The organism is Halpernia humi (assembly GCF_900108025.1).
Lineage (GTDB): Bacteria > Bacteroidota > Bacteroidia > Flavobacteriales > Weeksellaceae > Halpernia > Halpernia humi.
Window position 1 is genome coordinate 1 of sequence record NZ_FNUS01000001.1, and the last position, 57,399, is coordinate 57,399.

Genomic DNA, 57,399 nt, shown 5'->3' on the forward strand with positions numbered 1-57,399 from the left:
AGCAATCAATAAATTGATTTTTATTAAGTTTTTTAAGCGAAAATGGCTTAATTCCTTAATGGTAAAAATAAATTATAAATTTAAACAGGCTCTTACCTTTAAAATTAAAGGAAGACTTAAGATTATTAAGTTTAAAATAATACTAAACTTGCAGAAATATTCAGTTTTAACATAAAAATTTTTGAATTCGTGGCAAAAATTAGCGCCGATTTCCGCCCAATTCTATCAAGTCTAAACTGATGCCGATTAAATTTACATTTGAAGAATTATGATAACGAACATGCGAATAATCAAACCTAAAAGAAGAAATTTTAACGCCAAAACCAACGGATAAACCAGAAAAACTTCTTTGGTCTAAAACTGCCAATTCATTGCCTCGTTTCACATTATAACCAAGTCTAATATTAAAAGCCTGCTCTGGGAAGAGTTCTGCGCCGAAAGAGAAATGATCGGCTATTTTTCTTGTTAAGCCCACAGGTTGGCCATTGATATTAAAATCATTGGAAATATTGAGTTGCTGCAAATCGTGCGCAGTGATTGTTAAAGCAATCGGGAAATCATCTAAAATTTTGGTATAACCCAAATCTACCCGAAAAGGTAATTTTTCTCGAAGACCATTAAAGGGTTTAAATTGATAGCCAAAATTTCTAAAAAGTAACGAAACGGTTTCATTAGATTTATCGTTATGATAAGTCACGCCGCCACTTCCAGAAATAGCCATTGAAGTATAAGTATCAATTTTTGAAGTGATGAAATTTAGATTCATCCCAATTGTCCAACTATCTTCAAATTGCATGGCATAACCTGCGCCGATTGTGGCATCTATGGCTTTAAAATCGCCAGAAATTTGAGAACTTTCGTCAGTTCTTGGCGTGGAGCCATAATCCATATATCTCGCATTTAAAGAAACTAAATTTCCACGGCCTAGATCTTTAACGTAAGCAATTGTTCCAAATTTTGAACCTGCTAAATAATTGGCGAAATTCATAGAAATTCTTTGGTCTTGGTCTAAATTCATCAAGGCTGGATTAATACCTGAAAAACTTACATCAAAATCCCGAATCGAAATCGCATCACTGCCCAAAGCGGCTTGCCTGGCAGAAACGGGGATATTCATAAAGGCATAAACATTCTCGCCTGATTGGGCGAAAGAAGCAAGACTTAGTAGTAAAAAAAGTAAAGAAAAATTTTTCTTCAAAAGCGATAAAATTTTTACAAAAATAATTGAATTTTATTTAAAGTAAATCTCTTACTAAAAATATATTTCTATAACGATATTATTCTCGATTCATTATATTTGCATCAAATTAAAATATCTAGCAGGTCTTCTAAAAATAGAAATGAAACATCCAATGGAAAAGTTAAGATTCTCAACGAGAGCAATAATTTAGGATGTAACATCTGACCAAAAAAAAAATAGAAATATCCAGATGAAACATCCTTTAGAAAATTACTATTCTCAACGAGAGCAATAATTTAGGATGTAACATCTGACCATTAAAAAAATAGAAATATCCAGATGAAACATCCTTTAAAAAATTACTATTCTCAACGAGAGCAATAATTTAGGATGTAACATCTGACCAAAAAAAAATAGAAATATCCAGATGAAACATCCTTAAAAAATTACTATTCTCAACGAGAGCAATAATTTAGGATGTAACATCTGACCAAAAAAAAATAAAAATATCCAGATGAAATACAAAAGAATTTTACTAAAATTAAGCGGTGAAGCACTAATGGGAAACCGTCAATATGGAATAGATAATGACCGCTTGGTAGAATACGCAGTGGAAATAAAAAAAGCCACAGACGCAGGATGCCAAGTCGCAATCGTTATCGGCGGTGGTAATATTTTTCGGGGATTAGCAGGCGCTGCAAAAGGAATGGATCGTGTGCAAGGCGATTATATGGGAATGCTCGCAACCGTCATTAATGGGATGGCTTTGCAAGGTGCTTTGGAAGATGCCGGAATTTACACACGATTACAATCGGCAATAGAAATGGACAAAGTGGCAGAACCATTTATCAAAAGAAAAGCAACGCGCCATTTAGAAAAAGGAAGAGTGGTGATTTTTGGCGCAGGAACAGGCAATCCGTATTTTACAACCGATACTGCTGCAACTTTACGCGCTATTGAAATTGGTGCAGATGTAATTTTAAAAGGAACGCGTGTGGATGGTATTTATGACAGCGACCCCGAAAAAAATGCAGATGCAGTAAAATTTAATTCACTTTCTTTTGATGAGGTTTACAAAAAAAACCTGAAAGTGATGGATATGACGGCGTTTACATTAAGCCATGAAAATAATTTACCCATCATCGTTTTTGATATGAATAAAGAAGGTAATCTTTTGAAAGTCATTAACGGAGAACCTGTGGGAACGCTTGTTACGATTTAATTTAAAATTATTTTTTTAATTTTAACAATTAAACCAAAAATGTGTCAATTATCAAATTTTAAATATACAATGGAAGAATTAGAACTCATCGTGGCTTCTGTAACCCAAGAAATGGATGCCGCAATAAAACACCAAGACCACGCATTTCAAAAAATTAGAGCGGGGAGAGCCTCCACTGCAATGGTTCAGGATGTGATGGTAGAATATTATGGCGCACTTACGCCACTAAACCAAGTGGCAAATGTAATGGTTCCAGATGCAATGACGATTTCCATCCAACCTTGGGATAAAGGCGCAATTGGCGCTATCGAGAAAGCCATCATCAATTCTAATTTAGGTTTTGCACCAAATAGTAATGGCGAAAGCGTAATATTAAACGTTCCGCCTTTAACTGAGGAGCGCCGAAAAGAATTAGCCAAACAAGCCAAAGCAGAATGCGAACAAACCAAAGTGACCATCAGAAATGCGCGCCAAGAAGGCAATAAAGAATTAAAAAGATTAGAAGGCGTTTCAGAAGATCTCATAAAAAGCGTTGAAGCCGACATCCAAGAACTTACGGACAAATATTCTAAAAAAGCAGAAGAAAATCTGAAACTCAAAGAAGAAGATATTCTTAAAGTTTAAATAAATTATTAAAAAATTCAGTTTTTAGGCTGAATTTTTTTTTGATTATTGCTTTTACCAATTTTAGATTTTAATTGAAAGATTTTTTACAAAAAAAATATAAATTAATAAAGTTTATTTCTAATCAATCCCGTAAATTTGAAAAAATTAAAAAAAATGATTAAGAAAATAGTTCTCGCTACTTTCCTTTTTGGAATAAGCCTAAGTGCCTTTGCACAAAAAATGAAAGAATCTACTGTTTTAATGGGCGGAAACCCTATTCATATTGTTGGAACACTACCGAAAATGGATACTAAAGCACCAGATTTTTCATTAACAGATAACAAAATGCAGCAACAATCGCTTGCCGATTTTAAAGGAAAATATGTTTTATTAAATATTTTTCCAAGTGTAGATACAGGCGTTTGCTCGGCTTCCGTTCGCCATTTTAACGAAGATGCGGCCAAACTTCCAAATACTGTAGTTTTATGCATTTCTAAAGATTTACCCTTTGCGCTCAAGAGATTTTGTGGCGCAGAAGGCATTAAAAATGTAACCATGTTGTCTGATTTTCGTTCAGATTTTGGCGAGAAATATGGTGTAAAAATCGCCGATAGCGCAATGAAAGGATTGTTGAGCAGAGCAGTAGTAATTATCAATCCAGAAGGGAAAATTATTTACGAAGAGCAAGTGTCTGATATTGCCCACGAACCCAATTATGAAGCAGCAATTGCGGCGATTAATGGGAAGTAATTTTGTTGAAAAATATTTTTTAAAAAAGATTCAGTTTTGTGCTGAATCTTTTTTAGTTATATAAATTAAAAAAGATTACTTTTTCTGAAAATTTTCAATCATATCATCAACTTCTTTTTCGGTAAAATTTCCTGAAATCTGAATTCTTCCGTTAGGAATTACTGATTGAACAATTGGCGCAGAAACCAACATCTTATTTAGAACAATCGCAATCGGTTTTCTTAAATTATTTTCGGTTAAAATTTTAAATTTTGAAGCACCTTCTTGCGTCAAAATAAAATCGATAGCAAACCTTCCCAAGTCATCACTTATTTTTTTTACTGCTAATATGTCAGATTTTTTAATTGCAGGATTTGCAGATAATTTAAAATCCTTAAGTTTCAAATTCGAACTTTCATCTTTATTTACAACAAAATAGAACCCGTCCTCTTTATTTATCGCAACTGGGTCTTCTTTATTTTTATCGGCCTCTTCTTGGTTTTTTTGATTTACGTTTTCCATTATTTTTCCAAGTTCATCAAATATATCTTTAAAGTTATTTTGATAATTTCTCTCTAAATTTTCATAATTATTAACCATTTTTTTTCCTGCGGAAGTATTGTAAAATTTATAAATATCATCAATTTCGGCATCATTAAAAGTTTCAGAAAATCCTTTCGAAAGACGTTTTAGAATTTCTTCGTCGGTTAAATTCTTCTCAATTTCTATAATTTTTAAACTATCTGCTTTGCTTGTCATATTTTTTAGCGGATCGATGCGCATTTCAATGAGAAGCGATTTAAAGCCTTCGAGGGTTTTACTGGTTTTTAAAATATATTCAATTTTCTGCTCTTTGTTTTGCGAAAACAAAATTGCAGCACATAAAATAAAAACTAACTGAAAAATCTTTCGCATAAAATTAATTTAGAAGTCATTCGAATTTCATCAAATATATTTAAAAAATTATCCTTTTAAATATTTATTTTTTCAAAAACAATTATCTTTAGCGAATGAATATGACTAAAACATTAGAAAACCTAGAAATTCCTTCTTTAAACCAAATTCAGAAATCTACGCTGCAAACCGCAGAAAAAGAATCTGAAATTATTTCGATTTGGTTTGAGGCTTTGCAAGAAGTTTGTCTAAATATGCTCGCTCTTGCTCGTACGTCATATTCATAATTTCGATACTAATTTTATCTCGAATTTCGCGCATTGTTTTAATTGCGTCAAACCCAACTTTTGACCGAGCAATTTTTTTATCTGTATTATTAATCATCTTTTCCATATTTTTTAATTTCTCTTGGCGTTCTAATTTCAATCATTTTGTGTCCGTTTTGGTAGTTGATTCCGTTGTAACCCCTAATTCTATCAAGATTTACAATATGTTTAAAATTCCAACTTACTAAAACGTCAGCATTGCAAAGTGTTGCGATAGCAATGTGTTGACAGTCGGCTCTGCTTGTTTTTCCTACAACTTTCGCCTCAATATATTTATCAGCGAGTTCAATGGCTTCTGGTGAAATTTTAATTTTTTCAATTTGCATTTCGGGAATTTTTGTTAAAAGTTCTTTTACAAATTCGGGTGCTCTCAAAAGTTCAGCCTCAAGAATTTCAGAAACAATTATTATAAATTCTCCATTTTCTACACTATCAAAAAACGGAATAGTATCCGCGGAAAATTCGTCGTCAAAATATGCTCCTACAACCGATGTATCTATATAAATTCTTTGTTTCATTCTGGTATTCAAAACTATCCAAATTTACAAAAATATGTTGAATGAATTGTAGTTAGCATTTTATACAATAGTTGAACTCAAAATTTGTGATTTTCAATTTAAAAAATTCTCCTTTTAAATATTTATTTTTTCAAAAACAATTATCTTTAGCGAATGAATATGACTAAAACATTAGAAAACCTAGAAATTCCTTCTTTAAACCAAATTCAGAAGTCCACGCTGCAAACCGCAGAAAAAGAATCTGAAATTATTTTACTCGCGCCAACAGGTTCGGGGAAAACTTTGGGTTTTTTATTCCCAGTTTTAAATCAATTAAATGCCTCTGTGGAAGGCGTTCAAGCGTTAATTATTGTCCCGGCGAGAGAATTGGCGCTACAAATAGAACATGTTTTTAAAAAAATGGGTACAGATTTTAAAGTTTCAATTTGCTATGGCGGTCACGATAAAAAAATTGAAATCAATAATTTCACCGAAGCGCCCGCTCTTTTAATCGGAACACCGGGAAGAATTGCCTATCATTTAAAAAATAATAATTTTAATCCTTTGTCGATAAAAACTTTAGTTTTAGATGAGTTCGATAAAGCTTTAGAATTGGGTTTTCACGAAGATGTTTCATTTATCATTAATGAAATTGAAAATGTACAACAGAAAATTCTTACTTCTGCTACCAATATTTTAGAAATGCCCGATTTTGCAGGGTTGAAGAAACCAACAATTTTAAATTTTTTAAAAACAAAAGAAATAAAACCAGATTTGAAATTGCGAAAAGTAATGACGATTTCGGAAGAAAAACTGGAAACTTTGTTCAAATTAGTTTGTAAAATTGGCAACAAACGCACTTTAATTTTTTGCAACCACCGCGATGCAGTTGATCGTATTTCTGCACTATTAAGAGAAAAAGGAATTGCCCGAGAAACCTTTCATGGCGGTTTAGAGCAAGACGAAAGAGAGCGCGCCTTATTGAAATTTCGCAACGATTCTTCTCGGGTTTTGATTACGACAGATTTAGCAGCGAGAGGTTTAGATATTCCGGAAGTAGAATCTATCGTGCATTACCAACTTCCGCCGCAGGAAGATGCTTTTATCCACAGAAACGGAAGAACGGCGCGGATGAATGCAAAAGGTTTTGTGTATTTAATTATGACTGAAGACGAGCATTTCCCATTCATTAAAAGCAACACAGAAATCGAAAATTTAGACGGAAATTATAAAATTCCGGAGAGAACGCCATTTCAAACCATTTACATCAGTGCTGGCAAAAAAGACAAAGTGAATAAAGTAGATATTGTAGGATTTTTACTTAAAAAAGGCGGTTTAGAAAAAGACGATGTTGGTTTGATAGAAGTAAAAGACACTACTTCTTACGCGGCAATCAACCGAAAGAAAATGGTTGCTTTGCTAAAGAAATTAGAAGGCGAGCGTTTAAAAAATAAAAAACTGAAGATTGAAATTGCGTATTAAAATTTTAAAATAAATTACGAAAGATGCAATAGTGAAATTATTTCGGAAAAATATAGGTTGGATTATTGGCTTAATTTTAATTTCATTTAATACTTTCTATCTTCAACCTGAAGTTGAAAAAAGTTATTTAAATTTTGATATCGAGAACTTTACGAAAATGTATTATCTTAAAATTATAATTATAGCAACTTTAATTCTTGTAATGTCAATAATTGTTTATAGTTTAATTAAGAAAAAATCCTTTGAAATCATTTCAGGTTATTTTTTAGGCTTGATTTTATTCTGTTTTATTTTTTTCTTCGTAATGCAATCTTTTTTAACTTCAGTAATTTTGTTTCTAAATAAATTAGAATCGCAGAATCCGCACAAGGAAGTTTACAAAATACTTTATATAAAAGATAATTACAATTTTACTGCCTATAATATCAAAAGAGATAACGATTTTATCCGTGATGAAAATTATTTAAATCAAAAACAAAAAGAAAATCTTAAAAACCTAAAAGTTGGAGATACTTTAGTTTTTCAAATGCATGAAGGTTTTTTTGGCGTAGATTACATCGATAAGAATTAAATTAAATTTTTACCTAAATTATTATTTTTAATGTTATCAAATTATTCAATAAATTTGTTCTCTCGACATCCACAAATATGAATCTCAATTTACCAGATAAACTTTACTATTCCATCGGCGAGGTTGCAAAAGCCTTTGATGTAAATGCCTCATTGATAAGATATTGGGAGAACGAATTTCCGATTATTAAGCCAAAAAAAAATAAAAAAGGGAACCGCTATTTTACGCCGGCTGATATTGATAACTTAAAAATAATTTACCATTTGGTAAAAGAAAAAGGCTACACTTTAGATGGCGCAAGAGTAGCACTCACTACCAATGCGAAAATTTCTGAAACCGTTTCTATGATTGATCGTTTAGAGTTTGTGAAAGCAGAATTGCTGAAATTAAAAGACAGTTTGGGTTAATTTTTATTTTCATCCGTATTATTCACAAAATTTATTTTTTTCTGTAAATCGTCTAAATCACTTTTTATATCATCAATTTTGCTTTGAATTTTAGACATCTTTTGGTTGCTTTTAGATAATTTTTCGTTTACTTTTTCTGCGTTGCGCAAAACCTTTTTGGCATCAGCAGCGCTGCTTGCAATAGTTCCAGGTTTATTATCTGTGGAAAAATCAGAAACATTTCGTTCTGCTTTTTTATTGTATTTTTCGGCTTCAGCCTTTAAATTTTCGTTATTAATTCTTTCTTTTTCTAAATCAATTTTCAATTCGTTTAACTTTTGATTTTGTTTTAAAACTTCTTGTCTTGCTTCTAATTTTTGTAATTCTGGTGATTTTGAACCGCAAGAAATTAAAGATAAGGAGATTGAAAATGCTAAAGGTAAAATGAAATTTTTCATAAAAATGTTATATTAAAATTAATTCGCGATCAAAGTAAAATTCGTGCCAAGTTTTAGATTTATTGGTCTTTTTAAAACCTAAAAACTAAACTCTTCATAAAATTGCTCTGTTTCCGCAATTACTTCATCCATTTCCGCTAAAGTGAAAACTTCTAAAAATTTTACTCTAAATTCTTTAAAATGGGGAATTCCTCGGAAATAATTGCCATAATGTTGGCGCATTTCTATTAAGCCTAATTTTTCGCCTTTCCATTCTGCGCTCCATTTTGCGTGTTGACGAACGGCTTCTAAACGCTCTGCAATTGTAGGTTTTGCTAAATTTTCTCCAGTTTTAAAGAAATGTTTTACTTCATTAAAAATCCAGGGATAACCAATGGCGCCGCGACCAATCATTATGCCGTCACAATCGTATTTTTGTTTATATTCAAGCGCTTTTTCCGGTGAGTTGACATCGCCGTTTCCAAAAATAGGGATTTCAATATTTGGATTATTTTTTACTTTAGAAATATAACTCCAGTCGGCTTCACCTTTATACATTTGCGCACGAGTTCTGGCGTGAATTGTAAGTGCTTTTATTCCTGTTTCTTGCAATCTTTCTGCAACTTCCATAATATTAATGGAATTGTTGTCCCAACCAAGACGGGTTTTCACAGTTACGGGCAAATGTGTAGAATTTACGACGGCTTTCGTAAGGCGAATCATTAAATCTATATCTTTCAAAACGCCTGCACCTGCGCCTTTGCAAACTACTTTTTTTACTGGGCATCCGAAATTAATGTCCACCAAATCTGGTTCTACAGTTTCTACAATTTTGGCGGAAAGTGCCATTGCTTCTTCATCGCCGCCAAAAATTTGAATTCCAACTGGGCGTTCATAATCGAAAATATCTAGTTTTTGTCGGCTTTTCATGGCATCGCGAATGAGGCCTTCAGAAGAAATAAATTCAGAATACATCAAATCTGCGCCGTGCATTTTGCACAAACGGCGAAACGGCGGATCTGAAACATCTTCCATTGGTGCGAGAAGCAAAGGAAAGTCGGGGAGTTCTATATTTCCGATTTTTATCATGGTGCAAAAATAAGGTTAATGTAACAAATTACCAATCTAACAGTTTAGCAATTTCAAAACCCTTAGTACGTTTTCGTCATATCTTCCGGAATTACCAAGTTGAAAGTCGTTGGTTTGTAGTCTTTTTGTGGTGTTTTTAAAGATTTGTCATCACTTTCAAAAATAGAAATTACCGCAATTTTTAAGTTGGGATTTTTTTGTTTTAAATACCAGTAAATCCCGCCAAATTCTTTGCTGTGATAATCGCCATTAAAATGCAGAAAAGTGTAACCAGGTTTTAAATTATTAGTGATAGATTCCGCCATTGTCGCATCCTTCGTCGCTTGTGCGGCTACAAAATTCATCGCTTTATCGCCCGCATGTTCTCCCATCATCGTTTTCATTTCTTCGTAACCGGGCGTTTCTAAAGTTACAGAAATAGGAAGTTTTGCAAATAAATTTTTGTCATTTTCTGGTAAATAATTTAAAGAATTTAAACCTTCTTTTGCTACCATCGAAGCGAATTTTCGTGGAATATTAGTGGCAATAAATTCTAGATTTTTATCTTTTGCAAAATCTACAAGCGGCCGGTAATCAGTTTCATAATTATTCCAAAGTCGCACAGAATCTTTCAGGTTTTTTGCTAAAATTTTTCCGTTGAGATATTGGTTTAGTTGCGCTTGATTATCGCGCTCAAACATTTCTGCACCTAAAATAATTTTTCCTTCTTTTTGCGTGTAGAGTTCTTCCGCAATTTTTAGTTCAAGCCAATGTATGATGGAATTGTTGTGATATTCACCAAACAAAACCACATCATATTTTGATAGATTTTTTACTAATTTTTCGGTGTTTACTTTCTTGCCATTTTGATTGTAAAACTGAAATGCTTTCAAATCTTGCGCTTTCAAACTCGCAAAACTGAAGATGATTAATAGAATAAAATATTTTTTCATTTGTAGCTAATTATTTATTTTTTTTTAAACCTCACAACTCAACAATTTCACGCCTTAGAAACTCGCCTTCACTTGCACACTTCCAATATGAATGGTTCTTTCGCCGGAATTTCGACCTTCATAGTTTAAATCTAAATTGATGAAAGAATTAATCGGCTGTTGCAAAAATAAGGACCAAACTTGGTTTTTGCCCGGTTTTAAACCATCAAGCATTTGGTTGCCCACTATGCTGAAACTATTGCCTGTAAAGTTATTATTTATAAGCGAAAAATTAGCGCGCAAAGACGATTTTCGCCATTGCCATTGCAAAGTTCCGGTGAAATCTAAAGTTTTCAGATTTTCTGCGCCATCAAGTCGTCTTTTTTCTCGGAATGATGCGTAAAGCTCGGTTTGCAAAGCATCGGTGAATTTGTACGTCGCTTTCGGTTTGGTTTCAAAATTTTGAAGTTTATAATCGCGAGACGTAAAAATTTCTGAAGAATTTTGAATATTTGCGGTATTATTTTCCCAATCGATGCGGAAATCTTTATTAAATAAATAGCCGATATTTAGAAAATGTGAACTTTGGTTGCGCTCTTCTGTGCTAAAATTGGCATTAATTAAATTATCATTTTTTATAAATCTGTAGCTTCCATTCCAGCCCGATTTATCGGTTGGATTAAATTGCATTGAACCTAGAAAATTTTGATTTTTTAAAATTTGCTCTGCATTTTTTTCGAATGGATTTAAAACTAAAACTTGGTCTTTTTTATAAAAAGAATTTTCAGAAAGCAAAGAAACATTAAAATTCCAACGTTTAAGAAATTGATTTTCAGACCCTAAAACTGCTGAGGGATTAACGAATAAAGCTAATTGCAATTTATTTTTGTTTGATGGCAAATAGGTCACCGTGTTCGTATAAACTCTTATATATTGGGCTAAATCTGAATATTCTGCCACTTCAAATTCATCAATTTGTTGAATTCCATCGCCGTTATAATCCGTCCATTTATAAACACCTTGTCCGTCGGTCACTTTTAAATATTGAAATTCTCGCTGCGCTTCTTGCCCATTTCCAAGTTCGTAGAATGCTTGTAAACGCATACCATTATTAAATAATTTCTGATTATAAAGTAAATTTCCAACTACAAAATCTTGGTTTTGAGTATTTTGATTTAATGCATTATTGTAGAAAAATTTCCGATAATGAACCAAGGTGCTTAAACTTGTATTTTGTGTTTTAATAATTTCACTTTCAAGCATTAAGCCTAAAATCTGATTGGTGTTTTGCAAGCGATTATCGCGCACAGAATCATTATTTCTGAAATATACTTTGGCCAAAAATTTTGTTCGAGTAGAATCGCCAATTTTTTTCTGTAAAAAAACTTCTTTCCAACTATAACTCTTTATATCTAACAACGATGTTGCATTATAATTTTTAAGATTATGCTCAAAACTTCCGCCAATTCCCCAACTTCCTTTCGGCGCTAAATATTCTGAAATAATTTTGCCGCGAGAAAAGTTGGTGTTTTGTTCAATCGCCGTGGTGTTCAAGTATGAAACCGAACCGCTTGTTAAAATTTTTCCTGTTTTTAGACCAAAATCTACATCGTTTTTAACGCCCTTGTACGCGTTTTTTTCATCTAAATAATTGAGTTTATAATTAAAAAAAGATTTTTCTCCAAACTGGTTTAAAAAACTAAAAATTAAACGATTTTGTGTCTTTTGGTTAAACTCTTGGGCTAAATTGAAATCCCTCGAAAATTCTACATCATTTATTCTATCTAAAATATGAAATTGAGAATTTATATGCTGAAATTCTAAACTCGGCGTGCCACTCCAGTTGTTTTTTCTAAAGGTTTTATATCCAAAAATTCGTGTAGCGTAGCCCATATTTTCGGAGTTGTTTTTTGAAGAAAATAAGTTTACATCATAATTGCTTAAAGAGAAATCGGCACCAATTTTTCCTTCTTTAATTTTATATTCTGCATTGCCAGAAAAAACTTGAGATTTTACGGGTGCAGGTAATTTTCTCACAGCGCGATAACTTCCCAAATTTGGACCTACATATTCAAAAACGCGCCCATTATTAATAGTTTGCTTAATACTATAATCTCCCAAATTTTCGCCAAAATAAGTGAAAGAAACTTGGTAAAGCGTCTGTGTTTTATCGGTTGAAAATTGGTAATAATTTCCACTGGAACCGGTGATTAATTGATAGAGAATTTTGTTTACATCATAATCTGTAACGACGCCAGAAGGTGCAAACATTAAATCTGGATTGCTGCCTGCGTTTACTAAAATTTGTTCATCTTCTTTGCTTAAATTTAAAGAAAGTGGTGCATTTTTATTATCGTTTTCTAAAAACCAATTGAAGCCTAATTTTAATTTTTCACGTTCGTGCTGTACACTTCCGGTGACTAGAAATCTGGTATAATTTCGGTTGGTATAATTGTATGAAATTGTGATAAAATTTTGTTTAAAAATCGGTCGGTAACTTGTAAAAGTAAGTTCGCCAGTGTTATAATTAATCACATAATCTTGGTTTTCGCCGCGTTTCATTAAAATTCCGTCAATAAAAACTTGTTCGGAACCCGAAAGAATAGTAATGAATTGTTCGCCATTTTTCCCTGTTAATCGGTACGGACCTTGGTTGCCTTCAATCCCTTGAAAGCGAATTCTATAAAATTCACTTCTAGCGATTCCTGCTGATAAATCGAAAAAAGTTTTATTTTCTTTCCCCAGTTTTGTTTGGAATTGCAAGCCTAAACTTTTCCTTTGATAGCGCCCGAAGTAGGTTTTAGCATCAATTAAATCTACATGCCCGGCTCGCAAAATTGAATTTTTTTTAATATTTAATTGAATATAGATTTTATCAAACTCCTCTAAAGTCTGTGTATAGCCATCGGCTTGGATGGGTAAATTATGATCTGAAATACTCGCTAAAACTGAAACATCTTTAGATAATTGTCCGGAAATTTGAAGATTCAAAGAAGATTGCACAGATTGTCCTTGGTTGTTTCCAAAGGTAATACCGCGAATAATGGATCCGTTAGAACTGATGTTTCCAAAAGTAGATTTGTTGGGATTTTTCACCAAAACTGCTTCATCAACAATGATTTTATTTCTTGTGCGAACAAAATCTAAAGTGTCTTTTGTGAAATAATCTTTCTCAATTTTTTGTGAAATAAGGCTGTCTTTTGATATAGAATCATTTTTAATATTGGGGTTTTTCCATGTGAATATTTGGGAAAATCCTAAAGAAAACCCAAATGAACAAAATAGAATAAATAGAATTTTTTTTGCCAAATATTAAATTAAAAGTGCTGTGAAAGTAGTAAAATTTCAGTTATTATTATTTAACTTAAAATTCACATTAAAATTATTTTGCTTTCTCTAATTTTTGTTAATTTTGTTATCAAATATTAACTTTTTAATTATGAAAAAACTTTATTCTTTAGTCGCAATTGCAATGTTTTCAGCAACAGCAATTGCACAAACAACAGTTGCATTTGACTTTTCTGCGCAAGGCTATACAAATGCGCAAGCCGTTTCTGCTGGTACAATTGATTCTAATGTGTCTTTTACTACAGCTCAAAATGGAAGTGGTACTGCACCAACCTACTATAATTCCGGTTCTGCGCTTAGGTTTTATGCGAATAGTGCCGATGGAAATGGTAATAGCATTACTTTAGTCCCAACAAGTGGTAAAGAAATTACAGATTTAGTTATTAATTCTGTTTCTGCTACTTACACACCATCTCTTACATACAGCGTAGATGGTGGAGCGCCTGTAACTATTGCTGCTACTGGCAGTTCTTATACAATATCTGGTATAAATGCTAGTTCTTCTTTAGAAGTTAAAAATGCTGTAAGTGGCGCAACTACGCAATTACGTATACAAACTCTAAGCGTAACTTACACTAATAGCACTTTAGCAGTAGGTGATGTAAATTCTACAAAAGTAAGTTTGGTAAAAAATACTTCCGTAAAAAACAGTTTATATTTTGCAGCAAAAGCAAATGTGCAAATCGTAAATACAAACGGGCAAGTTGTAAAATCTGCACAAGTTGATAACGGAACTTTATTGGATGTTTCTGGTCTTGCAAAAGGATTTTATATCGTAACTGGTGTTGTAGATGGCAGAAAAATTTCACAAAAAATTATTAAAAACTAAAATTAATTAAATGTTAATTTTGAACTGTTTCATTTTTATGAAGCAGTTTTTTTGTAGCTTTACAATCTCAATATTTAATTAAAATTATTTAAAATGAAAAAAATCTTTACAATTTTAGCCGTATCGGTGATTGCAATCGCAAGTGCACAAACCAATGCTTTTAAAGGATCAGACTTTGAAAACTTTACAGATTTTACTAATAGTATAAATTCTTATGGTTTAAAAGCTTATGCTACGCAAGGTGTGGGGCTAGGAGTTGGCGGCTCTGCTTCTCTAAATATTAACGCAACGCCAACTGGAAATGATTATGTTTTCACTGCTTTGGCAACAGCACCACTTCCTACAAATAAGAAAGAAATTACCTTAATGGTAAAAGGTGTGTCTGGTGGCAAATCTTTGTCTTTCAATGTTTATATGACAGATGGTTCTTATTATGTGTTTAACTTAGGAGATTTATCTACATCTCCAGTAACATTGGCAGTATCGGCATCTAACGATTATATCGGTACAATCAATACTGGTGGTGCTTATGTGAAAGTTACTTTGCCTTTAACTGGTTTAGCAAATATTAATGAAGATCCTACGAAAAATTTCTTTGCCGTGAAAGCAGGAAAAAATGCATTATTCAATATAGACATTGATGATATTAAAATCGTAGATGGAAATTTAGCAGTTGCAGATCTTACAAAAGCAAAGAAATCCCTAGTGAAAAATACAAATGTTTCTAATACAATTTCATTTGCAGGTAAATCTGATATTCAAATTTTAAATATGAACGGGCAAGTTGTAAAAAGTGCCTCTGTAAATGAAAATTCTCCTTTAAATATTTCTTCTTTAACCAAAGGTGTTTACATTGTTACAGGAAAAGTAGATGGTGAAACAGTTTCACAAAAAATCATTAAAAACTAAAATAAAAGTTTTGATAAAAAAACTGTTTCTTTTATGAAACAGTTTTTTTTTGGCTAAAATTTAGTAATATTGATAAAAAATTTAAGATGAAAAAGTTATTTTTAATTACCACAATCTGCACGCTCTCTTTTGCATCTGCACAAACAAATGCTTTCAAGGGTTCTGACTTTGAAAACTTTGCAGACTTCACCAAAAGTCTAAACAATTATGGCCTGAAATCTTACGCCACACAAGATGCCGGAAATGGCGTGGGAGATTCTGCTGCCCTGAAAATTTCTACCACAACAGATAGAAATGATTATGTTTTCACCGCGAACGGAACGGAAACACTTCCTGCAACTATCAAAGACATTACGTTTATGGTAAAAGGAACAGCAGACAAATCTTTATCTATCAATCTTTACAAAACAGACGGCTCTTCTTATAAATTTAATATTGGTGATTTAAAAGCAGATGCTACAATTGAAGTTGCAGATAATAACAATTATGCTGGCGTGATAAATACTAATGGAAAATATGTAAAAGTAACTTTAAATTGTGCAAGTTTAAAAGACATTAGCAGAGATAGTTCGAGTAATTTTTTTGCTATAAAAATCGGTAAAGAAGCTCCATATAATTTAGATATTGATGATATAAAAGTAAACTAATACCAGCCACGTCTGAAATAGTTCGAAATTGCATTGATACTCAAAACCAAAGTAAAACGTATTCTACTGCCATAATCTTTGAAGCCAGGTTCAAAACCTAAAGAAGATTGAATTGGAAAATAAACCTCTAGAAAATCTGGAATAATTTTCACTTTTACACCACTATCCCAAATAAAATCTGGGTTTTGAAATTTGTTTTTATAAACGCCTGCGTCAGCATAAACATTAAATAATTTCCAAACATGAGCGTCTATATTGGCGCTCGTAATCCATTGGTTTACAGACCGTCCTACATAAGATTTAAAACCGCCATCAGCCAAAATAAATTGTTGAGAAAGTAGGCCTTCTGTCGCACTTTGGCCGATTAATCCGTAAGAAAAAGTATAGTTCGAAACTTTTGAAATGCCATAATCAAAAAAATTATTTTTCGTAGAATTTTTCAAAAAATAGCCAGCAAAAAGCCTGAAACTAATTTTTTTATTTTGGGCATATTCCCAACGGTAAAACGCTTCGGCAGAAATTTTTTGAAAATCTTTCATCGCCTGAATATTTCCACTAATAAATTTTTCGTGTATCAACTTACTATCGCCATAGTTATAGCCTAAACTATAAAGTTCATAATTGGTATAATCATTATTGTTCAATCTTTTAGGATCTAAATCACGGTCAAAAAATGAATATGAAAAACCTAAATTTCTGCTGATAGTACTTCTTGGGTTTTTTGTAAAATTAATGTTAGCAAACGCAGAAATCTTGCGATAAGCCAAATCAAAATTATAATGAAAATAAGCACCCGAAACGCCTAAAGTAAGATTTTGATAAAAACTTTCTGGAGGCATGAAATTATAAGAAACCCCGCCAGAACCCGCAATTTCATTCGTTCCTGTGCTGTAATAAGGCGTAATTGAATACACAAATTGCTGATCAAACAAAGATTTGTTTTTAAAATTTAAACCTAGTAAAACTTTATCGTAAGCGTTAAAAGTCAATTTTGGATTTACAAAAATTTCATTGTATTCTGGGTTAGGAATGTCCTGAAAAATTTTAAACCTAATCTTCTTCATATTGGCGAACAAGCCCTTGGTGTAAATATAATTGTCTCGATAATTTTTTTCCGGGAAAATATAATCATCGTTCAAAACTATTTTATTGGCACTTTTTTGCGGAATATTATACTTTATATCTGTTTTTTTTGCAGGAGTATCATAAAAGTAGGTTTGTTTTTGGCCATTTTTAGTTTCCGTTTGCAAGAGAAACGGCAAGGCTAAATCAGTGTTTTTTTTAATTCTTACCAGAAAATTATCCTCTACTTTTTTTACGCTTTTTATTTTAAAATTATTTCTATTTTTATGGGCGATAAATTTTTGTACAAACGAAGAACTGTATTGCGATTTCACAGCCATTTGGTCTAAAAAATCTTTAGTGTCAATTTTTTGACCCAAATTTTTATTAAAATATTGCTTAAGAAAATCATCAAATTGATCAATTTCCATTTTTTCGGCTACAAAATTTAAAATGCTTCCCATCTCAAAATTACTGATCGCCAAATCATTAAAATTACTCAAACCTGTGTAAGGCGTTGTAATTTTTTGATCTAAATTTTTGCCAGCAATATAATTGTAAGCCAAGCCATAACGCTCTGAAAGTGATAAATCTGATGCGTAGAATAATTTCAGAGGTTTTAAACCAAATATGGTCACTTGATCTGGAAGTTGGCCCAAAAGTTTAGTGTCTTTATAATATTTTTTTAAATATTCAATTTCCAGATAAGTCTTTAAACCATTTTTAAACCAATGGTCTTTTATTTTATCCGTAATAAAACTTTGGTTTAATATATTTTTTGAAATAATACTGAAATAATCTAAATCTACCTTTTTTGCATCCGAAAACAATTGGTAATTAAACTTCCAAAATTTAATATCATCATCACCAAAAAATTTTTCTTTTTTTCTGAATTTTTCATCAATAAAGATTTTTGTGGGCAAAAAACCTATTTTATCTTTAATTAACTTTAATTGCAGCGGAAGGTAGAACTCCATATTTGCCTTTTCAAGCGCAGAAATAGGATAGGCGAAATATAATTTCACCGGTGAATTTTCAATATTAAAATTAAATTCGTTTGAGGTAGGAAATCTGCTGATTAGAATTTCTGGATCTACCGATAATTTCCCGATAAAATGGTTTTGATCTAATTTTTGCAAATTGCTTTCCGCCGAATAAAATGGTGGATATTCTAGTTTTATATCCCAAAAAGTATCAGCGTTTTCCGTCTCTTCTATATCTTGATAATTTCTAGAAAATTGGTCGCTATCTTCAAAAGTATCGGGAACAATGAAGAAATATTTTAGTATAATTTCATTTGCAGAGGCACCATATCCCGTGAAATAATTTAGCGGGAGTTTCAATTGGTAATTTAGAACTATTTTTATAGATTTTCCTGCCTCTAAAGGTTTTTTTAAATTGATGTAAATATTTTCTTCCTCTAAATTATTGATGTTTTGAAACTCATTTTCGAGCGAAATAGTCAAATTTTCAAGTCGTCCTAATTGGTCTTTTTTGGCAAAATATAGGTCACTTTTTCTATCTTCTAATTTTCTGTGAGCCAAAGGTGTTTTCTTATTTTTGTAGGCGGCAATCCAGTTTAATAGTTTAATTTTTGAAATACTTTCATTCAAATTATTATGATAAAAAATAGTCTGATTAACTTTTAAAGTTCGTAAATCTGCGCCCAAAGTAGCTTTCACCTCTATAGAATCTTTCTGTGAAAAGAGAGAAGTGAAACCAAAAAATAAAAAAGCCAGAAAGAGAGTGTTTCGCATTTGCATTTATAGAATTTCAAATATAAATCTATTATAGTAAAAAAAAAGAAGTTTCGTGAAATTTTTCTACCTTTAATATTAAATACGTGTTTACCTTGAAAAGCAGATTTTTAAAATTTTATTTTATTTTTTTAATCGTTTCCCATTTGAATGCCCAAGTTCAGGAAACAACGCGTTTGTTGAAAATTGATACCACAAAACAAACCATTAGAACCAGATTTCAGCCACCGAAAGGCTTCTCTTGGGTTGCAGAATCGCCGCAATCATTTGGCGATTTTTTAATTAATTTCCCCCTATATCCGCAAAATTTTCCAGTTCGGGATTTTCGCAAAATACCTATTGAAAAACAGTTCAACCATGTTGCTGTTTTAAAAATTGATGTGGGCGACAGAAATCTGCAACAGTGCGCCGATGCGTGGATTCGGCTCTACGCGGAATATCTTTTTGTTAATAAAAAATTTGATCAAATTGGTTTCCATTTCACGAGCGGCCAATTTCTGTCTTGGAAGGATTATGAAAAAGGCATCCGAACCATTGAAATAAAAGACCGCGTGAAATTTGTGAAAAGTGAAAAATTTGATAGCTCTTACAGCAATTTTAGAAATTATTTAAACTTGGTTTTCAATTATGCAGGAACCATTTCTTTAGATAAAGAAAGTAACTTAATTACTAAAAACGAAGATATAAAAACTGGTGATTTCCTGATAAAACCTGGAAGTCCGGGGCATTCTGTGATCATTGTGGGCGTTGCAAAAAATAATTTGGGTAAAAAATTATACCTTTTAGCAGAAAGTTATATGCCTGCGCAAGACATTCATATTTTAATCAATCCTACAAATAAAAAGATTTCGCCGTGGTATGAATTGGATGTGAATTCGCCAAAAACCATTACAGCAAAATATATTTTTATACCGACTTCTATTAAAAGGTTTCGGAGTAAATTGTGAGTGCTAAATTATTTTAAGTTATATCAGATTCATGTAGGCATTCCAACCTGCAATTTTGTATTCTAGAGTTGCTTTTTCCACATCGTTTGCTTTGTAAATGCCGCGCCCAACAATGATAAAATCGGTTTGTAAATTTTTAAAAACATGTTCCGGCGTGTTATATTGTTGCCCCTTATTATCGTCTTTTGTTTCTAAATTAACGCCCGGAGTGAAAAGCAAAAGGTCATCAGGAATTTTATTTTGAGAAACGCCACCAATTACATTTGGATGGTTTTGTGCAATTTTTAAAGCCTCTTCACGATAATCTGAACTGGTTAAAGTGCCTTTAGAAGACATTCCTATAATTGCAATAACGCCTACATTCAGAAAGCAATCTAAGGAAGTTTCGCCACCAATCACTTGTGAAGTTACCAAATCTGCCCAAGAAGAAATTTTATAAATTCCATTAGAAAATTGCAATTCTTGCGTATTTCCGATGTCTGCAAATTTCCGGTCTTCCATTAAAAGAAAGTTATATTTTGTCGCTAAATCTTTTAAAGGCAAGACGGTTTCGTCAAAATCAAAATCCGTCAAAATATCGATGTGCGTTTTCAGTGCGACAATATTTGGTCCTACTTTTTCAGCGAAATCTAAAAGTTCTTTAGTCGTTAAAACATCAGCGGAAGCAATTAAATTTGATTTTTTTTCAATGGCAATTTCAAGGATTTTTTTAGAAAAATGATGGTTGGCATTTTCTAATTTTTGCTCATAAGTCAAACGTTTTTCTTCTGCAAATTTCACCTGATTTCCCTTTAGAAAATCATTAATTCTGGAAATTTCTTCTTCAGAAATTAAATTATTTTTTCTTAGAATTTCGCAAACTTCAGTAATGTTAAAAAGGGAATGAACTTTAAAACCTTTTGCTTCTAAAAGTTCTTTTCCGCCTTGCTCTCTATCTAAAACCACGACAATGTCAGAAACAGAAATTCCTTCATTTTCAATCTCGGGAATTGTTTCTAATAAAGATTTTCCGCTGGTAATTACATCTTCCACCAAAAGACAATTTTGCCCTTTACTGAAAATTCCTTCAATTAATTTTTTTGTACCGTAAGTTTTGGCTTCTTTTCTTTTGATAATTAATGGCAAATCACTTTCCAAAGACATCGCAGTTGCCATCGGAAGTGCTGCGTAAGGAACGCCGCAGATTAAATCAAAATTTTCTTTTGAAACTAATTCTAGCAAAAAAGAGGAAAGTTTTTTTAGAATTTTCGGGTCTGAAGCGAGTGGTCTTAAATCTACATAAAATGGACTTTCTATGCCGCTTTTCAAGGTAAATTTCCCAAATTTAATTATTCCTAACTGATAACATTCTAATAAAAAACTTTCATTATTGCTCATTCTTTTTGTTTAATGCAAAGTTAAGATTTTTTAGATTTAGGAAAAGAATGCTTTGTTAAATCAATTAAAATATTATAAATTTGTAACCATTGTGTAAGGTTAAACAATTTGGTTATGAATGAATATATGACACTTTCAGAAACATCTGAATATATTGGTAAAAGTAAAGAAACTTTGCGAAGATGGGATAATGAAGGAAAATTAATTGCAGTCAGAGAACCAGTAAGTAACTATAGAGTTTATAGAAAATCTGATGTGGATACACTATTTGCGGATTTTTTGGAAAATAATATTGAAGAAAATTTTTCAAATTATGTAGCACCAGATAATGATTACACCGTCCTAGAACTTTTTGCAGGCGCAGGTGGTTTAGCAATTGGGCTAGAGAAGGCTGGATTAAAATGTGTGGTTTTAAATGAAATTGATAAATGGGCTTGCAATACTTTAAGAAAAAATAGACCAAATTGGAATGTTTTAGAAGGAGATATTAAAAATTTTACTTTTAAAAAATATCAAAATAAAATTGATATTGTAACCGGAGGTTTTCCTTGTCAAGCATTTAGTTATGCAGGAAAAAAATTAGGATTGGCTGACGCAAGAGGAACTTTGTTTTATGAATTTGCAAGAGTTGTAAAAGAAGTAAATCCGCCAATTTGTATCGGTGAAAATGTTCGTGGTTTATTAAGTCACGAAAAAGGGAAAACGCTTCAAGGAATGATTTCTATTTTAGATGAAATAGGTTATAATGTTGTTCCTGTACAAGTTCTGAAAGCAATTAATTTTAATGTTCCTCAGAAAAGAGAGCGTTTAATTTTAGTTGGAATTAGAAAAGATATTGAGTTAGAATATGAATATCCGAAACCGTATAAAAAAATTTATAATTTAAGAGACGCTTTAAAAAAGGGCGAATTATACGATTGTGATGTTCCAAAATCTGAAGGTTCAAAATACCCAAAAAGCAAAATAGATGTTTTAGATTTAGTGCCGCCAAAAGGTTATTGGAGAGATTTACCTATAAATATTCAAAAAGAATTTATGGGTGGAAGTTTTCATCTTGGTGGCGGAAAAACTGGAATTGCAAGGAGAATTGGTTGGGACGAACCTTGTCTTACTTTAACTTGCAGTCCTGCACAAAAACAAACAGAAAGATGTCATCCAGAAGAAACTCGACCGTTTACGGTTAGAGAATATGCTAGAATTCAGACTTTTCCAGACGATTGGAAATTTGAAGGTTCAGTTGCACAACAATATAAACAAATTGGTAACGCAGTTCCAGTTAATTTAGGTAAGGAAGTCGGCTTTTCAATTATAAAATTCTTGAATGCTTATTATGGCTCTTTAAAATTAAAAAGTTGAGAATTTTCTATTTCTTTGGCTAATTTTTCAACACCTTTATTAATTAAATTTTGGGTATCAATATTCTCGATTAATATTTGAAGATTCTCTACCAATCCATCATAAAAATTTGGAAAACCGGTAATTCTATGCCAAAATTCTTTTCCAATAATTACTGGATGACTTTTGTCGATTACTTTATAATGCATACTCAATTCATCTAGTTCGCCGTAAAGAACACCAACAATAAAATCGGTATTATTTATATTTTTAAATGCTTTATTTGTTCTTGCCAGATTTATTGTATTTGTAAATTTTTTTATCAAAGGTTTTACATCTTCAGAATTAATGGTGTTTGGTCCAGATTTTAATTGACACCATTTTCTACGATTGTCAATTTTATCTAAAAATTCTATATCCATTCCATTTATTAACGAACCTTCGGCAATTTTTAAATCAACAAACATATTTTGAATTCTTGTTCCAAACGAAGTATTTATTGAAGTTCCTAAAACTCTTGGATAATATAAGGCTTTTGCAACTCCAATTGGTGTATAAGCATTTTCTAAAATTTTGGATAAATATTTTACAACAATAGGATTTATATTGTAGTTTTTAAGTTTACAATTTCTGTTTAATGATGCTGAAATATGATTTTCAAAAATATAAGTCTTGAAATATTCAACAATTTCTTTAGTGGTTTCTTCTTGAGTTTTAACTTTCATTCTTTATATTATTTTGTAAATATAGTAAAAAACAGTACTAATAATTTTCTAATAATGAATTTCTAAAATCTTCTAATTTAATTTCTCTCTAAAAATCTTACCTTTGAGACGTTTTTAAAATAAATTACAATGAAACGCTTTTATCCATTATTTTTTTTACTGATTTCAGTTTTTGCTTTTTCTCAAGTTGATGAAAAGAAATTAGATGATTTAATCCAAAATACTTTAAAAACCTTCGACGTTCCGGGAATGTCAGTTGGGATTATAAAAGATGGAAAACTCATTTATGCCAAAGGTTTTGGCGTGGCTTCTTTAACCACAAAAAAACCAATGGATGAAAATACTTTGGTCGGAATTGCGTCCAATTCTAAAGGTTTCACAGTAACTGCTTTGGCGATGCTTGCCGACGAAGGAAAACTAAATTGGGACGATAAAGTGTCGAAATATATCCCAGAATTTAAAATGTATGACGCTTATCCAAGCCAAGAAGTAACGATTAAAGATTTGGTGACGCATCGCGCTGGTTTAGGTTTAGGAGCAGGAGATTTAATGTTTTTCCCAGAAGGCGGTCCATTTACCGTTGAAGACATCATTAATAAAGTAAAATATTTAAAACCAACTTATTCTTTCCGCGATGGAATGGAGTATAACAACATCATGTTTATTGTTGCAGGAGAAGTGATTCACAGAGTTTCTGGGATGGAATGGGCAGATTTTATTGAACAAAAAATTATGAAACCTGTCGGAATGACATCAAGTTTTGGAAGTTATAACCGCGCAAAAAATGTAACAAATAAAATCGATGCACACGCGCCAATTAACGGAAAAGCCGTTCAAGTGCCTCACGATTGGAACGAAACCGCAAACGCAGCAGGCGGAATTATGAGCAACATAAAAGATATGACGACTTGGGCAGATTTCTTAATGAATGGTTTTACAACTAAAGATGGGAAAAAATTAGTTTCAGATAAACAAATTCAGCAAATCTGGGAAATTCAGCGACCGATTTCTGTGGCTTTAAAAAACCCTTACGACACGCATTTTTATGGTTACGGAATGGGTTGGTTTTTAAGCGATGTAAAAGGTCATTTTCAAGTGCAACACACAGGCGGATTAATTGGAACGGTAACGCAATTTACTTTAATTCCAGATATGAAATTAGGAATTGTAGTTTTGACAAACCAACAAAGTGGCGCGGCATTTAACACGATTACAAACACCATAAAAGATTCTTATTTAGGTTTGAAAGACAGAAATTGGCTGAAAACTTATAGCGATAGAATGCAAAATTATAATGCTAAAATAGAGAAGGGAAAACAAGAAGTTTTTGCAAAATCTGCTGCTTTTGCTAAAACCGATTTAGAGCCAAAAGATTCTCAATTCGTCGGAACTTATAAAGACAAATGGTTTGGTGATGTTGAAATTAAAAAAGAGGGAAATATTTACCGTTTTCTTCCAAAAAATTCGCCGCATTTAGTGGGAACGCTTTTACCTTATTCTGAAAATACATTTATTGTAAAATTAGATAATCAAAGTTACGATGCCGATGAATTTATCATTTTTAATTTTGATGAAAACGGAAATGCTACTTCTGCTAAAATAAAACCACTTTCAGACGTTACAGATTTTAGTTTTGATTTTCAAGATTTGGATTTGCAGAAAGTGAAATAAAGTTTAAACCACAAAAGGCACAAAAGATTTATGCTTTTTAAGGTTAAATTAAGCCTTTTTAAAGTTTGAAAAAGTTAAAATATTGACTCATGAAATCGAAATTAATTATTTATTTTTTAGCATTTCTGGACATTTTAACTTGTTTTAAAATGTCTATTTTGCTCGAAATGTTTATTTTCGATTTTTTACATATTTTATTTTTAATTCTTTTATTTTCATTTGTTTTATCTGCAATATTTTTAATTTGGAAAACTAAAAAAGGCTTAATTCTAAATTTTATTCAATTCCCATTTAGAATTTATTTTGCAATTTATTCTTTTTGGTTTATTTCAATTTTTTTTAAAGAATCTAAAGATTTTGTAAAACCATTTTTTATAATTGCAACTATTTTAGAATGTTTTAGAATTATTTTTGAAATTTATCTTTACAGAAAATTTAAAAATATATATTAATAAACTTTGTTTAAAATCAATATTGACCTTTGCGCTCATTGCGTGAAATCTTTAAATAAAATTAAATCGAAAAAACCTTTGCGCTCATTGCGTGAAATCTTTACATAAAATTAAATCGAATTCGGTTTATAAAATGCTACTATTTTTTTGCTAGCATTTTCAAATTCAGACCATTGTTCGCAATCGATATTATAAATCGCAACGCCGCAAGTGGGGAAGTGAATAATTTCATCTGTTAAAGAATTTGCAAAATTTGAAATACCGTTATTGTGCGAAAACAGGGCAACAGAATCATTTTCATCATCTAAAGAAAAAATAACAGAAAGAACATTTTTTTCCGAAGGATGGTATAATTTTTCTGCAGTTTCAAAAGATTTTTCATAGTGTTTAGAAAAAATTTCGCAGGTTTCTACTGTTCTAGTTGCCGGACTTGCCAGAAAATAATCAATTTTAATTTCTTTATCCAGAAAATATTTCGCCATTTTTTCTGCCTCATTAATTCCAGATTGCGCCAAAGGTCTATCTAAATCTTCAGTATTTTCTGGCCAATCACTTTTAGCGTGGCGAATTAATATTAGGGTTTTCATCTATTGGATTATTTATTTTGTTTTTGAATATTTTTGATAATTTAGTTTAATTTGAAATTATATACAAATGTGGCAAAAAAAAATATAAAAAAGTGTATGAAATTTATCATACAGGTCTATTTATTAGCAATCTAAATTTAAATAATTATTTGAATTTTATATTCAAAGTAAAACATTAAAATTCATGGTTTTGCTAAAATTTAGTAAATTTGCAATCTGATGGGAAAAACGCTTGCAATTGATTATGGAAAGGTAAGATGTGGTCTTGCGGAAACCGATGATTTAAAAATAATTGCGAGTGGTTTGCCAACAATTCCGACGATTGAACTTTTAAATTTTTTAAAAAATTATATTAAAAATAATAAAGTTGATGAATTGGTGATTGGGCAACCTTTAGATTTAAAAGGCAATTTGAACGAAGTGGAAACTGATATTTTAAAATTTATAGAAAAATTTAAAGTAGAATTTCCAGAAATAAAAGTTTTTCGTTTAGATGAAAGATTTACCTCAAAAATGGCAAGTTTTTTCATTAGCCAAAGTGGGAAAACCAAAAAGAAAAGGGAAGAAAAAGGTTTAATAGACAAAGTAAGTGCAACCATAATTTTGCAAAACTTTTTAGAACAGAAATAAACATGATATTACCAATTCGGGCATTTGGAGACCCGGTTTTAAGAAAAAAGGGAAAAGATATTTCGCAAGATTATCCAGGCTTGAAAGACTTGGTTTCAAATATGTTTGAAACTATGGATGAAGCGAATGGCATTGGCTTAGCTGCGCCACAAGTCGGTTTAGATTTACGACTTTTTGTGGTCGATTTATCGCCTTTGGCTGAAGATGAAGATTATGCGGATATTGCCACAGAATTGAAAAATTTTAAAAAGGTTTTCATCAATGCGACTATTCTGGAAGAAACAGGCGAAGTTTGGAAATTTAATGAAGGTTGCCTTTCCATACCAGAAGTTCGCGAAGATGTAGCAAGGCACGAAACCATTACGATTGAGTATTACGATGAAAATTTCAATAAACACACCGATACTTTTTCGGATATGCGCGCTCGCGTTATTCAGCATGAATATGACCATATTGAAGGCATACTTTTTACCGATCATTTGAGTTCTTTAAAGAAAAAAATGGTAAAAGGCAAACTAACGAAGATTTCTCACGGTGAAGTGAATGTAAATTATAAAATGAGGTTTCCGAAGTAGGAAATTTTAATTATTTTAAAAAAATATAGACCAAAATTTAATCAAAAAAATATTATGCAATTAGAAAAAATAATCTCAATTTCTGGCAAACCAGGACTTTTTAAATTGGTATCCCAATTAAAAAATGGATTTATAATAGAAGATATTACAACCAAGAAAAAAGCGAGTATTTCCAATTCTTCCCAAGTAAGTCTTTTAGATAATATTGCAATGTTTACTTTCGATAAAGAAGTGCCTTTATTTGAAGTTTTAGAAAATGTGGCCAAAAAAGAGAATTATAAAGCAACCATTTCTCATAAATCTACCGATGCAGAACTTCGCACTTTTATGGCAGAAGTTTTACCAGATTATGACAAAGACCGCGTTTATGTTTCTGATATTAAAAAACTAGCACAATGGTATAATTTACTAGAAAAAGCAGGATACATCACGCCAGAAAGTTTTGTGAAAGAAGAAAGCAACGAAGAAACCGAAGTTGAAAAACCATCAATAGAAAAAAAAGAAGCCAAGAAAACTGCACCAAAGAAAGAAAAAACGGTGACACCAAAAGTAAAATCTACTTCTTCCGCAAAATCTACAGCGAAAAGTACGCATAGAAAAATGGGGTAATTTTTAGGATGAAAAATTGCTCTGTATTTTGAATAAAAATTGTTTTTTATGAATATATTATGAAATCGCCATGATTTGCAAGCGCAAACACCTATTAACATTGAGCGATTGCATATGACCTAAAAAAAAACAATAAATATCTACAGATGAAAAAAATAATTTTTTATTTATCATTTTTATTTCTTGGCTGTTTTGTAATTTCTTGCGACAGAACCGAACCAGCCATCGGAAAATGGGAAGATAATATTAAACTTTCTGATAAAACAGCAACTTTAAGTTCTGGTTCAAATTCTATTATAATTTCAACTCAATCAACAAATTGGTGGTTAGACAGCATTTCTTTAAATGGAAAAATAATAGATTTGCAGAACATTGATCGATTTTCTAAAAACTTCTTGTTTTCGCACTCCGATTTTACAGTTGAACGTAAAGAAGATGGAAAAAAAATCATTATTTCTATGAATCAAAATACTGCAAATGTTGAGAGAATTTTGGTTGTAAGAGTGGAACAAGGAGATTATTTTGATTCTGTAAAAGTAACGCAAGCAAAACAATAAATTTTTTTTAAATATTTTTAATTCGGCAAAGTTTATAATCTTTGCCGTTTTTTTATTAAAACTAAAACCTAAAAGTAATGACTTCCAGAAAAGAACAACTCGAGTATTTTAATCAACTTTTAGATATTATGGAAGATTTGCGCGCAAAATGTCCGTGGGATAAAGTGCAAACTTTAGAAACTTTGCGGCCATTAACTTTGGAGGAAACTTATGAATTATCTGATGCCATTATTGCAAATGATTTACAGGAAATAAAAAAGGAAATTGGCGATGTTTTACTGCATTTGGTTTTTTATTCAAAAATTGGAAGTGAAGAAAATGCGTTTGATATCGGTGAAGTGGTAAAATCTTTAAATGAAAAATTAATTTTTCGTCATCCACATATTTATGGTGATGTTGAGGTGAAAAATGAAGAAGAAGTAAAGCAAAACTGGGAAAAATTAAAATTAAAAGAAGGCAATAAATCGGTTTTGGGCGGCGTTCCAAAAAGTTTACCTTCTTTGATAAAAGCCTTTAGAATGCAAGATAAAGTAAAAGGAATTGGCTTTGAATTTCATAATCCGGAAGATGCTTGGAAAAAAGTGGAAGAGGAGTTAGAAGAATTTCACGCAGAAACTGAATTAGAAAAAAAAGAACAAGAATTAGGCGACGTCTTTTTTTCATTAATAAATTACGCCCGAATGAACGGCTTAAATCCTGATTCTGCATTAGAAAAAACCAATAATAAATTTCTGAAACGATTTCAATTAATGGAGAATTTGGCTTTAGAAAAAAACTTAAAACTTCAAAATTTAAGTTTAGACGAAATGGATGAATTATGGGAAGAAGCTAAGAAAGGAGAATAAAATTTTTTCATAAATTTCAAAGATTTACAAAGATTTTTTTTCATTTCTATGTTTTTTAGTTTTTAGAAATAAACTTTAAAGCGCACTTTTTTGTCTTTGTGGTTATTTAATAACACACCTCAAGGCCTGTTCTCACTAACTCGTTTTTTTATAGCGCAACATTGCCCAAGAAATTCCCACAATTCCCAAACCTGTGATGTAGGCAAAATGGGGCAATAAATCCATAAAACCGCTGTTTTTTAGCATAATTAATCGAATTCCTTCTACACCGTAAGTGACGGGATTTGCTTTTGCAATATACCGCGCCCACTCAGCCATACTTTCTATCGGCGTGAAAAGCCCGCTCATCAAAATGAAAATCATCATAAAGAAAAAAACCATAAACATCGCTTGCTGCTGCGTTTCGCTATAAACTGAGGCCAAAAGTCCCAATCCTAAAATCGCAATTAAATAAACAGAAAGAAAGGCATACAAAAGTAGAAAACTACCTTGCATTTGTATTTTGTAAACAAAAATTGTAACCAAAAGACCGATGCTAAAAGCGACCATAGACAAAATCCAAAACGGAATGAGTTTCCCCATAATAAAATCACGCTTTTTAATCGGTGATACATTTATTTGTTCAATGGTGCCGATTTCTTTTTCCTGAACGATGTTTAAAGCCGTTAAATATGTGCTAATCAAGGTTACCAAAAAAACCAATATACCGGGAACAAGGGAAAGTCTGTAGTTATAATTTTCATTAAACCAAAAATTGGGCACGATTTCTACGCCAGAATTTTTCTTCGCCGTTTCTATTTCAGGATTCATTTTCACCTGAATTTGCTGATTGTAATTTTGTAAAATTTGGGCGAGATAACTTGCAGAAAGTCCGGCTTTTGTTCCATTGATGGCATTGATGGCGAGTAAAACTTTTTCTTTGTTTTCCCGAACTAAATCTTTCTCGAAATTATTGGGAATTTCAATGATTAAATCTACTTTGTCTTTTTCTATTTGCTCGTAAGATTTTGGATAACTTTCTCCATAACCCACGATTTTGAAATATCCTGAAGCGGTGATTGTTCGGATGAGTTCTCGGGATTCTGTGGATTTATCGTGATCTACGATGGCAATTTTTATGTCTTTTATTTCATAATTTGCCGCCAAAGGAAGAATTACCAATTGCATTACAGGCATCACGAAAATGATGGCTAAAATGGATTTGTTCCTGAATATTTGCAGGAATTCTTTTTTTATTAATATGAATAATGTTCTAAACATTTTGTTTTTTAAGTAGATATTATGTAAGAAGGATTATATAAGAAGTATTATGTAAGAAGTATTATGTATAAAGTTTAAATTATTAAGTATAAAATATGAATTATTTTAAAATTATTAACTAAATATTGATTACCACCAACAGTCAACTTTCAACCGTCAACCGTCAACTGTCAACTGTCAACCGTCAACCGTCAACCATCAACCGTTAACTATTTTCATTCTAAACGTATTTTAAATTTTTTCACGGCGATGATGAATAAAACCGTCATCATTCCCAAAAGGACGAGAAGGTGTTTCCAGACGACTTCTAGACCGGTTCCTTTGATCATTATATTTTTTACAATTTCGTAGTACCATTTTGCAGGAATGATGTTGCCGACGACTTGCAGCGGAATTGGCATATTTTCTACGGGGAACATAAAACCGCTTAACATCAAGGTTGGAAGCATCGTTCCGATAAGGGAAATGAGCATCGCGGTTTGTTGAGAATCGGTTACAATGGAAATTACAATTCCAATCAAAAGATTGGTGATAATAAAAATAATACTGATGCCGAAGAGCAAAAATAAACTTCCTTGGATGGGTAAATCGAGCACGCTTACGCTCAAAATGAGGATGGAAATGAGAATTAAAATCGACAAAATAAAGTAAGGAATTGCTTTCGCCAAAATAATAATGTACGGTTTCATAGGCGAAACGAGAAGAATTTCCATGGTTCCGGTTTCTTTTTCGCGAACGATTGCAATGGCTGTCATCAAAACACAAATGATAAGTAAAATAAAGGCCATCACGCCGGGAACGAAATTTGGCGCGCCTTTTAATTGCGGATTATAAAGCATTCGGATTTCTGGCTGAACGCCAGAATTTGCATGCAGGGTTTGTTGTCCGTAAAAATCTAGAATAATATTCGATATAAAATTATAGATTTGATTGGCGAGATTAATGTCGGTTCCATCGCAGATGAGTTGCAATTGCGTTTTTTTTCCGCTGTTCATATCTTGCGAAAATTGGGCAGGAATTACCAAAATCATTTTTATTTTTCCACCTTTGAAAGCGTCTTCTGCTTCGTTTATGGATTTTAAATTTTTGTCGATATCAAAATATTGATTGGCGTCAATTTTTGAAATTAATTCCATCGAAGTTTGGGTTTTATCTTGGTCTAAAATCGCCAATTTTGTATCTTTTACTTCGGTGCTCAAAGCAAAGCCAAAAAGCAGAATTTGCACAATCGGCATTCCGAAAAGTACCATCAAAGTCCTTTTATCGCGCAAAACGTGTAAAAATTCTTTTTTTACAAAAGTTAGAAGTTGCTTCATTTTTTTAGTGGATAAGTGACAATTGATAATTGACAGTTATTTTCTTCCGAGATTTTCTTTGGTTGTTTTTACAATTTTTATGAGCATTTTTAAAATTTCTGTGCAATCTGATGTAATAGATTGATATTCTTTTTCAGTAAGATATTCGCCTTTGTGGAGAAGCAGTAACCAATAATCGGTTTCGTTTGCTTCTTTTAAAGCGATGTTCATTTTATTGAGAAAATCTGCTTTAGATTGTGCATGTTCCGCTTCTCTAATTAAAGCTCCAATCGCTGTTCCGCTTCGTAATAATTGTTTTGAAAGAATAAATTCTTTCCTTTCAGTCGTCAATATTTTATAAATTTTTATCAACCTTATCGAAAACACAATCGATTTTTCTGCAACAGTATTATTTTCCATAATTTTAAATTTTATCCTGTTTGTTTTCGCTATCAACTTTCCACTCTCAACTGTCAACTATTCCAATCTCTTCGCGCCTCTCGCCAACTCATAAAAAACATCGTCCATATTTTTTGCATCAAATTGTTTTTTCAAATTTGCTGGTGAATCCAAAGCTGCAATTTTTCCATCGACCATGATGGAAATTCGGTCGCAATATTCGGCTTCGTCCATGTAATGCGTTGTTACAAAAATCGTAATTCCACGATCTGACGCTTCGTAAATCATATCCCAAAATTGTCGGCGCGTTACAGGATCAACACCGCCGGTTGGTTCATCTAAAAAAACAATTTGTGGTTCGTGAAAAATGGCGACAGAAAAGGCGAGTTTTTGTTTCCAACCCAAAGGCAGTTCCGAAACCAATTTATTTTTCTCTTTTTCTAATCCTAATTTTTGGATAAGTTCTTCACCTTTTGTTTTAAGAGTTTTTCGGGGAATTCCGTAGATTCCACCGAAGAAATCTAGGTTTTCTTTTACACTTAGATTGCCGTATAAAGAAAACTTTTGAGACATATATCCGATATTTTTTTTAATTTTTTCCGTTTCGGTGTAAACATCAAATCCGCCGACAGTTGCAGTTCCTGAAGATGGAATAGAAAGTCCACTAAACATTCGCATCGCCGTGGTTTTTCCGGCTCCATTTGCACCAAGGAAACCGAAAATTTCTCCTTTTTTCACTTCAAAACTGATGTGATCTACCGCAGTGAAATCTCCAAAAACTTTGGTAATATTTTCTGCTTTGATGGCGATATTTTGATTTTCGATTTTCATTTTAATTTGATAATAAACGGATAAAACTATCTTCGATGCTCGCTTTTATAGGATTGACTTCGATATTTTCGAAACCTTTATTTTTTAAATATTCTTTGATTTTTTCAGGATTGATTTCGTTATTTTTTTCAATTGTTAAATGCACAAATTCGCCATAAGCATACACATTTTTCTTTTCTGGGAAATGTTCTAATGCTTGCAAAACGGTTGAAGTTCTTCCTGCTTTCACTTCAAAAAGTAAATCTGGATAAGATTGACTTATATTTTCTGGCGTATCAATAGAAAGAATTTTTCCGTTTTGCATTAATGCAATTCGGTCGCACAAAGCGGCTTCGTCCATATAAGGCGTTGCGACAACCATTGTAATGCCTTGTTTTTGCAATCTTTTCAGCATTTCCCAAAATTCTTTTCGCGAAACAGGATCTACGCCTGTTGTAGGTTCATCCAGAAAAAGTACTTTTGGTTTGTGAATTAATGCGCAACATAACGCGAGTTTTTGTTTCATTCCGCCCGATAATTTCCCTGCTCTTCGATCTTTAAAAGGTTCTATTTGAATGTAAATATCTTTGATTAAATCGTAATTTTCTGCAATTGTCGTATTAAAAACGCTGGCAAAAAATTCTAAATTTTCTTCGATTGTTAGATCTTGATACAAAGAAAATCTTCCAGGCATATAACCTAAAATCTTACGAATTTCTTTGTAATCTTTCACCATATCCAAATTTTCTATGGAAGCAGAACCAGAATCTGGCAACAAAACCGTGGTCAACATTCTAAATATGGATGTTTTTCCGGCTCCATCTGGACCAATTAATCCAAAAATTTCACCGTGGTTCACTTCAAAACTCACGTTATCTACCGCAAGAACTTTATCGCTTTTCTTGCCGTAGGTTTTTGTTAAGTTATTGATGATGATTGATCTCATTTTTTTAGGGGATAATTGAAAGTTGAAAGTTGATGGTTGAACGTTTTTTTTTAAGATTTTTACTAAAATTTCACATCGCCGTACATTCCGATTTTCAAGTAGCCATCGTTTTTTACGTGAACTTTCACGGCATAAACCAAATTGGCTCTTTCATTTTTAGTTTGAATGGTTTTCGGCGTAAACTCGGCTTTGGAACTGATCCAGTAAATATTTCCGTCGAGTTCTTTGGTTTTTCCTGCTCCGTTATCAATTAAAACTTTTACTTTTTGACCGGTTTTTATGGTCGGTAATTGATCTCCCGTAACAAATATTTTTAAAGTCATCTCGTCCAAATTTGCCATTTTGAAAATCGGTTTTCCAATGAGTGCAAATTCTCCTTGATACAAATATTTGCTTAAAACCATTCCCGAAATTGGACTTTCAATGGTGTTGTTTGTTAGTTGTTCATCAATCTGTTCTACTTTTTTCTGGTTTGTTTTTTTTTCACTTAAAATGGCTCTGTTTTGAATCGAAACGTTTTCGGTGGTGGTAGAAATCTGTTGTTTTAAAATGTTTAGCTGACTTTTCGCTGCGGAAATTTGCTTTTGAATCACTTTTATTTGTCCGTTTGCATCGTCGAGTTGTTTTTTTGTAGCGGCATCTTTTGCAACTAAATTTGCGGTTCTGTTTCGTTCTCGAATTGCATTTTGCAGTTGCTCTTCTAAAATAGAAATATTTGCAGATTGTGCAGAAATCTGGCTTTTTAAAACCTGAATTTGTGGAAGCGCAGAATTCGTTTTTTGTTCGATTGCATCTAAACTTGCAATGGCTTGTTCTTTTTGCAATTCCACATTTTTAGGATCTATTTCTCCTACTTTTTCATGGGCAGAAAGTTGTTGTCCTTCTTCCAAATTTAATTTTAAAATGGTTCCGTTTGCTTTTGCGGTCACCAATATTTCATCGGCTTCGAAAGTCCCAGAAGCATCGTAATTTTCATCTGAATTATTGCAGGAAAATAAGGCGAAAATGCTTATCAGAAAGATATATTTTTTCATGGGAATTTTTTTATTTTTTAAATTATCAATTATCAATTATCAATTATCAATTATCAACTATCAACCATCAACTATTGATTAAGTTCCGTTTTCAGGTTATATTGTGTTAAAAGATATTGTATTTCGTGGGTTATTTTTTGGTTTTTTGCACGGTCTAATTCATTCACTTCTCGGAGATAATCATTGGTTGTGATTACGCCATTTTCGAGTTGTGCGAAGGAGGCATTTTTAATACTTTCTCGCAATGCTACAAGTTCATCATCTTTGCTAATGAGTTGCTGAATTTTATCGAGTTCATCATTGTTTTGAATGGTTTGAAACTGTTGATTAAAGAGAAAATTTTCTTTTTGTACGTCTATTTCTTCTTGTTGAGTTTTGAGTAAAGCCAAATCATTTTTCTTGGTATAAAAGCCCGAAATCGGAATATTTAAACGTAAACCGCCGATATAAAAAATATTGAATTCATTTTTCAACATATTGAAGCCAGGTTTTCCGTAACCACCTTGAAAAAATGCACCTAATTTTGGTAAATTTTTCGAATTGATAGTTGCTTTTTGCAGATCTAATGATTGTTTTTGTAAATCAAAAAGCTGAAGTTCTGCTCTTTTATTTTCATCTTTAATGAGGATTTTTTCTGGTTTTTGAAGAATTGTATTTTCATCTAAATCTTTTTTAATAAAGAGAGAAAGCATTTGCAGAAAACTTTTTTTCATGGATTTTAGTTCCACTTGTTTCTGTTCTATATTTACGATTTGCGCTTTCAAAACATCTACATTGCTTTTAAAGATTACGCCGTTTTGCAATTGCGCTTCTGCTTTTTTCAAACCGTTTAAAAGGTCTGTTTTGGTGAGTTCAGTTTGTAAAAGTTGCTCATCGGTTTGTAGAATTCCGAAATAAATTTGGTTGATTCTTAATTTTAATTGATCGGTTTCAACTTCGGTTTTTTGCAATTCTATTTCAGAATTGATGTTTGCTATTTTCTTTTTGTTGGCAATCATTCCGCCGTCGTAAATATTTTGCTGAATATCAGCATAAACCTTGTATTGGTCTTTGCTTACAGGATCTAAATTTACATTCGGGATTTTTATAGGCAATTGCGTCACATCGTTTTGATAAGTCGCTTGCCCCACAATTTGTATTTGTGGCAACCAACCTTTTGCGGCATTTTGCAAATTATATTCTTTGGTTTTAGCAATTAAATCCTGTCTTTTTATGAGTGGATAATTTTGTTTTGCTAAATTGTAACATTCTTCCAAAGTTAAAGTTTGTGCATTAATCGTGGCAAAAAGGAAGAGAAGTAGGTATTTTAAATGTTTCATGAGCGAGATATTAGACGGAGAGACATCAGGTTTTTGATTTCAAATGATTAATTATTCAATATCAACTTCATCCAAATGGGAACGAAGGTCTTTCTTTCTGCTACAAATTTTTGAAATTCACTGTCATTCATTAAATCAAAATTCTGCAATATTGGTTTTGCTAAAAATGGGAATGCTGTCATACTAAAAAAATTAATTAAAATGTGAAGTGGATTAATCTCGGGTTTTCTTTCTTGAATTTGCTTTAGCATAAAAGCCGTTTTCAGAACTTTATTAAAGGGAATAATGGATTTTAAGTCGGAGTTTTTTTTCTGAATTTCACTTAAAACAAAAAGAGGTAAGTTTGGGTTTTTAGATAAAATTTCGAAATATTTTTCGCTTGCCAGATCTATTTTTTCTTCTAAAGTCGTTTTTTCATTTGTAATTATTGGGATTATTTGCCCGAAAAGGAGCAATACTTTTACTTTCATCACTTGCTCGAACAATTTTTCTTTGGTGCGGAAATAGTAGTTGAGTAGCGCCAAGTTGATTCCCGCTTCTTCTGCAATATCTCGGGTTCTGGTTCCTGAGAATCCTTTTTCGGTGAAAACTTTAGATGCGGCTAATAAAATTTTATCTTCCGTAGAAAGTTCGTTTGTTGTCATTTAATGTAAATTCTACTGCAAAGATAGAATTATATTTTTGATTTAAACAAAATAATTAATCAAATGATTAAAAAAGTGAAAAATTTATTTTGGTTTAGAAGTTTTTAGAGTTAATTACTTTTAACCTGAGTTTGATTATTATTCAATTTTCAAAGTATTGATTATTAATAACGTAAAAACATCAATTGCGTCGGGCTTTAGCCCGATGAAAGATGTAACACTTCATTTGGCTTTAGCCAAAACGTATATTAGGTTTTGGCTAAAGCCAATTCTTATTTAAAACCTTACAAAACGGGCTAAAGCCCGTTCCTATTGATGTTTTTCAAAAAATTATTATTCGAACTCAGGTTTTTAAGAATTATCTCTTTTTAAGAAAAAGAAAATAGGAAATTGCGGCAGAAATCAACGTAAAAATTCCGCCTAAAAAAATGGTTTTGTTGGTTTCGCCAGCAAAATAGTTTTTGGTGAGGTAAGCCAAGAGAAATGCGGCCACAACTTGCGGAATGACTGTTGAAAAATTAAAAATAGCGTAGTATTTTTCGGCATCTTCTTGGTCTTCAGAAATTTTTTCTACCATCAAATACGGAACTGTAGAAATGCTGCTCCAAGCAACGCCAATTAATGCAAACGAAAGCAACAATCCGTACGCAGAATTGATGAAATAAATGGAAATTAAACCAAAACTTCCGAGCAACAGAAATAAACTATGAACCAAATAAGCATTAAATTTTTTGATCCATTTTTGAATTAAAAAAGCCAAAGTTGTCCCTAAAATACTGTAAAGCGCAAAATAAATCCCAACCCAAAAAGTGGCGTTTTCAAAATTTGATTCGCTGTTTCCTAATTTAAAAATATATTTTGAAACAACGGGAACGGAATAAATCCACATAGAAAAAAGACCGAGCCACGTGAAAAACTGAACGATGAAAAGCGGCAATAATTTTTTGAATTTTTGGGAAGTGCTTGTCATTTTTGATGCGTTTGAAATCTTTCGGTATTAGGTGACGGATTGCATCGGAGTTTATTTAATTTTTTCAAAATTTGGCAATTTTGTAAAATTGCAGTTTTCAAAATCAAAGATTGTTTTATATAAAATTGAATTTTCAAATAACTCAACTGGATCAAAAATAATACTAATTTTAGAACTTGTTTTATTTTTCAACCAAAAAAAATCTAAACTATCTTTTTTGCAATCTACTTTACAATTTGATAAAAGTTCGTAGATATTTTTGTTAGAAATCGCAGTATTTATTTTTTCAATTTCTAATGTATTGCAAGAACCTAAGTAAAATATTTCTGTATAATTATTCAGTTCATTTTTAGGTAAGTTATTGTACAAAAAGTTATACCAACCGCTCATTTTATTTTTTATTTAATGGCATGAGCTAGTAAAATACCCGATATTGCGGTTTTGCGCCGCTGCCGCACGAATCCTTTCGTGTGGTTATTACTTTAGAAATTTGTAGTTTCTGCTCATAAAATGCAATTCTTTGTTAAAGATAAAATTAATTTGCAAATTAAATAGTTTTTTTATTTTTATGACCACACGATTCAATCGTGCGGCAGTGGGGGAATTATTTAGTCTTTTTTAAAATAATATCATTATTTTCTGTTGCTAATTCCATCTTGCTATTATTTAGATCTATAATGTGCAATATAGTTGAGTCGGATGATAAGTTGTCTTTTGTATATTCTACAATCCGTAGCCAACTTGGTGGATAGTTTGGTAACAATTCATTACAGTTTTTTGATTCATTTATAATTTTTATTTTAAACACATCTTTTGTTTCATCCTTACCATACAAATAAGTTATAGAATCAGTAGATATTTTAATTTTGAGATTGACATCGTCTATTTTTTCCCAATTTCCAATTATCATATTTTTCGTCTCTTGCTTACACTTTATGCTATCTTCATGGAAATATTTTTTGGGTTTTTCAAATTCAGGCGCAACTTTAGTCGACTGGTTATTACAATATAATATGATTGATAATAAAAAGAATATAAATAATTTCATTGCTATCTGATTTGATTAAGAACTTTTAAATACAAATTGTCCCTTCTTGAAAGAGAATTGGTATTTCGCCGCTGACGCACGAATCCTTTCGTGTGGTTATTACTTTAGAAATTTGTAGTTTCTGCTCATAAAATGCAATTCTTTGTTAAAGATAAAATTAATTTACAAATTAAAAAGTTTTTTTATTTTTATGACCACACGATGCAATCGTGCGGCAGCGGGAGAAATCGGATTTAGATCTAAATTTAATGCAAATAAAAAAAGCATAACTTTTATTGTCATGCTTTTTTTATTTGTTTAATGAAAAGTTTTACAACCCAAACTGATAAGCAAATAAATCTGGATATACACCCAAAGTAATGATTGCTGCGATGATGAAAACCGCTACAATATTGTAAGTTAAACTTACTTTTTCTGTGGTGTTGAAACTGCTTTCTTCATAGAAAAACATAGCGATAATCAATCTTAAATAATATGCAATTGAAATGGCTGAACCAATCACGGCGATTACAACTAATATCGGAAGCGCGTCCATCGCTTGTGCAAATAAACTAAATTTCCCCACGAAACCTGCAGTAAGTGGAATTCCTGCCATTGAAAGTAATGAAATAGAAGCAGTTACGGCTAAAATGGGTTCTGTTTTCGCCAATCCGTTAAAGGCTTTAAATGAACATTCTCTTTTAATTTTTTCCACATAAATTAAACACATCATCACGCCAACTGACGCTAAAGAATAAGCGAAAAGATAAAATGCTAAATTGTAAGTAGAAAGATTATTAATTCCAAAAAATATTAATGCAATATAACCCGCGTGAGAAACGGAAGAGTAAGCGAGCATTCGTTTTGCATTACTTTGCGCCAATCCCATAAAGTTTGCCAATAATAATGTGATGATCACTAGAACGCCTAAAATATTAATCCATTCGGAGAAAACACCGTAGAATGCGATGGTCATTAAACGGAAAAGTGCAACAAAACCAGAAATTTTCACAACTGTCATCATAAAAGTTGTGATGAGTGAGGGCGAACCTTGGTAAACATCTGGACTCCACATGTGGAATGGTGCAAGTGAAACTTTAAAAGCCAACGCGGTCAACATTAAAACGCAACCCATTACAAACATTAAGTTTGTTGAATTTGCAACGCCAAATGCTTGAATGGTATAAAGATCAAAACTTGCTGCGCTGCCATAAATTAGCGCTACACCAAATAACAGAAAGCCCGTTGCAAATGCGCCCATTAAAAAATATTTCATGGAGGCTTCTGTGGCGCGTAAATCTGTTTTTCTTGCGCCTGCCATCACATAAAGAGGAATGGATAAAATTTCGATACCTAAAAATAATGTTACCAAATTTTGATAAGAAAATAAAATGATACCGCCGATTAAGGAAAAAAGCATTAAAGTATAAAGTTCTGATTGATGGCTTCGGTGATTGCTAAACGCGAAACCGCCCAAGAAAAACAATAATAGAGTAACTACAATTGAAATTTTTGTGAAAAGTGCAGCAGTTTGGCTGAAATCAAACATGGATTTGTATTGGGCGAAAAACTGATGTTCTGGTAAAAAACTGACGTAAAATGCTACCAATAAACCAGCAATCCCAATATATCTTGCCCACTTTCCTTGCTCGAAAACGCCTGAAAAAAGTGCTACCACTGCGGTAAGGAAAATTATAATTATAACGCTCATATTCTATTTTTGAAAATTTTTATTTAATGATTTTCTGTAATTTCTAGTTTATATTTTTAACGCAAAGGCGTTTCATTTAGTAAATTTTAAGAATTTTCTTAATATAAATTTCAGAAAAACATATTTTTTTTCAGACTTAATATTAATAGTTTGATCTGAATTTTTTTAATTTTTATTTATTACTAAACCAAGGAACTGTAAATCAATTTCAACGAGTTATTTACGACTTCTAATAAACTTTGTGGAAATATCCCCATTACAATTACAAAAACTGCTAAACTTGCCAAAACCGAAAATTCTATCCCAGAAATATCTTTTACTGAAGACAAAACGCTTTCATCGCCTTTCCCAAACATGGCTTTTCCATAAAATCGCAATAAATATCCAGCGGCCAAAATCATTGTTAAACCAGAAATAACGCCTAAAATTATACTGTAATCGTAAATTGATTTAATTAAAATAAATTCTCCGATGAAACCATTCGTAAGCGGAACACCTAATGAACCAAATAAAATAATCATAAAAAGTACCGCAAATTTCGGTGCTACACTTGCCAAACCGCCCATTTTGCGGATATCCCTAGTTTTGAATTTTTTAAATAAAATATCAGCGCAATAAAATAATCCCACAACATTTATCCCATGCGCAAATGCTTGAATAATTGCACCTTGTCCGCCTTCTATACTGAAACTTCCATTTAAAGTTAATAATGCAGAAGCGAAAATACCTGCCGCTATTAAACCAATATGTGAAAGGGAAGAGTAGGCAATAATTCTTTTAGAATCGTTCTGAATTAAAGCAACTAATCCGCCAAAAACGACAGTGAAAACGCACAACATTAAAACAATCCCGCCAGAAGTGCCGGCAATTGCGTGTGGTGTGATTGGTAATAAATATCTTAATAATCCGAAAACAGCCATTTTTGCCATAATACCAGATAGAAGCATTGAGCCTTGTGTTGGTGCAAAAGTGTAAGTATCTGCTTGCCAATTGTGGAATGGGAAAATTGGAAATTTAACGGCGAAAGCAACGAAGATAAACCAAAATACAAAGACTTCTTCAGTTGAATTGAGATTGGCGTGGTATAAATCCATCAATGCAAACGATGCGGAATGATTGTAAACGAAGATTAAACCAGCCAACATGAATAATGATCCCACGAAAGTGAAGACAAAAAACTTGGTTGTGAATTTTAATTTTTGATCGTCTTGCCCCCAAAGTCCGCAAATGAACCAAATTGGGATTAAAGTAATTTCCCAAAAACCATAGAAAACCAAACCGTCTAATGAAGTAAAAACGCCGATTAGGCCAAACTGCATTAATAAAATTAAGCCATAAAATTTATTGCTGTAGCAACGTTTTTCATTAAAGGAAGATAATATGATTAATGGAACTAAAATGTTAGTTAAAATGAGCATTACCATACTCAAACCATCGATGCCAAAATGAAGGCTACTTCTTAAAAAATGAGAAAAAGGAATGTTTATTTCATATTGCAAAGGGCCATCTACGGTTGGTCCGAAATTGAAATAAGCTAAGGCATAAAAGCCCAAAAACATTTGTGCTAGGGAAAAACCAAGTGCAACATCGTTGCTAAACTTGTTGTTCTTCCATAAAAAAGTAAAAATTGATCCTATTAAAGGTAATAGCAATAATGCTAATAAAACTCCAGACATTTATTGTAATATAAAGTTAACAATTAAAATTATTCCTATCGCTAAAGACATAATTAGCACATAGTTTTCCACATTTCCATTTTGAAAACGTTTCATTGATTTTCCTGTATCTTCTGCACCAATACCAACGAAATCCGTAAAAGGTGTTAAAATTTCTTTGTCGAACATTTTTCCCGCGCGGCCCAAACCTTCAATTGGTTTTACGACTGTTGCATGATAAATTTCATCAATAAATAATTTTTTGGTGGAAAGTCTTTCCCAGCCTGTGTACTCGTTTTCCGGAAGGGCTGCTTTGCCGTTTTTAACGTACATTTTGTAAAGTACAAATAAAATAACAAGTACAACCAAAACGGTAACCGCCATTAGAGAAAGTTCTTTCCATAAAGGTATTTCTGCTTGCTGAACATCAAATAAATAAATGTGATGCAACCAATGGTCGAGTTTTAATGAATATTCGTGACCCACAAAATGTGGTAGATTTATAAAACCACCGAAAAGTGCCAAAACTGCTAAAACAATAAGTGGAATCGTCATTGTAGCAGGGCTTTCGTGTATGTGTTTTTTTTGTTCTTCAGTTCCTCTAAATTCTCCGAAAAAGGTTAAGAATAATAAACGGAACATATAAACGCCCGTTAAAGCGGCACTGAATAAAGTTAAAAACCAAATTACTGGACTTTTTACCCAAGTGGCTGCTAAAATTTCATCTTTAGAAATCATTCCAGAAAAGAAAGGAATCCCAGAAATAGCCAAAGTTCCTATTAAAAATGTAATATAAGTTAATGGAATTTTCTTTCTTAAACCACCCATTTTGCGCATATCTTGTTCGTCACTCATGGCGTGAATTACCGAACCTGCTCCTAAGAATAATAGTGCTTTAAAGAAAGCATGCGTCATTAAATGAAACATTGCTGTTGTATAAGCGCCCGCTCCGAGAGCAATAAACATGAAACCAAGTTGGGAAACTGTGGAATAGGCTAAAACTTTTTTAATATCATTTTGCCTCAAACCTATGAATGCTGCAACTAAAGATGTGGCGAGACCAATAAATAAAATAATATCTAAAGTGGATGGCGCAAGTGAGAAAAGAAAGTTGCTTCTTACAACTAGATAAACGCCTGCTGTAACCATTGTTGCCGCGTGAATCAAGGCGGAAACTGGAGTTGGACCAGCCATCGCATCTGGTAACCAAGTAAATAGTGGGATTTGTGCCGATTTTCCGATTGCGCCGATAAATAAACTTAATGTGATGAAAACGATTACTGGAGAATTTAATTCAAATTTTCCTGCGTTTTGAGAAACTGTCATGTAATCTATCGCATTCATTTGTTGTGCAATTACAAAAATACCGACTACCAAAGCCAAATCACCAATTCTGTTCATAATGAATGCTTTGCGAGCAGCTTTTCCAAAATCTTCATTTTTATACCAAAATCCGATTAATAGATAAGAACAAACACCAACGCCTTCCCAACCGATAAATAATATTAAATAATTACTTCCCATTACCAAAAGTAGCATGGAAAAAATAAATAAATTTAAATAAGCAAAAAATCTTGAAAAGCCTTTGTCGTGGCTCATATAACCGATGGAGTAGAGGTGAATTAAAGAACCAATTCCCGTGATAATCATAATCATCATCAAAGAAAGTTGGTCTATTTGGAAGGCGAAGTTAATCTGCATTCCATTCACTTGAAACCATTCAAATGCTTTAATTACAACTGGCGAGGAATTTTCATCAAAGCCAAGAAATATTTTAACGGCGATACAAAAAGATGCGAAAACCACTAAAGTTGCTAAAGTACCAACGACTAATTTTGGTAGTTTTTTACCGATAAAACCATTAAATAAGAAACCTGCGAGAGGTAAAAGTATGATTGCGTAAACTAAATTTTCCATTCTTTTTTAACCTCTTAATTTATTAAAAATACTAATGTCCACTGATTTTGAATTTCTGTACATCATTGCGATAATTGCTAAACCAACAGCAACTTCTGCGGCGGCAACTACCATTATGAAAAATACTAAAATCTGGCCGTTTCCGTCGCCTTTGTAACTTGAAAATGCCGCCAATAAAAGGTTTACAGAATTTAACATCAATTCTACACAACCTAAAATCACGATTGCATTTCTACGAACTAAAACGCCTAAAACGCCTAAACAAAACAAAAACGTACTGAGAATAATAAAATATTCTAAAGGTACACTTTGTATAAAAGTATTGGTTTCTCCCATAATTATATATCTTTTTTACCAATTAAAACCGCTCCCACAATTCCTGCTAAAATAAGTATTGAAGCCAGTTCGAAGGGTAAAACATATTCATTAAACAATAATCTTCCTAAATCTTTTGTTAAACCTGCAGATTGATTTATGCTGCTAGATGCAACCGAGTTCATCGCCATTCCTTTGTAAGCACCAAGCATCCCGATAAATAAAATGCAGGCCGAAAAAACCGCGATATATTTGCCATAACTTGGCTTTTTGCTTTCATCGGCTTGGTTTAAATTCAACATCATCAAAATATATAGGAATAAAACCATAATCGCTCCGGCGTAAACTATGATTTGTACAATGCCTAAAAACTGTGCATTAAGCAAAATATAAAGTCCTGCGATAGAGAAAAAAGTAACAATTAATGATAAAATACTGTAAAGCGGATTTTTCGCAAAAACGAAATAAATTGCACTAATACATGCAACAAAAGCCACTATAAAAAAAAGAATTTGCTCCATTTTCTTAAACTAATTTTTTTTGTTCTTCAGATTGTCTTCCAGAAACATCAATTCTGTTTTCTAGTGTTTCAACTAATTTATCTTTACCATAAACAAAAGATCCACGGTTGGTTTCTACATCAACTAATCTATCTGTTAAATAAATCGCTGATTTCGGGCAAGCTTCTTCACACATGCCACAGAAAATACAACGCAACATATCTATTTCATAGATTTCCGCATATTTTTCTTCTCTGTACAGATTTTGGTCTTCTTTTTTTCTTTCTGCAGCCGTCATGGTGATGGCTTCTGCAGGGCAAGCAACTGCGCATAAACCGCAAGCGGTGCAACGTTCTCTGCCTTCATCATCTATTTTTAAAACATGCATACCACGCCAAACTTTTGCGCGTGGTTTCACTTCTTCAGGATATTTGATGGTTTGTGAGCCATTTACAACTGTATTTACAGCATGCTTCATGGTGATGCCCATTCCCTTCAAAATAGCAGGAAGATATAATTTTTCACCAACGGTCATCTTTTTATTGGAGACGACTTTTGATCTGTTTGTTAATTTCATTTTATTTAATCTAACAATTTAATAGTGTAAAAATTTACCAATATTAAAATTAATTTTTTATTCAATTTTTATAAAACCTCTTGACTGGATAAATGTTTTCCCAAAATTCCATTCAATGTTTTTGGACTGATTTTCATTTGCAATTAAAGTATCATCAATTCTTGCATATTCTTTCTTTTCAGAATCTAACAGTTTGACAGTTATTTTCTTATTTATTGGCTTTTTAAAAATTAAATAAATTTTAACTTTATTACCATTTACATCATCATTCTCATAATCTAATTTTCCGACTTCTATATTTTCTTTTTTAAGTTGGTCTGAAAGTATTAATTCATTTTTAAAGGTTTCATCAACTCCTTTTTTTAATCCATCGGCAAATTCTGCCCCACTTTTACTTACTATCTCTCCGCTTTTATTTATAGTACTTTTTGCTGTTTCTTTAATTTTATTACAAGAAAAAAGTGCTAAAAATATTGAAAAATAGAAGTATTTAATTTTCATCTTTTAGATTTATTTAAAAAAATGTTCAAATACTAAAATTATTCCGCCAGTTAAAACTAAATTTATTAATGCAATAGGGATAAATTTTTTCCAGCCAAGGTGCATTAATTGGTCGTATCTAAAACGTGGCAAAGTCCATCTTACCCACATAAATATCAAAATTCCGATGAAGGTTTTAGTTAAAAATGCTAAAATTGATAATATCCCAACTGTGTTTTCGCTCCAATGTTCTGTAGCCCAATGTATGCCTGGGAAATTGTATCCGCCCAAAAATAAAACCACCATCAATGCATTAGAAATAAACATATTCACATATTCGCCGAACATGTAAAGCCCCAGTTTCATTGAAGAATATTCTGTGTGATAGCCATTTACTAATTCAGATTCACATTCCGCTAAATCAAATGGGTGTCTGTTGCATTCTGCTAATGCTGCAATAAAAAATATGATGAAAGCGACGGGTTGGTAAAAAACATTCCAATTCATACCAGAAACCCAAGGAATAACACCCCAAAGTTTTCCAGAAGATTGGTTTTCTGTGATGACTTTTAAATCTAAACTTCCCGTCATCATTATAATAGCGAGTAAGCATAATCCCATCGCAAGTTCATAAGAAATCATTTGGGAAGAAGCGCGAATCGCACCAATTAGGGAATATTTATTATTTGAAGCCCAGCCGCCAATCATGATGCCATAAACACCGATGGAAACCATACCAATTAAATATAAAACACCAACATCGATATTTGCTACTTGTAGCGCATAACTTTGTCCGCCAAAACTTAAAGATTTTCCCCAAGGAATTACAGCGCCTGTGATTAATGAAATAAACATCACTAAAGATGGCCCGATTATAAAAAGAAATTTTTCAGCATTTGCAGGTGTAAAATCTTCTTTAAAGAAAAATTTCCCACCATCTGCAATTGGCTGCAGTAAACCAAATGGGCCTGCGCGACTTGGTCCCATTCTGTCTTGCATAACGGCGGCCACTTTTCTTTCTGCCCATGTGGAGTAGGCGGCTACAGTGAGCGCCAATAAAAAAAGGCAAAAAACCAATATTAATTTAAAAGTTAGTATTCCCATAACTTAGATTTCATCTTTTTTACTAATTTCTTTCGCATCCGGATTATCAAGCAATCGAAGTGTATCGATTGGTTTTTGATAATGATTTAAGGAAATCACCGAATGTCTGTCAATATGTCTTGGTCCTTCAATCACCCAATCTTTTGCATTTTTTCTCTCAAATCTACAAGTATTGCAAATATAATCTTCTTTTGCAACTTCATCATATTGGTCTTTTCTGGCTGTTACTCGTATCACTTCGTCGCCTTTTAGCCAAACTACGGCTTTGCCAGAACATTTATCACAATTGCAATGTGCATCCATTGGTTTTGTAAACCAAACGCGACTCATAAATCGTGAAGTTCTATCCGTTAATGCGCCAACAGGGCAAACGTCAATTACATTTCCGATAAAATCATTATCTAAAGCTTTGTTTAAATAAGTAGAAATTTCTGCATGATCGCCGCGGAAAAGAATTCCATGTTCTCTTTCTTCTGTTAATTGATTGGCTGCCAAAACGCATCTTGCACATAAAATGCAACGGTTCATATTTAATTTGATATAAGGACCAATGTCTTCTGGCTCGAAAGTTCTACGCTCAAATTCTGTTCTTGTTTGTTCTTCACCATTTTCATAAGCCAAATCCTGCAAATGACATTCTCCTGCTTGGTCGCAGATTGGGCAATCTAAAGGATGATTAATTAACAAAAATTCGGTAACGGCGTGTCTTGCTTCTTGTGTTTTCGGTGAAGTCAAATTTTTAACTTCCATTCCGTCCATCACTGTGGTTCTGCAGCTTGCAACTAATTTTGGCATTGGTCGGGTATCTGCATCAGAACCTTTGCTTACTTCTACCAAACAAGTTCTGCATCTTCCGCCGCTGGTTTCCAAAGATGAATAATAACACATTGCTGGTGGAACAGAGCGACCACCGATTTGGCGTGCCGCATTTAAAATAGTAGTTCCTGGCGCAACTTCTGTAGTTTGCCCATCAATAGTTACTTTAAATTTTTTAATTTCTTCGCTCATATTTTTTGTTTTGCCAATTGGCAATATGATTTATAATTTTTTCTTAGTCTGAAATGTATATCCAATTCCACCAAGCAATTGTCCGAAAACAAAATGTTGTTTGGCGAAATCTGGTTTATTATTTAATGTAGTTTTAATATCCCACATATTGATATATCCTGCTTTTGCTTCTAATCTCAACATCCAATGTTTATGATAAATAAAATTGAGACTGCTTCTTAAATCTGCGCCCATTCCCGCAACGTGAAAACGATCACTTCTTTCATTGCCAAATAGTTTTACATTACTTTTTGGAAACATCACGCCTAATCCGCCGCCATAAGACCAAACTAAATCTATTTTTTCTTTATTTATTAAACTTTTATATTTTTCTAAGCCTAAATTTTCATAATTTAAACCGTCTGTGTGTTCAAAAGTAAGAAAATTGGCATCAGATAAATCGACTTGTCCATTTTGCACATAAGCCGCATATTTGGGATCAGAAATATTTCCTTTAAAATCAACGGTTTGGTTTTGATCCATTACATATTTCATGTGGTCTATTCCCAAAACTAAAGCAAGATTGTCTTTTAAAAAATAACCTACTCTAAAATTATATTGCGTCACAGTGAACCATCTTGGGTCAAAATAAACGATTCCAAATGAGGTTTGTCTGTCATGCGCTACTACATTATTTAATTGAAAATCATAGCCATTTCCTTTAAAATGAATATCAGATTTTGTAAAAGCAGCTCTATTCCAACCATAAAAAACGAACATGCTTCCTTTTCTAAAAGGACTTGGATTTGTATTAACATCTAGATTATTGGATGTTCCGGAAACAACTTCAGAATTAGAATCTGATTGCTGCGCGGACGAAAAATTAAATCCAAATAACAAAAAGATTGCAGAAATTAATATCTTATTTTTCACTTTTATTTAATATTTTGAAGTTCAGGCGTTGGGATTGGATTTGCATAATTTGCCAAACCGTAATTTCTTGTTTGAGATTCAGGATTATCAATATACCATTCAAACTCATCTCTAAAATGTCTAATTGCCGCAGCAACTGGCCATGCAGCAGCATCTCCAAGCGGACAAATGGTGTTTCCCTCAATTTTTCTCTGGATATCCCAAAGCAAATCAATGTCTTTCATTTCGCCGTTTCCTGAGTGAATTTTTTTCAAAATTCTATACATCCAGCCTGTTCCTTCTCTACAAGGTGTACATTGGCCACAACTTTCGTGGTTGTAAAATCTTGCTAAAGTCATGGTGTGTTCTACAACTGATTGGTCTTCATCTAAAACAATAAATCCACCAGAACCCATCATCGTTCCTGTTGCGAAACCGCCATCAGCAAGCGATTCATAATTCATTATTCTATCTTCTCCGTTAATGGTTTTTAATAATAAATTTGCAGGAACAATTGGAACTGAACTTCCTCCTGGAATACAGGCTTTTAGTTTTTTACCATTCGGGATTCCACCACAATATTCATCAGAGTAGATGAAATCGTGAACAGAAATGGTCATGTCGATTTCATAAACACCTGGTTTATTGATGTTTCCACACGCTGAAATTAATTTTGTTCCCGTGGAACGGCCAACTCCAATTTTAGCATATTCTGCTCCAGTAATATTAATAATTGGAACAACTGCTGCGATTGTTTCTACATTATTCACGACAGTTGGTCTTTCCCAAGCGCCTTTCACTGCTGGGAATGGTGGTTTTAATCTTGGGTTTCCGCGTTTGCCTTCAAGAGATTCTAATAAAGCAGTTTCTTCTCCGCAGATGTAAGCACCTGCGCCACGATGAACATAAATTTCTAGATCGAAGCCAGAATTTAAAATATTTTTACCTAAAAATCCTGCTTTTTTAGCCTCTTCTATGGCTTTTTCTAAAATGTCTGGAATCCAAGAATATTCTCCGCGGATATAGATATATGATGCATTTGCACCTAATGCAAAGGAAGAAATTATCATTCCTTCTATTAAAAGATGCGGTAAAAACTCCATTAAATAACGGTCTTTGAAAGTTCCGGGTTCGGATTCATCCGCATTTACTACCAAATGTCTTGGTACGCCTTCTGGTTTTGCAAGAAAACTCCATTTTAAACCTGTCGGAAATCCTGCGCCACCACGACCTCTAAGACCAGAGGTTTTTACTTCTTCGGTAATTTCTTCGGGCGTCATTTTAAAAGCTTTTTCAACTGCTTCATAACCGCCGTGTTTTCGGTAGGTTTCAAAGTAGCGAATGCCTTCTATATGTGCGTCTTTAAGTAAAAGTTTTTTACTCATTTTTTATTTTATTAATCTAAAGCTAATTGTCCTTCTCTACAAAGCTGGAGAATTTCATCAACTTTTTCTATTGTTAAATGTTCATGATAAAATTTGCCTAATTGCATCATAGGTGCATAACCACAAGCACCTAAACATTCGGCTGGTTTTAATGTAAATAAACCATCTTCGGTCGTTTCTCCGTCTTTGATGTTTAATGTAGTTCTGATGTGATCCAAGATTTTCTCACTTCCATTTAACATACAAGGTCCTGTTCTGCAAACTTCTAAAACAAATTTACCGACCGGTTTCATATTAAACATGCTGTAAAATGTAGCCACTTCATAAACTTCAATTGGCAAAAGGTTTAAAACTTCCGCCACATAATCCATCACTGGTACGCTTAACCATCCTCCAAATTCTTTCTGCGCTAAATGCAAAACAGGAATTAAAGCAGATTTGCTTTTTCCTTCTGGATATCTTTTTATAATAGTCTGAACTTTTTCTAAAGTTTCAGGTTTAAAAGTTATTTCACTCACTTATTTATAATTTTAAATTTTAAATTTTAGATTTTAAATTTCCAAAACTTAATTTATAATATTTAATTTATTTCTTGTTTTTTAATTCTTTTATACAAAACAATATACATTGAAGTAAAAATAAATAATGCTGAAAACCCTGCGATTGTTTTCCAATTATTTCCAGAGTTTAAACTTCTGTAAACAGAAAAAATTGAAAATGAAATCATCAATATTATTCCTTTAAGAGAACTTAATTTTTTATTTTTCATCATCTAAAATTTAAAATTCATCATTTATAATTTCTTACGCGTCTAATTCTCCGGCAATTACATTCATTGAACTTAATGTTACTACCGCATCAGAAATCATCGCACCTTGTATCATTTCTGGATAAGCCTGATAATAAATAAAACAAGGTCTTCTGAAATGCAATCTATAAGGACTTCTTCCGCCATCGCTTACTAAGTAAAAACCTAATTCACCATTTCCACCTTCTACACAATTATACACTTCACCTTTTGGGATTTCGGTTTCGCCCATCACTATTTTAAAGTGATAGATTAACGCTTCCATTTTGGTGTAAACATCTGCTTTTTCAGGTAAATAAAAATCTGGAACTTCTGCGTGGAAATCTCCTTCTGGTAAATTTTCGTAGGCGTTTTTAATTAATTTAAAACTTTCCCACACTTCTTGTTGGCGAACCATAAAGCGATCATAAGTATCTCCTGCGGTTCCGATTGGGATTATAAAATCAAAATCACCATAAGAAGAATAGGGTTGTGCAACTCTCACATCATAATCAACTCCTGTGGCACGGAGATTTGGTCCAGTAAAACCATAGTTCAAGGCGCGCTCAGCAGAAATTGCACCTGCACCAATTGTGCGATCCATAAAAATTCTGTTTCTTTCTAAAAGTGTACAAAATTCTTGAAATCTTTTTGGAAAATTCTTTATAAAATCTTTAATTAACTCGTGAAATTTTGGTGTGAAATCTCTTTCAAAACCACCAACTCTGCCCATATTTGTGGTCATTCTTGCGCCACAAATTTGTTCATACATTTCGTAAATTCTTTCTCTATCTTGAAAAACGTAAGTAAATCCAGTTAAAGCACCTGTATCAACACCAATAACACCGTTACAAACCAAGTGATCTGCAATTCTTGCCAATTCCATCATGATGATTCTCATGTAATCTACACGTTTTGGCACTTCGCAACCGATTAATTTTTCAACCGTCATGTGCCATCCAATATTATTTATCGGGGAAGAACAGTAGTTCATTCTATCAGTAAGTGTAGTAATTTGTGCAAAATTTCTACGTTCAGAAATTTTCTCAAAAGCACGATGAATGTAACCCACGGTTTGCTCTGAATGCAAAATTCTTTCGCCATCCATTGTGAGGATATTTTGAAAAATTCCGTGCGTTGCAGGGTGCGTCGGACCTAAATTGAGCGTGTATAACTGTCCGTCAATCTGCTCTTTAGATTCGTATTGGCTGAGTATATTAGATAATTCGTTGTCTTTCATATTTTTTTGATAATTGATTATTGATAAATGGTAATTGATTTTAAACATCAATTATCTTTTATCTTTTATCATTTATATTTATCTTCCGAACATTTTATCGTCTTTATCGGTTCTAGTTCCATCTTCCAATTTATATTCTTTTAACATTGGATGATAGCCCATCTCTGGATCGTTTAAAATGATTCTAAGATCTGGATGATCTTTAAATTTAATGCCATAAAAATCATACGCTTCACGTTCCATCCAATTGGCAGCGGCATAAAGTGGCGTTAGAGTATCAACTTCATTTTTTTCACGGGACATAAAAACTTTAAGTCTGATTCTGAAATTAGTCTGCATATTATGCAAATGGTAAATAACGCCGAGTTCTTTTTCTGGAAATTCGGGGTAATGAATACCACAAATATCTGTCAAAAAATTGATAGCTAATGATGAATCTTTTAGATAGTGAACAATTTTTTTTAAGTCTTGTTTTTTTACTTCAAGCGTTAAAAACCCATAAGGTACGGAGTGTAATAATACTGATTCTGGAAATTCTCGCGTGATGGCCTCCAACACAAATTCATTTGTCATATCCATTAATTTATATCGTAAGATTCTAATAAATGTTTATATTCTTCAGAATCTCTTCTTCGGGAACTTTCACTTTCTGCTAATGCTTGAACTTGCATAAATCCTTCAAGAATTTGCTCTGGTCTTGGCGGGCAACCTGGCACGTAAACATCTACTGGAATAACTTTATCAATACCTTGAAGCACAGAATAAGTATCGAAAATACCACCTGAACTTGCACAAGCGCCCACGGCAATTACCCATTTTGGTTCTGCCATTTGGGTATAAACTTCTTTTAAAATTGGTCCTAATTTTTTAGAAATTGTACCACATACTAAAAGAACGTCTGATTGTCTTGGTGAAAACGACATTCTTTCTCCACCAAAACGCGCTAAATCATAAGTAGGCATCATCATCGCCATAAATTCTATTCCACAGCAAGAAGTGGCGAAAGGCAGTGGCCAAAGTGAATTGGCCCGAGCCATACCAACTAGGCTGCTTAAATTTGTTGCAAAGAAGCCTTCGCCGGAAAATCCGGGTGGCGCTGCTGCATCTGTTTTTATAATCGGTTTATCTGACATTTTTCTTTTTTTTAAATTATTTATCCCAATCTAAAGCACCTCTCTTTAATACATAAAAAAATCCTAAAAAGAAAACACCTACAAAAGCAAGAACGGCTACAAAACCATCGAGGCCGAATTCTCTAAAGTTGACTGCGTAAGGATAAAAAAACACAATCTCAATATCGAAAAGCACAAAAAGAATAGCAGTAAGAAAATATTTTACAGAAAATGGGGTTCTTGCATTACCTTCATTCTCTATTCCGCACTCAAAATTTTTATTTTTTTCTGTGCCTTGCAGTTTTGGTCCCAAAAAATGCGCGCCTAGTAATGAAATTAGAACGAAGCCAATTGCAACGGCTGCTTGAAATAAAATGGGGATATAACTTTCGGGTGTACTCATCTTGAAGTAGTATGTTAATTTGCAAATTTAACGAATAATGTAGAGAAGATGAAATAATACAGAGATAATTTTCGAGATTAAATTTATTTTAAAAATAATTTAGAATGGTTAAAAATAATAACTTTTATTTCATTTTTTTTAAAAGGGTAGAAGCGATGTAAGCGATGTATCCGAAAATTAAACTTCCGAAAAGTATATTAATAGCTGTATTTATTTTTTCATCTGCTATTTTAAAAAAGAAATTGTATAAAACATAGATTACTATTAAAATGCCATAGATGATAAGTTGTTTTTTCATTTAAATTTCTTTAGAATAAGTTCTTCTTCGTTTATGATTCACGGGATTATAGTCTTGCCATAACACCTGAACGCTTTTATTTTCTTCCAATTCTGGGTTAGTTTCCGCGTAAACAATTCCCATTTTAGTAAATCTTTCATAAATTTCTTTAAAAATAATGGCAGTTACGCCACGTCTTTGGTATTCTGGCTGTATGCCGATTAGGTAAAAATTAGCACTATCGTTTTTTCTTGTGGCTTGCCAAAAATAATACCAGCCAAAAGGCCACATTTTGCCATTTGCTTTTTGCAATGCTTTGCTATAAGAAGGCATTGTCACGGCAAAAGCGACCAATTCATGATTTTCATCTTCCACGCAAATAATATAATTTTTATCTATAAAAGGGAAATATTTTTCTTTATAAGTTTGAATTTGTTCTTTTGTAATCGGTGTGTAAGTAGAGAGTGAATTGTAGGTTTGGTCTAAAAGTTTAAACATCGGGTCGATGTATGGTTTTATGTCCTCTTTGCTTTTAAATTGAATAACGTTTAATTTGTATTTTTCTTTAATCAAGCGGCTAAATTTCTCTACTTTATCTGGTAAATTTTCCGGGAAACGCATTTCGAATTCTACCCATTCTTTTTCTTTTTTTAAACCTAATTTCTCTAAATGCTCTGCGTAATATGGAAAATTATACAAACCTATCATCGTTGCTAATTTATCAAAACCCATCGTTAACATGCCAGATTTATCAAGATTAGTAAAACCCATCGGTCCTTCAATTTTGTTGATGTTTTTTTCTTTGGCAAATTCTATTGCTTTATCAATCAATGCTTTTGAAACAGTTATATCATCAATAAAATCGAGCCAACCAAAGCGAATTTTAGAAATCCCCAATTCTTCTGCTTCTTTTTTATTAAAAATAACGGCAATTCTTCCCACCACTTTGTTCCCCATAATTGCAAGAAATTGCTTTGCTTCACAATACAAAAATGCACCGTTATCTGAAGGATCCCAAACTTTCATTTCATCATTAATTAATGGTGGAACATAGCAAGAATTATTCTTGTATAAATCCATTGGGAATTTCACAAATTTTAATAAATCTTGTGACGTATTAACTTCTTTTAAAGTAAGTGCAGACATTTGTTTTTATTTAAAAAAAACAAAGATAATGGTAAAAATTTTATATTAAAACTTTGGCATAATTTTTCCTTTGCTTGCAGTAAAATTTTTAAATCGAAAGAACACAAAATGGGAGGGTATTATTTAATTTTTGGCGTCATTTTCGTAGTTAGTTTGATCGTTCAAAATAAATTAAAAGCAAAGTTTGCTTTTTATTCTCAACTTCATTTGCAAAATGGAATGTCGGGCAAAGAAATTGCTGAAAAAATGCTGTATGATAACGGTATCAGAAATGTGCAAGTTATTTCGGTTCCAGGCCAACTAACCGATCATTACAACCCGGTGGATAAAACCGTTAACCTTTCAGAAGAGGTTTATATGCAAAGAAATGCCGCCGCTGCAGCAGTTGCCGCGCATGAATGCGGACACGCGGTGCAACATCAAGTTGGCTATGCTGCTCTAAAATTACGCTCAAGTTTAGTTCCTTTGGTGAATGTAAGTTCCAAATTATTAAATATAATTTTAATTGCAGGTTTTTTAGTAATGGCATCAAGCGGAAACAAAACACTTTTGGCAGTTGCTGTTGTCCTTTTTGGTATCACCACACTTTTTACATTTATAACTTTACCCGTTGAATATGATGCAAGTAACCGCGCTTTGGCATGGTTAGAAAAGTCTGGAACTGTTACAAAACAAGAACAAGAAGGCGCAAAAGATGCCTTAAAATGGGCCGCAAGAACTTACGTTGTTGCAGCGCTTGGCTCACTTGCACAATTTTTATATTTCGCATCAATGCTAAATGGTGGTCGCAGAAATTGATTTTAAATTGCTCAAAAAAGCAACTCATTTTTGCATTTAGTTTTGCGAAATAATGCGAAAACCGACTTCGTGTATTTCTTCTAATTTTGCCAAAAAAGTTTCAGAATCAGCAGATTTTATTTCGGCTTTTATCTTGCAATTTTGTTCAGATACGAAATCTAAAATTTTTCCGTCGTATTTATTTATTAATGAAAATATGACGTTTTGAAGTGAAAATTTGAAATTAATTTCAATTAAAATCATCAAATCTTTGGTAATAATTTCGGCTAAATCTAAGGTTTCTTGCGCACAATTTTTATAGGCTTTCACTAGGCCAGAAACGCCAAGTTTTGTGCCGCCGTAATAGCGAACAACTATCACACAAGTATTGGTTAAATCTTTTGCTAAAATTTGGTTTAAAATTGGTAAACCAGCACTGCCATTGGGTTCGCCGTCATCATTTGCTCTATAATTTTCTCCATCAATTCCGATTCTGAACGCATAACAATGGTGCGTTGCTTTAGGATGGTTTTTTTTAATGTCTTCTAAAAAATCTTTAAAATCTTTCTCGTTTGAAACCGAATTAGCAAAACCTATAAACTTACTTCCTTTTTCCTTTAAAAGGATATCGCCAATTGGTTTTTTAATGGTTTTAAAAGAAAATTGATTCAATTGAATTTATTTAAAATCAGAATTATTGAAATAAAAAACGTCGTTATCTCGTAATTTCTCAGTTTTAGAAGGTGTTTTAGAGAGTTTGGGCGCAAGAGTTCCGTTGCTTAATTTTAAATTTTCATTTTTAATGATGATGCATTCATCCCAAATATTTGCATCGATAAATTGTTGCAAAGTAAAACTTCCACCTTCTATAATGACCGATTGTATCTGCAAATCAAACAATTTTTTCATTAAATTTTCTAGAAAATTCTCTCTTTCAATTTTTATGTAATTAATATTTTTTTTCGTTTCTTCTTTAATTAAATTAGAAACAAAAGTTTCTGCTTCATTATTAAAAATTTTAAAATCAGTTGGTACTTTTAAATCAAAATCTATCAAAATACGGATAGGATTTCTACCTTTTATTTCCCGCGTCGTCAAACTTGGATTATCTGTTAAAGCCGTATTTGTCCCGACCAAAATGGCGTGTTCTTCGGAACGTAATTGATGCACAAATTGTTTACTTAAAGGATTACCAATTTGCGTCGGCTGAAAATTTTT

General features: G+C 32.4%; 60 protein-coding genes (1 of these 60 only partly in view). 19 read left to right on the forward strand and 41 right to left on the reverse strand.

Going from position 1 to position 57,399, the window contains the following annotated elements; all coding sequences use genetic code 11:
• Nucleotides 1–199 precede the first annotated feature (199 nt).
• Complete coding sequence (gene porQ, locus C4S29_RS00005; protein ID WP_103912079.1) at nucleotides 200–1,198, reverse strand: type IX secretion system protein PorQ; 999 nt, start codon at nucleotides 1,196–1,198, stop codon at nucleotides 200–202.
• Nucleotides 1,199–1,694: 496 nt separating this feature from the next.
• On the opposite strand from porQ, the gene pyrH reads away from it, so the two are divergent.
• From pyrH to tpx, 3 genes are all read left to right on the forward strand, one after another.
• Nucleotides 1,695–2,402: a UMP kinase gene (gene pyrH, locus C4S29_RS00010; protein ID WP_103912080.1), complete on the forward strand. Its 708-nt coding sequence runs from the start codon at nucleotides 1,695–1,697 to the stop codon at nucleotides 2,400–2,402.
• Between the two features lie 69 nt (nucleotides 2,403–2,471).
• Nucleotides 2,472–3,026, forward strand: a complete 555-nt coding sequence (gene frr, locus C4S29_RS00015; protein WP_103912081.1) for a ribosome recycling factor — start codon at nucleotides 2,472–2,474, stop codon at nucleotides 3,024–3,026.
• Between the two features lie 222 nt (nucleotides 3,027–3,248).
• On the forward strand, nucleotides 3,249–3,758 hold the full coding sequence (gene tpx, locus C4S29_RS00020; protein ID WP_394338653.1) for a thiol peroxidase: 510 nt from the start codon (nucleotides 3,249–3,251) through the stop codon (nucleotides 3,756–3,758).
• A gap of 75 nt (nucleotides 3,759–3,833) precedes the next feature.
• Here the strand turns inward: tpx and C4S29_RS00025 are convergent, their stop codons facing one another.
• Complete coding sequence (locus tag C4S29_RS00025; protein WP_103912083.1) at nucleotides 3,834–4,652, reverse strand: SecDF P1 head subdomain-containing protein; 819 nt, start codon at nucleotides 4,650–4,652, stop codon at nucleotides 3,834–3,836.
• A gap of 101 nt (nucleotides 4,653–4,753) precedes the next feature.
• Here C4S29_RS00025 and C4S29_RS14700 point away from each other — a divergent pair, with 101 nt between their 5' ends.
• A complete protein-coding gene (locus tag C4S29_RS14700) occupies nucleotides 4,754–4,918 on the forward strand; it encodes a hypothetical protein (RefSeq protein WP_159969813.1) in 165 nt (54 codons plus the stop codon).
• Between the two features lie 89 nt (nucleotides 4,919–5,007).
• Here the strand turns inward: C4S29_RS14700 and C4S29_RS00035 are convergent, their stop codons facing one another.
• Nucleotides 5,008–5,475, reverse strand: a complete 468-nt coding sequence (locus C4S29_RS00035; RefSeq protein ID WP_103912085.1) for a PIN domain-containing protein — start codon at nucleotides 5,473–5,475, stop codon at nucleotides 5,008–5,010.
• A gap of 153 nt (nucleotides 5,476–5,628) precedes the next feature.
• Between C4S29_RS00035 and C4S29_RS00040 the strand changes: the two genes are divergently transcribed.
• From C4S29_RS00040 to C4S29_RS00050, 3 genes are all read left to right on the forward strand, one after another.
• Nucleotides 5,629–6,936: a DEAD/DEAH box helicase gene (locus C4S29_RS00040; protein ID WP_103912086.1), complete on the forward strand. Its 1,308-nt coding sequence runs from the start codon at nucleotides 5,629–5,631 to the stop codon at nucleotides 6,934–6,936.
• Nucleotides 6,937–6,967: 31 nt separating this feature from the next.
• Nucleotides 6,968–7,507: a hypothetical protein gene (locus C4S29_RS00045; RefSeq protein ID WP_103912087.1), complete on the forward strand. Its 540-nt coding sequence runs from the start codon at nucleotides 6,968–6,970 to the stop codon at nucleotides 7,505–7,507.
• A gap of 77 nt (nucleotides 7,508–7,584) precedes the next feature.
• Nucleotides 7,585–7,914: a MerR family transcriptional regulator gene (locus tag C4S29_RS00050; protein ID WP_103912088.1), complete on the forward strand. Its 330-nt coding sequence runs from the start codon at nucleotides 7,585–7,587 to the stop codon at nucleotides 7,912–7,914.
• Here C4S29_RS00050 and C4S29_RS00055 read toward each other — a convergent pair.
• The 4 genes from C4S29_RS00055 to C4S29_RS00070 all read right to left on the reverse strand — a co-directional run bounded on the left by C4S29_RS00055 (nucleotide 7,911) and on the right by C4S29_RS00070 (nucleotide 13,426).
• Nucleotides 7,911–8,351, reverse strand: coding sequence for a SlyB protein (locus C4S29_RS00055; RefSeq protein WP_103912089.1), 441 nt, complete (start codon nucleotides 8,349–8,351; stop codon nucleotides 7,911–7,913). The two genes, C4S29_RS00050 and C4S29_RS00055, sit on opposite strands and share 4 nt — an antisense overlap.
• A 78-nt stretch (nucleotides 8,352–8,429) precedes the next feature.
• The gene (dusB, locus tag C4S29_RS00060; RefSeq protein WP_103912090.1) at nucleotides 8,430–9,419 is read right to left on the reverse strand and encodes a tRNA dihydrouridine synthase DusB; all 990 of its coding nucleotides are present in this window, start codon (nucleotides 9,417–9,419) and stop codon (nucleotides 8,430–8,432) included.
• Between the two features lie 62 nt (nucleotides 9,420–9,481).
• Entirely contained in the window at nucleotides 9,482–10,351 is an 870-nt protein-coding gene (locus C4S29_RS00065; protein ID WP_103912091.1) for a ChaN family lipoprotein, read from the reverse strand.
• 54 nt (nucleotides 10,352–10,405) lie between these two features.
• Nucleotides 10,406–13,426, reverse strand: coding sequence for a hypothetical protein (locus tag C4S29_RS00070; RefSeq protein ID WP_394338654.1), 3,021 nt, complete (start codon nucleotides 13,424–13,426; stop codon nucleotides 10,406–10,408).
• Between the two features lie 343 nt (nucleotides 13,427–13,769).
• On the opposite strand from C4S29_RS00070, the gene C4S29_RS00075 reads away from it, so the two are divergent.
• From C4S29_RS00075 to C4S29_RS00085, 3 genes are all read left to right on the forward strand, one after another.
• Nucleotides 13,770–14,507, forward strand: coding sequence for a T9SS type A sorting domain-containing protein (locus C4S29_RS00075; protein WP_103912092.1), 738 nt, complete (start codon nucleotides 13,770–13,772; stop codon nucleotides 14,505–14,507).
• 93 nt (nucleotides 14,508–14,600) lie between these two features.
• Nucleotides 14,601–15,416: a T9SS type A sorting domain-containing protein gene (locus C4S29_RS00080; protein WP_103912093.1), complete on the forward strand. Its 816-nt coding sequence runs from the start codon at nucleotides 14,601–14,603 to the stop codon at nucleotides 15,414–15,416.
• 86 nt (nucleotides 15,417–15,502) lie between these two features.
• The gene (locus tag C4S29_RS00085) at nucleotides 15,503–16,063 is read left to right on the forward strand and encodes a hypothetical protein (RefSeq protein WP_103912094.1); all 561 of its coding nucleotides are present in this window, start codon (nucleotides 15,503–15,505) and stop codon (nucleotides 16,061–16,063) included.
• Here C4S29_RS00085 and C4S29_RS00090 read toward each other — a convergent pair.
• A complete protein-coding gene (locus tag C4S29_RS00090; RefSeq protein WP_233740449.1) occupies nucleotides 16,060–18,882 on the reverse strand; it encodes a gluzincin family metallopeptidase in 2,823 nt (940 codons plus the stop codon). The two genes, C4S29_RS00085 and C4S29_RS00090, sit on opposite strands and share 4 nt — an antisense overlap.
• A gap of 146 nt (nucleotides 18,883–19,028) precedes the next feature.
• Between C4S29_RS00090 and C4S29_RS00095 the strand changes: the two genes are divergently transcribed.
• Nucleotides 19,029–19,829, forward strand: a complete 801-nt coding sequence (locus tag C4S29_RS00095; protein ID WP_233740450.1) for a DUF4846 domain-containing protein — start codon at nucleotides 19,029–19,031, stop codon at nucleotides 19,827–19,829.
• Nucleotides 19,830–19,847: 18 nt separating this feature from the next.
• Here the strand turns inward: C4S29_RS00095 and pyrF are convergent, their stop codons facing one another.
• Entirely contained in the window at nucleotides 19,848–21,206 is a 1,359-nt protein-coding gene (pyrF, locus tag C4S29_RS00100) for an orotidine-5'-phosphate decarboxylase (RefSeq protein ID WP_103912097.1), read from the reverse strand.
• Nucleotides 21,207–21,320: 114 nt separating this feature from the next.
• Between pyrF and dcm the strand changes: the two genes are divergently transcribed.
• Entirely contained in the window at nucleotides 21,321–22,562 is a 1,242-nt protein-coding gene (gene dcm, locus C4S29_RS00105) for a DNA (cytosine-5-)-methyltransferase (protein ID WP_103912098.1), read from the forward strand.
• Here dcm and C4S29_RS00110 read toward each other — a convergent pair.
• Complete coding sequence (locus C4S29_RS00110) at nucleotides 22,535–23,266, reverse strand: PmeII family type II restriction endonuclease (RefSeq protein WP_103912099.1); 732 nt, start codon at nucleotides 23,264–23,266, stop codon at nucleotides 22,535–22,537. The genes dcm and C4S29_RS00110 overlap by 28 nt on opposite strands.
• Before the next feature lie 129 nt (nucleotides 23,267–23,395).
• On the opposite strand from C4S29_RS00110, the gene C4S29_RS00115 reads away from it, so the two are divergent.
• Nucleotides 23,396–24,937, forward strand: a complete 1,542-nt coding sequence (locus tag C4S29_RS00115; RefSeq protein WP_103912100.1) for a serine hydrolase — start codon at nucleotides 23,396–23,398, stop codon at nucleotides 24,935–24,937.
• 562 nt (nucleotides 24,938–25,499) lie between these two features.
• Here C4S29_RS00115 and C4S29_RS00125 read toward each other — a convergent pair.
• The gene (locus tag C4S29_RS00125; RefSeq protein WP_103912102.1) at nucleotides 25,500–25,976 is read right to left on the reverse strand and encodes a SixA phosphatase family protein; all 477 of its coding nucleotides are present in this window, start codon (nucleotides 25,974–25,976) and stop codon (nucleotides 25,500–25,502) included.
• Between the two features lie 219 nt (nucleotides 25,977–26,195).
• Here C4S29_RS00125 and ruvX point away from each other — a divergent pair, with 219 nt between their 5' ends.
• The 5 genes from ruvX (at nucleotide 26,196) to mazG (ending at nucleotide 29,192) form a co-directional block, all read left to right on the forward strand.
• Nucleotides 26,196–26,606: a Holliday junction resolvase RuvX gene (gene ruvX, locus C4S29_RS00130; protein ID WP_103912103.1), complete on the forward strand. Its 411-nt coding sequence runs from the start codon at nucleotides 26,196–26,198 to the stop codon at nucleotides 26,604–26,606.
• Between the two features lie 2 nt (nucleotides 26,607–26,608).
• Nucleotides 26,609–27,181 carry a peptide deformylase gene (def, locus tag C4S29_RS00135; protein ID WP_103912104.1) on the forward strand — a complete coding sequence of 191 codons (573 nt, stop codon included), beginning with the start codon at nucleotides 26,609–26,611 and terminating at the stop codon, nucleotides 27,179–27,181.
• 54 nt (nucleotides 27,182–27,235) lie between these two features.
• Nucleotides 27,236–27,790, forward strand: a complete 555-nt coding sequence (locus C4S29_RS00140) for a DUF5606 family protein (protein WP_103912105.1) — start codon at nucleotides 27,236–27,238, stop codon at nucleotides 27,788–27,790.
• A 146-nt stretch (nucleotides 27,791–27,936) separates the two neighbouring features.
• Nucleotides 27,937–28,347: a hypothetical protein gene (locus C4S29_RS00145; RefSeq protein ID WP_103912106.1), complete on the forward strand. Its 411-nt coding sequence runs from the start codon at nucleotides 27,937–27,939 to the stop codon at nucleotides 28,345–28,347.
• A gap of 77 nt (nucleotides 28,348–28,424) precedes the next feature.
• Complete coding sequence (gene mazG / locus C4S29_RS00150; protein ID WP_103912107.1) at nucleotides 28,425–29,192, forward strand: nucleoside triphosphate pyrophosphohydrolase; 768 nt, start codon at nucleotides 28,425–28,427, stop codon at nucleotides 29,190–29,192.
• A 135-nt stretch (nucleotides 29,193–29,327) separates the two neighbouring features.
• On the opposite strand, the gene C4S29_RS00155 is transcribed toward mazG, so the two are convergent.
• The 28 genes from C4S29_RS00155 to C4S29_RS00295 form a co-directional block, all read right to left on the reverse strand.
• Nucleotides 29,328–30,452 (reverse strand): ABC transporter permease, encoded by a 1,125-nt coding sequence (locus C4S29_RS00155; protein WP_103912108.1) that lies wholly within the window; start codon nucleotides 30,450–30,452, stop codon nucleotides 29,328–29,330.
• A gap of 215 nt (nucleotides 30,453–30,667) precedes the next feature.
• Nucleotides 30,668–31,768: an ABC transporter permease gene (locus tag C4S29_RS00160; RefSeq protein ID WP_103912109.1), complete on the reverse strand. Its 1,101-nt coding sequence runs from the start codon at nucleotides 31,766–31,768 to the stop codon at nucleotides 30,668–30,670.
• 36 nt (nucleotides 31,769–31,804) lie between these two features.
• Nucleotides 31,805–32,167: a four helix bundle protein gene (locus C4S29_RS00165; RefSeq protein ID WP_103912993.1), complete on the reverse strand. Its 363-nt coding sequence runs from the start codon at nucleotides 32,165–32,167 to the stop codon at nucleotides 31,805–31,807.
• A 57-nt stretch (nucleotides 32,168–32,224) separates the two neighbouring features.
• A complete protein-coding gene (locus C4S29_RS00170; protein WP_103912110.1) occupies nucleotides 32,225–32,977 on the reverse strand; it encodes an ABC transporter ATP-binding protein in 753 nt (250 codons plus the stop codon).
• Nucleotide 32,978: 1 nt separating this feature from the next.
• A complete protein-coding gene (locus C4S29_RS00175; protein WP_103912111.1) occupies nucleotides 32,979–33,902 on the reverse strand; it encodes an ABC transporter ATP-binding protein in 924 nt (307 codons plus the stop codon).
• Between the two features lie 62 nt (nucleotides 33,903–33,964).
• Nucleotides 33,965–34,936, reverse strand: coding sequence for an HlyD family secretion protein (locus tag C4S29_RS00180; protein WP_103912112.1), 972 nt, complete (start codon nucleotides 34,934–34,936; stop codon nucleotides 33,965–33,967).
• A 71-nt stretch (nucleotides 34,937–35,007) separates the two neighbouring features.
• The gene (locus C4S29_RS00185; RefSeq protein WP_103912113.1) at nucleotides 35,008–36,255 is read right to left on the reverse strand and encodes a TolC family protein; all 1,248 of its coding nucleotides are present in this window, start codon (nucleotides 36,253–36,255) and stop codon (nucleotides 35,008–35,010) included.
• Nucleotides 36,256–36,302: 47 nt separating this feature from the next.
• Nucleotides 36,303–36,899, reverse strand: coding sequence for a TetR/AcrR family transcriptional regulator (locus C4S29_RS00190; protein WP_103912114.1), 597 nt, complete (start codon nucleotides 36,897–36,899; stop codon nucleotides 36,303–36,305).
• A 358-nt stretch (nucleotides 36,900–37,257) separates the two neighbouring features.
• Entirely contained in the window at nucleotides 37,258–37,869 is a 612-nt protein-coding gene (locus C4S29_RS00195) for an MFS transporter (protein ID WP_103912115.1), read from the reverse strand.
• Nucleotides 37,870–38,473: 604 nt separating this feature from the next.
• On the reverse strand, nucleotides 38,474–38,917 hold the full coding sequence (locus C4S29_RS00205; protein ID WP_103912117.1) for a hypothetical protein: 444 nt from the start codon (nucleotides 38,915–38,917) through the stop codon (nucleotides 38,474–38,476).
• A 310-nt stretch (nucleotides 38,918–39,227) separates the two neighbouring features.
• Nucleotides 39,228–40,607 (reverse strand): NADH-quinone oxidoreductase subunit N, encoded by a 1,380-nt coding sequence (locus C4S29_RS00210; RefSeq protein WP_103912118.1) that lies wholly within the window; start codon nucleotides 40,605–40,607, stop codon nucleotides 39,228–39,230.
• A 182-nt stretch (nucleotides 40,608–40,789) separates the two neighbouring features.
• Entirely contained in the window at nucleotides 40,790–42,283 is a 1,494-nt protein-coding gene (locus C4S29_RS00215; RefSeq protein ID WP_103912119.1) for a complex I subunit 4 family protein, read from the reverse strand.
• Nucleotides 42,284–44,179 (reverse strand): NADH-quinone oxidoreductase subunit L, encoded by a 1,896-nt coding sequence (gene nuoL, locus C4S29_RS00220; protein WP_103912120.1) that lies wholly within the window; start codon nucleotides 44,177–44,179, stop codon nucleotides 42,284–42,286.
• Nucleotides 44,180–44,185: 6 nt separating this feature from the next.
• Nucleotides 44,186–44,515 (reverse strand): NADH-quinone oxidoreductase subunit NuoK, encoded by a 330-nt coding sequence (nuoK, locus tag C4S29_RS00225; RefSeq protein ID WP_103912121.1) that lies wholly within the window; start codon nucleotides 44,513–44,515, stop codon nucleotides 44,186–44,188.
• Nucleotides 44,516–44,517: 2 nt separating this feature from the next.
• Nucleotides 44,518–45,015, reverse strand: a complete 498-nt coding sequence (locus C4S29_RS00230) for an NADH-quinone oxidoreductase subunit J family protein (RefSeq protein ID WP_103912122.1) — start codon at nucleotides 45,013–45,015, stop codon at nucleotides 44,518–44,520.
• A gap of 4 nt (nucleotides 45,016–45,019) precedes the next feature.
• Entirely contained in the window at nucleotides 45,020–45,571 is a 552-nt protein-coding gene (locus C4S29_RS00235; protein ID WP_103912123.1) for a NuoI/complex I 23 kDa subunit family protein, read from the reverse strand.
• Nucleotides 45,572–45,628: 57 nt separating this feature from the next.
• Entirely contained in the window at nucleotides 45,629–46,072 is a 444-nt protein-coding gene (locus C4S29_RS00240) for a hypothetical protein (RefSeq protein ID WP_103912124.1), read from the reverse strand.
• Between the two features lie 9 nt (nucleotides 46,073–46,081).
• Complete coding sequence (nuoH, locus tag C4S29_RS00245) at nucleotides 46,082–47,155, reverse strand: NADH-quinone oxidoreductase subunit NuoH (protein WP_103912125.1); 1,074 nt, start codon at nucleotides 47,153–47,155, stop codon at nucleotides 46,082–46,084.
• Nucleotides 47,156–47,158: 3 nt separating this feature from the next.
• Nucleotides 47,159–48,163 (reverse strand): 2Fe-2S iron-sulfur cluster-binding protein, encoded by a 1,005-nt coding sequence (locus tag C4S29_RS00250; protein WP_103912994.1) that lies wholly within the window; start codon nucleotides 48,161–48,163, stop codon nucleotides 47,159–47,161.
• 30 nt (nucleotides 48,164–48,193) lie between these two features.
• Nucleotides 48,194–48,922: a hypothetical protein gene (locus C4S29_RS00255; RefSeq protein ID WP_394338655.1), complete on the reverse strand. Its 729-nt coding sequence runs from the start codon at nucleotides 48,920–48,922 to the stop codon at nucleotides 48,194–48,196.
• Between the two features lie 155 nt (nucleotides 48,923–49,077).
• Nucleotides 49,078–50,439, reverse strand: coding sequence for an NADH-quinone oxidoreductase subunit NuoF (gene nuoF / locus C4S29_RS00260; RefSeq protein WP_103912126.1), 1,362 nt, complete (start codon nucleotides 50,437–50,439; stop codon nucleotides 49,078–49,080).
• Between the two features lie 11 nt (nucleotides 50,440–50,450).
• Nucleotides 50,451–50,957, reverse strand: a complete 507-nt coding sequence (locus C4S29_RS00265; RefSeq protein WP_103912127.1) for an NADH-quinone oxidoreductase subunit NuoE family protein — start codon at nucleotides 50,955–50,957, stop codon at nucleotides 50,451–50,453.
• A gap of 285 nt (nucleotides 50,958–51,242) precedes the next feature.
• Nucleotides 51,243–52,466: an NADH-quinone oxidoreductase subunit D gene (locus C4S29_RS00275; RefSeq protein ID WP_103912129.1), complete on the reverse strand. Its 1,224-nt coding sequence runs from the start codon at nucleotides 52,464–52,466 to the stop codon at nucleotides 51,243–51,245.
• Nucleotides 52,467–52,544: 78 nt separating this feature from the next.
• Complete coding sequence (locus C4S29_RS00280; protein WP_103912996.1) at nucleotides 52,545–53,039, reverse strand: NADH-quinone oxidoreductase subunit C; 495 nt, start codon at nucleotides 53,037–53,039, stop codon at nucleotides 52,545–52,547.
• Nucleotides 53,040–53,044: 5 nt separating this feature from the next.
• Nucleotides 53,045–53,599 (reverse strand): NADH-quinone oxidoreductase subunit B, encoded by a 555-nt coding sequence (locus C4S29_RS00285; protein ID WP_103912130.1) that lies wholly within the window; start codon nucleotides 53,597–53,599, stop codon nucleotides 53,045–53,047.
• 16 nt (nucleotides 53,600–53,615) lie between these two features.
• A complete protein-coding gene (locus C4S29_RS00290) occupies nucleotides 53,616–53,981 on the reverse strand; it encodes an NADH-quinone oxidoreductase subunit A (RefSeq protein WP_103912131.1) in 366 nt (121 codons plus the stop codon).
• Nucleotides 53,982–54,105: 124 nt separating this feature from the next.
• Complete coding sequence (locus tag C4S29_RS14815) at nucleotides 54,106–54,279, reverse strand: hypothetical protein (protein ID WP_185116929.1); 174 nt, start codon at nucleotides 54,277–54,279, stop codon at nucleotides 54,106–54,108.
• Nucleotides 54,280–55,404, reverse strand: a complete 1,125-nt coding sequence (locus C4S29_RS00295) for a GTP cyclohydrolase (RefSeq protein WP_103912132.1) — start codon at nucleotides 55,402–55,404, stop codon at nucleotides 54,280–54,282. It abuts the gene before it with no gap.
• Nucleotides 55,405–55,512: 108 nt separating this feature from the next.
• On the opposite strand from C4S29_RS00295, the gene C4S29_RS00300 reads away from it, so the two are divergent.
• Complete coding sequence (locus tag C4S29_RS00300) at nucleotides 55,513–56,202, forward strand: zinc metallopeptidase (protein WP_103912997.1); 690 nt, start codon at nucleotides 55,513–55,515, stop codon at nucleotides 56,200–56,202.
• Between the two features lie 36 nt (nucleotides 56,203–56,238).
• Here the strand turns inward: C4S29_RS00300 and C4S29_RS00305 are convergent, their stop codons facing one another.
• Both C4S29_RS00305 and ribD read right to left on the reverse strand, forming a co-directional pair.
• On the reverse strand, nucleotides 56,239–56,853 hold the full coding sequence (locus C4S29_RS00305; RefSeq protein ID WP_103912133.1) for an IMPACT family protein: 615 nt from the start codon (nucleotides 56,851–56,853) through the stop codon (nucleotides 56,239–56,241).
• Nucleotides 56,854–56,859: 6 nt separating this feature from the next.
• Nucleotides 56,860–57,399: the 3' portion of a bifunctional diaminohydroxyphosphoribosylaminopyrimidine deaminase/5-amino-6-(5-phosphoribosylamino)uracil reductase RibD gene (gene ribD / locus C4S29_RS00310; protein ID WP_103912998.1), read on the reverse strand. The gene runs 492 nt beyond the window's last position; 540 of the gene's 1,032 nt are visible here — the last part of the coding sequence; its start codon lies beyond the right edge, outside the window; the stop codon is at nucleotides 56,860–56,862.

Excerpts from the sequence above, each read along its gene's own strand:
- C4S29_RS00190 (WP_103912114.1), bottom strand. The coding sequence starts at position 36,899 with ATGACAACAAACGAACTTTCTACGGAAGATAAAATTTTATTAGCCGCA.
- C4S29_RS00110 (WP_103912099.1), bottom strand. The coding sequence starts at position 23,266 with ATGAAAGTTAAAACTCAAGAAGAAACCACTAAAGAAATTGTTGAATAT.
- C4S29_RS00230 (WP_103912122.1), bottom strand. The coding sequence starts at position 45,015 with ATGGAGCAAATTCTTTTTTTTATAGTGGCTTTTGTTGCATGTATTAGT.
- C4S29_RS00210 (WP_103912118.1), bottom strand. The coding sequence starts at position 40,607 with ATGAGCGTTATAATTATAATTTTCCTTACCGCAGTGGTAGCACTTTTT.
- C4S29_RS00075 (WP_103912092.1), top strand. The coding sequence starts at position 13,770 with ATGAAAAAACTTTATTCTTTAGTCGCAATTGCAATGTTTTCAGCAACA.
- C4S29_RS00205 (WP_103912117.1), bottom strand. The coding sequence starts at position 38,917 with ATGAAATTATTTATATTCTTTTTATTATCAATCATATTATATTGTAAT.
- C4S29_RS14815 (WP_185116929.1), bottom strand. The coding sequence starts at position 54,279 with ATGAAAAAACAACTTATCATCTATGGCATTTTAATAGTAATCTATGTT.
- C4S29_RS00295 (WP_103912132.1), bottom strand. The coding sequence starts at position 55,404 with ATGTCTGCACTTACTTTAAAAGAAGTTAATACGTCACAAGATTTATTA.
- tpx (WP_394338653.1), top strand. The coding sequence starts at position 3,249 with ATGAAAGAATCTACTGTTTTAATGGGCGGAAACCCTATTCATATTGTT.
- C4S29_RS00085 (WP_103912094.1), top strand. The coding sequence starts at position 15,503 with ATGAAAAAGTTATTTTTAATTACCACAATCTGCACGCTCTCTTTTGCA.
- C4S29_RS00055 (WP_103912089.1), bottom strand. The coding sequence starts at position 8,351 with ATGAAAAATTTCATTTTACCTTTAGCATTTTCAATCTCCTTATCTTTA.
- nuoL (WP_103912120.1), bottom strand. The coding sequence starts at position 44,179 with ATGGAAAATTTAGTTTACGCAATCATACTTTTACCTCTCGCAGGTTTC.
- C4S29_RS14700 (WP_159969813.1), top strand. The coding sequence starts at position 4,754 with ATGACTAAAACATTAGAAAACCTAGAAATTCCTTCTTTAAACCAAATT.
- nuoH (WP_103912125.1), bottom strand. The coding sequence starts at position 47,155 with ATGGGAATACTAACTTTTAAATTAATATTGGTTTTTTGCCTTTTTTTA.
- dcm (WP_103912098.1), top strand. The coding sequence starts at position 21,321 with ATGAATGAATATATGACACTTTCAGAAACATCTGAATATATTGGTAAA.
- C4S29_RS00180 (WP_103912112.1), bottom strand. The coding sequence starts at position 34,936 with ATGAAAAAATATATCTTTCTGATAAGCATTTTCGCCTTATTTTCCTGC.
- C4S29_RS00040 (WP_103912086.1), top strand. The coding sequence starts at position 5,629 with ATGAATATGACTAAAACATTAGAAAACCTAGAAATTCCTTCTTTAAAC.
- C4S29_RS00235 (WP_103912123.1), bottom strand. The coding sequence starts at position 45,571 with ATGAAATTAACAAACAGATCAAAAGTCGTCTCCAATAAAAAGATGACC.
- nuoF (WP_103912126.1), bottom strand. The coding sequence starts at position 50,439 with ATGAGTAAAAAACTTTTACTTAAAGACGCACATATAGAAGGCATTCGC.
- C4S29_RS00255 (WP_394338655.1), bottom strand. The coding sequence starts at position 48,922 with ATGTTCGTTTTTTATGGTTGGAATAGAGCTGCTTTTACAAAATCTGAT.
- C4S29_RS00025 (WP_103912083.1), bottom strand. The coding sequence starts at position 4,652 with ATGCGAAAGATTTTTCAGTTAGTTTTTATTTTATGTGCTGCAATTTTG.
- C4S29_RS00195 (WP_103912115.1), bottom strand. The coding sequence starts at position 37,869 with ATGACAAGCACTTCCCAAAAATTCAAAAAATTATTGCCGCTTTTCATC.
- frr (WP_103912081.1), top strand. The coding sequence starts at position 2,472 with ATGGAAGAATTAGAACTCATCGTGGCTTCTGTAACCCAAGAAATGGAT.
- C4S29_RS00250 (WP_103912994.1), bottom strand. The coding sequence starts at position 48,163 with ATGAGCGAAGAAATTAAAAAATTTAAAGTAACTATTGATGGGCAAACT.
- C4S29_RS00165 (WP_103912993.1), bottom strand. The coding sequence starts at position 32,167 with ATGGAAAATAATACTGTTGCAGAAAAATCGATTGTGTTTTCGATAAGG.
- ruvX (WP_103912103.1), top strand. The coding sequence starts at position 26,196 with ATGGGAAAAACGCTTGCAATTGATTATGGAAAGGTAAGATGTGGTCTT.
- C4S29_RS00185 (WP_103912113.1), bottom strand. The coding sequence starts at position 36,255 with ATGAAACATTTAAAATACCTACTTCTCTTCCTTTTTGCCACGATTAAT.
- C4S29_RS00290 (WP_103912131.1), bottom strand. The coding sequence starts at position 53,981 with ATGAGTACACCCGAAAGTTATATCCCCATTTTATTTCAAGCAGCCGTT.
- C4S29_RS00155 (WP_103912108.1), bottom strand. The coding sequence starts at position 30,452 with ATGTTTAGAACATTATTCATATTAATAAAAAAAGAATTCCTGCAAATA.
- C4S29_RS00035 (WP_103912085.1), bottom strand. The coding sequence starts at position 5,475 with ATGAAACAAAGAATTTATATAGATACATCGGTTGTAGGAGCATATTTT.
- C4S29_RS00145 (WP_103912106.1), top strand. The coding sequence starts at position 27,937 with ATGAAAAAAATAATTTTTTATTTATCATTTTTATTTCTTGGCTGTTTT.
- C4S29_RS00050 (WP_103912088.1), top strand. The coding sequence starts at position 7,585 with ATGAATCTCAATTTACCAGATAAACTTTACTATTCCATCGGCGAGGTT.
- pyrH (WP_103912080.1), top strand. The coding sequence starts at position 1,695 with ATGAAATACAAAAGAATTTTACTAAAATTAAGCGGTGAAGCACTAATG.
- C4S29_RS00280 (WP_103912996.1), bottom strand. The coding sequence starts at position 53,039 with ATGACAAATGAATTTGTGTTGGAGGCCATCACGCGAGAATTTCCAGAA.
- C4S29_RS00160 (WP_103912109.1), bottom strand. The coding sequence starts at position 31,768 with ATGAAGCAACTTCTAACTTTTGTAAAAAAAGAATTTTTACACGTTTTG.
- def (WP_103912104.1), top strand. The coding sequence starts at position 26,609 with ATGATATTACCAATTCGGGCATTTGGAGACCCGGTTTTAAGAAAAAAG.
- C4S29_RS00140 (WP_103912105.1), top strand. The coding sequence starts at position 27,236 with ATGCAATTAGAAAAAATAATCTCAATTTCTGGCAAACCAGGACTTTTT.
- C4S29_RS00275 (WP_103912129.1), bottom strand. The coding sequence starts at position 52,466 with ATGAAAGACAACGAATTATCTAATATACTCAGCCAATACGAATCTAAA.
- C4S29_RS00065 (WP_103912091.1), bottom strand. The coding sequence starts at position 10,351 with ATGAAAAAATATTTTATTCTATTAATCATCTTCAGTTTTGCGAGTTTG.
- C4S29_RS00240 (WP_103912124.1), bottom strand. The coding sequence starts at position 46,072 with ATGAAAATTAAATACTTCTATTTTTCAATATTTTTAGCACTTTTTTCT.
- C4S29_RS00170 (WP_103912110.1), bottom strand. The coding sequence starts at position 32,977 with ATGAAAATCGAAAATCAAAATATCGCCATCAAAGCAGAAAATATTACC.
- C4S29_RS00090 (WP_233740449.1), bottom strand. The coding sequence starts at position 18,882 with ATGCGAAACACTCTCTTTCTGGCTTTTTTATTTTTTGGTTTCACTTCT.
- pyrF (WP_103912097.1), bottom strand. The coding sequence starts at position 21,206 with ATGAGCAATAATGAAAGTTTTTTATTAGAATGTTATCAGTTAGGAATA.
- C4S29_RS00115 (WP_103912100.1), top strand. The coding sequence starts at position 23,396 with ATGAAACGCTTTTATCCATTATTTTTTTTACTGATTTCAGTTTTTGCT.
- C4S29_RS00215 (WP_103912119.1), bottom strand. The coding sequence starts at position 42,283 with ATGTCTGGAGTTTTATTAGCATTATTGCTATTACCTTTAATAGGATCA.
- dusB (WP_103912090.1), bottom strand. The coding sequence starts at position 9,419 with ATGATAAAAATCGGAAATATAGAACTCCCCGACTTTCCTTTGCTTCTC.
- C4S29_RS00285 (WP_103912130.1), bottom strand. The coding sequence starts at position 53,599 with ATGTCAGATAAACCGATTATAAAAACAGATGCAGCAGCGCCACCCGGA.
- C4S29_RS00175 (WP_103912111.1), bottom strand. The coding sequence starts at position 33,902 with ATGAGATCAATCATCATCAATAACTTAACAAAAACCTACGGCAAGAAA.
- C4S29_RS00125 (WP_103912102.1), bottom strand. The coding sequence starts at position 25,976 with ATGAAAACCCTAATATTAATTCGCCACGCTAAAAGTGATTGGCCAGAA.
- C4S29_RS00300 (WP_103912997.1), top strand. The coding sequence starts at position 55,513 with ATGGGAGGGTATTATTTAATTTTTGGCGTCATTTTCGTAGTTAGTTTG.
- C4S29_RS00080 (WP_103912093.1), top strand. The coding sequence starts at position 14,601 with ATGAAAAAAATCTTTACAATTTTAGCCGTATCGGTGATTGCAATCGCA.
- mazG (WP_103912107.1), top strand. The coding sequence starts at position 28,425 with ATGACTTCCAGAAAAGAACAACTCGAGTATTTTAATCAACTTTTAGAT.
- nuoK (WP_103912121.1), bottom strand. The coding sequence starts at position 44,515 with ATGGGAGAAACCAATACTTTTATACAAAGTGTACCTTTAGAATATTTT.